General features: G+C 56.4%; 40 protein-coding genes and 4 pseudogenes. 24 read left to right on the forward strand and 20 right to left on the reverse strand.

The genetic code is table 11. The annotated features are described in order from the left end of the window. From PMI09_RS02615 to PMI09_RS02660, 8 genes are all read left to right on the forward strand, one after another. A partial coding sequence (locus tag PMI09_RS02615; protein WP_007788583.1) for a mechanosensitive ion channel family protein occupies positions 1 to 887 on the forward strand: 887 nt, incomplete at its 5' end. 588 nt (positions 888 to 1,475) lie between these two features. Continuing rightward, positions 1,476 to 2,294 carry an ABC transporter permease gene (locus PMI09_RS02625; protein WP_037081689.1) on the forward strand — a complete coding sequence of 273 codons (819 nt, stop codon included), beginning with the start codon at positions 1,476 to 1,478 and terminating at the stop codon, positions 2,292 to 2,294. Beyond that, complete coding sequence (locus tag PMI09_RS02630) at positions 2,284 to 3,660, forward strand: ABC transporter ATP-binding protein (protein WP_007788588.1); 1,377 nt, start codon at positions 2,284 to 2,286, stop codon at positions 3,658 to 3,660. The genes PMI09_RS02625 and PMI09_RS02630 overlap by 11 nt, the downstream gene beginning before the upstream one ends. A 10-nt stretch (positions 3,661 to 3,670) precedes the next feature. Beyond that, on the forward strand, positions 3,671 to 7,054 hold the full coding sequence (locus PMI09_RS29655; protein WP_007788591.1) for a glycosyltransferase: 3,384 nt from the start codon (positions 3,671 to 3,673) through the stop codon (positions 7,052 to 7,054). After that, on the forward strand, positions 7,047 to 8,009 hold the full coding sequence (locus PMI09_RS02645) for an NAD-dependent epimerase/dehydratase family protein (RefSeq protein WP_007788593.1): 963 nt from the start codon (positions 7,047 to 7,049) through the stop codon (positions 8,007 to 8,009). The genes PMI09_RS29655 and PMI09_RS02645 overlap by 8 nt, the downstream gene beginning before the upstream one ends. A 206-nt stretch (positions 8,010 to 8,215) precedes the next feature. Then, a complete protein-coding gene (locus tag PMI09_RS02650) occupies positions 8,216 to 9,712 on the forward strand; it encodes a glucosyltransferase domain-containing protein (protein ID WP_007788595.1) in 1,497 nt (498 codons plus the stop codon). Between the two features lie 203 nt (positions 9,713 to 9,915). Beyond that, positions 9,916 to 10,878: a fatty acid desaturase gene (locus tag PMI09_RS02655; protein WP_007788597.1), complete on the forward strand. Its 963-nt coding sequence runs from the start codon at positions 9,916 to 9,918 to the stop codon at positions 10,876 to 10,878. Positions 10,879 to 10,887: 9 nt separating this feature from the next. Then, on the forward strand, positions 10,888 to 11,814 hold the full coding sequence (locus tag PMI09_RS02660) for a class I SAM-dependent methyltransferase (protein ID WP_007788599.1): 927 nt from the start codon (positions 10,888 to 10,890) through the stop codon (positions 11,812 to 11,814). Positions 11,815 to 11,980: 166 nt separating this feature from the next. Here the strand turns inward: PMI09_RS02660 and PMI09_RS02665 are convergent, their stop codons facing one another. The 3 genes from PMI09_RS02665 to PMI09_RS02675 are packed head-to-tail and all read right to left on the reverse strand — an operon-like array spanning position 11,981 to position 16,876. After that, positions 11,981 to 14,212, reverse strand: a complete 2,232-nt coding sequence (locus tag PMI09_RS02665; protein ID WP_007788600.1) for a hypothetical protein — start codon at positions 14,210 to 14,212, stop codon at positions 11,981 to 11,983. Positions 14,213 to 14,249: 37 nt separating this feature from the next. Next, positions 14,250 to 15,233 carry a glycosyltransferase family 2 protein gene (locus tag PMI09_RS02670; RefSeq protein WP_202801593.1) on the reverse strand — a complete coding sequence of 328 codons (984 nt, stop codon included), beginning with the start codon at positions 15,231 to 15,233 and terminating at the stop codon, positions 14,250 to 14,252. A 2-nt stretch (positions 15,234 to 15,235) separates the two neighbouring features. After that, a complete protein-coding gene (locus PMI09_RS02675; protein WP_007788603.1) occupies positions 15,236 to 16,876 on the reverse strand; it encodes a hypothetical protein in 1,641 nt (546 codons plus the stop codon). Positions 16,877 to 16,953: 77 nt separating this feature from the next. Between PMI09_RS02675 and PMI09_RS02680 the strand changes: the two genes are divergently transcribed. Further along, positions 16,954 to 17,652 (forward strand): class I SAM-dependent methyltransferase, encoded by a 699-nt coding sequence (locus PMI09_RS02680; RefSeq protein ID WP_007788605.1) that lies wholly within the window; start codon positions 16,954 to 16,956, stop codon positions 17,650 to 17,652. A 41-nt stretch (positions 17,653 to 17,693) separates the two neighbouring features. Beyond that, positions 17,694 to 18,062 (forward strand): GtrA family protein, encoded by a 369-nt coding sequence (locus PMI09_RS02685; protein WP_157213324.1) that lies wholly within the window; start codon positions 17,694 to 17,696, stop codon positions 18,060 to 18,062. Between the two features lie 65 nt (positions 18,063 to 18,127). Here the strand turns inward: PMI09_RS02685 and rfbC are convergent, their stop codons facing one another. The 9 genes from rfbC to PMI09_RS02730 form a co-directional block, all read right to left on the reverse strand. Beyond that, positions 18,128 to 18,676 (reverse strand): dTDP-4-dehydrorhamnose 3,5-epimerase, encoded by a 549-nt coding sequence (gene rfbC / locus PMI09_RS02690; protein ID WP_007788608.1) that lies wholly within the window; start codon positions 18,674 to 18,676, stop codon positions 18,128 to 18,130. 10 nt (positions 18,677 to 18,686) lie between these two features. After that, positions 18,687 to 19,607 carry a glucose-1-phosphate thymidylyltransferase RfbA gene (gene rfbA / locus PMI09_RS02695; RefSeq protein WP_007788610.1) on the reverse strand — a complete coding sequence of 307 codons (921 nt, stop codon included), beginning with the start codon at positions 19,605 to 19,607 and terminating at the stop codon, positions 18,687 to 18,689. Positions 19,608 to 19,689: 82 nt separating this feature from the next. Continuing rightward, positions 19,690 to 20,583 carry a dTDP-4-dehydrorhamnose reductase gene (rfbD, locus tag PMI09_RS02700; RefSeq protein ID WP_007788612.1) on the reverse strand — a complete coding sequence of 298 codons (894 nt, stop codon included), beginning with the start codon at positions 20,581 to 20,583 and terminating at the stop codon, positions 19,690 to 19,692. Between the two features lie 2 nt (positions 20,584 to 20,585). Further along, on the reverse strand, positions 20,586 to 21,647 hold the full coding sequence (gene rfbB / locus PMI09_RS02705) for a dTDP-glucose 4,6-dehydratase (protein ID WP_007788613.1): 1,062 nt from the start codon (positions 21,645 to 21,647) through the stop codon (positions 20,586 to 20,588). Positions 21,648 to 21,664: 17 nt separating this feature from the next. Beyond that, positions 21,665 to 22,585, reverse strand: coding sequence for a glycosyltransferase family 2 protein (locus PMI09_RS02710; protein WP_202801594.1), 921 nt, complete (start codon positions 22,583 to 22,585; stop codon positions 21,665 to 21,667). 100 nt (positions 22,586 to 22,685) lie between these two features. Beyond that, positions 22,686 to 24,602: a sulfate adenylyltransferase subunit CysN gene (gene cysN / locus PMI09_RS02715; protein WP_007788617.1), complete on the reverse strand. Its 1,917-nt coding sequence runs from the start codon at positions 24,600 to 24,602 to the stop codon at positions 22,686 to 22,688. Then, positions 24,602 to 25,585: a sulfate adenylyltransferase subunit CysD gene (gene cysD, locus PMI09_RS02720; RefSeq protein WP_443216163.1), complete on the reverse strand. Its 984-nt coding sequence runs from the start codon at positions 25,583 to 25,585 to the stop codon at positions 24,602 to 24,604. The genes cysN and cysD overlap by 1 nt, the downstream gene beginning before the upstream one ends. Before the next feature lie 901 nt (positions 25,586 to 26,486). After that, complete coding sequence (locus tag PMI09_RS02725) at positions 26,487 to 28,472, reverse strand: CHASE2 domain-containing protein (protein WP_007788624.1); 1,986 nt, start codon at positions 28,470 to 28,472, stop codon at positions 26,487 to 26,489. Next, positions 28,472 to 32,242 carry a FecR domain-containing protein gene (locus tag PMI09_RS02730; protein ID WP_007788626.1) on the reverse strand — a complete coding sequence of 1,257 codons (3,771 nt, stop codon included), beginning with the start codon at positions 32,240 to 32,242 and terminating at the stop codon, positions 28,472 to 28,474. The genes PMI09_RS02725 and PMI09_RS02730 overlap by 1 nt, the downstream gene beginning before the upstream one ends. A gap of 112 nt (positions 32,243 to 32,354) precedes the next feature. On the opposite strand from PMI09_RS02730, the gene PMI09_RS02735 reads away from it, so the two are divergent. Continuing rightward, positions 32,355 to 32,894, forward strand: a complete 540-nt coding sequence (locus PMI09_RS02735) for a Pycsar system effector family protein (RefSeq protein ID WP_037081721.1) — start codon at positions 32,355 to 32,357, stop codon at positions 32,892 to 32,894. Between the two features lie 743 nt (positions 32,895 to 33,637). Here the strand turns inward: PMI09_RS02735 and tnpC are convergent. Further along, positions 33,638 to 34,603, reverse strand: a pseudogene (gene tnpC, locus PMI09_RS02750) (IS66 family transposase); the annotation flags it as partial. Between the two features lie 49 nt (positions 34,604 to 34,652). On the opposite strand from tnpC, the gene PMI09_RS31160 reads away from it, so the two are divergent. Next, a complete protein-coding gene (locus PMI09_RS31160) occupies positions 34,653 to 34,817 on the forward strand; it encodes a hypothetical protein (protein ID WP_157213325.1) in 165 nt (54 codons plus the stop codon). A gap of 445 nt (positions 34,818 to 35,262) precedes the next feature. Here PMI09_RS31160 and PMI09_RS02755 read toward each other — a convergent pair whose 3' ends face one another. Together PMI09_RS02755 and PMI09_RS02760 are read right to left on the reverse strand one after the other, a co-directional pair. Next, positions 35,263 to 36,036, reverse strand: a complete 774-nt coding sequence (locus PMI09_RS02755) for a class I SAM-dependent methyltransferase (protein WP_007788637.1) — start codon at positions 36,034 to 36,036, stop codon at positions 35,263 to 35,265. Between the two features lie 331 nt (positions 36,037 to 36,367). Then, entirely contained in the window at positions 36,368 to 36,664 is a 297-nt protein-coding gene (locus tag PMI09_RS02760) for a hypothetical protein (RefSeq protein WP_007788638.1), read from the reverse strand. Positions 36,665 to 36,941: 277 nt separating this feature from the next. On the opposite strand from PMI09_RS02760, the gene PMI09_RS02765 reads away from it, so the two are divergent. The 3 genes and pseudogenes from PMI09_RS02765 (at position 36,942) to PMI09_RS02775 (ending at position 39,112) form a co-directional block, all read left to right on the forward strand. After that, positions 36,942 to 37,802: a class I SAM-dependent methyltransferase gene (locus tag PMI09_RS02765; RefSeq protein ID WP_007788639.1), complete on the forward strand. Its 861-nt coding sequence runs from the start codon at positions 36,942 to 36,944 to the stop codon at positions 37,800 to 37,802. A gap of 166 nt (positions 37,803 to 37,968) precedes the next feature. Continuing rightward, positions 37,969 to 38,160: pseudogene (locus PMI09_RS02770) on the forward strand (DUF7940 domain-containing protein); the annotation flags it as partial. Positions 38,161 to 38,398: 238 nt separating this feature from the next. Next, positions 38,399 to 39,112 carry an SHOCT domain-containing protein gene (locus PMI09_RS02775; RefSeq protein ID WP_007788641.1) on the forward strand — a complete coding sequence of 238 codons (714 nt, stop codon included), beginning with the start codon at positions 38,399 to 38,401 and terminating at the stop codon, positions 39,110 to 39,112. 25 nt (positions 39,113 to 39,137) lie between these two features. On the opposite strand, the gene PMI09_RS02780 is transcribed toward PMI09_RS02775, so the two are convergent. Then, positions 39,138 to 39,326, reverse strand: coding sequence for a hypothetical protein (locus PMI09_RS02780; RefSeq protein WP_007788643.1), 189 nt, complete (start codon positions 39,324 to 39,326; stop codon positions 39,138 to 39,140). Positions 39,327 to 40,405: 1,079 nt separating this feature from the next. Between PMI09_RS02780 and PMI09_RS31970 the strand changes: the two are divergent. After that, positions 40,406 to 40,642, forward strand: a pseudogene (locus tag PMI09_RS31970) (GntR family transcriptional regulator); the annotation flags it as partial. A 525-nt stretch (positions 40,643 to 41,167) separates the two neighbouring features. On the opposite strand, the gene PMI09_RS02795 reads toward PMI09_RS31970, so the two are convergent. Then, entirely contained in the window at positions 41,168 to 41,449 is a 282-nt protein-coding gene (locus tag PMI09_RS02795; protein ID WP_007788653.1) for a type II toxin-antitoxin system RelE/ParE family toxin, read from the reverse strand. Between the two features lie 4 nt (positions 41,450 to 41,453). Continuing rightward, entirely contained in the window at positions 41,454 to 41,921 is a 468-nt protein-coding gene (locus PMI09_RS02800) for a hypothetical protein (protein ID WP_007788654.1), read from the reverse strand. 623 nt (positions 41,922 to 42,544) lie between these two features. On the opposite strand from PMI09_RS02800, the gene PMI09_RS02805 reads away from it, so the two are divergent. Together PMI09_RS02805 and PMI09_RS31975 are read left to right on the forward strand one after the other, a co-directional pair. Next, the gene (locus tag PMI09_RS02805; RefSeq protein ID WP_007788655.1) at positions 42,545 to 43,960 is read left to right on the forward strand and encodes a DUF1254 domain-containing protein; all 1,416 of its coding nucleotides are present in this window, start codon (positions 42,545 to 42,547) and stop codon (positions 43,958 to 43,960) included. 130 nt (positions 43,961 to 44,090) lie between these two features. After that, positions 44,091 to 44,237: pseudogene (locus PMI09_RS31975) on the forward strand (IS5/IS1182 family transposase); the annotation flags it as partial. A gap of 391 nt (positions 44,238 to 44,628) precedes the next feature. On the opposite strand, the gene PMI09_RS02815 reads toward PMI09_RS31975, so the two are convergent. Next, positions 44,629 to 45,309 (reverse strand): peroxiredoxin-like family protein, encoded by a 681-nt coding sequence (locus tag PMI09_RS02815; protein ID WP_007788657.1) that lies wholly within the window; start codon positions 45,307 to 45,309, stop codon positions 44,629 to 44,631. A gap of 581 nt (positions 45,310 to 45,890) precedes the next feature. Here PMI09_RS02815 and PMI09_RS02820 point away from each other — a divergent pair. From PMI09_RS02820 to PMI09_RS02850, 6 genes are all read left to right on the forward strand, one after another. Next, on the forward strand, positions 45,891 to 46,736 hold the full coding sequence (locus PMI09_RS02820) for a class I SAM-dependent methyltransferase (RefSeq protein ID WP_007788658.1): 846 nt from the start codon (positions 45,891 to 45,893) through the stop codon (positions 46,734 to 46,736). 892 nt (positions 46,737 to 47,628) lie between these two features. Beyond that, positions 47,629 to 48,591: a cellulose biosynthesis protein BcsN gene (gene bcsN, locus PMI09_RS02830; RefSeq protein ID WP_244423709.1), complete on the forward strand. Its 963-nt coding sequence runs from the start codon at positions 47,629 to 47,631 to the stop codon at positions 48,589 to 48,591. A 58-nt stretch (positions 48,592 to 48,649) separates the two neighbouring features. Further along, the gene (gene bcsA, locus PMI09_RS02835; RefSeq protein ID WP_007788663.1) at positions 48,650 to 50,842 is read left to right on the forward strand and encodes a UDP-forming cellulose synthase catalytic subunit; all 2,193 of its coding nucleotides are present in this window, start codon (positions 48,650 to 48,652) and stop codon (positions 50,840 to 50,842) included. Further along, positions 50,839 to 53,334 (forward strand): cellulose biosynthesis cyclic di-GMP-binding regulatory protein BcsB, encoded by a 2,496-nt coding sequence (locus tag PMI09_RS02840; protein WP_007788665.1) that lies wholly within the window; start codon positions 50,839 to 50,841, stop codon positions 53,332 to 53,334. The genes bcsA and PMI09_RS02840 overlap by 4 nt, the downstream gene beginning before the upstream one ends. Then, positions 53,331 to 54,380: a glycosyl hydrolase family 8 gene (locus PMI09_RS02845; RefSeq protein WP_007788667.1), complete on the forward strand. Its 1,050-nt coding sequence runs from the start codon at positions 53,331 to 53,333 to the stop codon at positions 54,378 to 54,380. Before PMI09_RS02840 ends, PMI09_RS02845 begins: the two co-directional genes overlap by 4 nt. Then, the gene (locus PMI09_RS02850) at positions 54,377 to 56,671 is read left to right on the forward strand and encodes a hypothetical protein (protein ID WP_007788670.1); all 2,295 of its coding nucleotides are present in this window, start codon (positions 54,377 to 54,379) and stop codon (positions 56,669 to 56,671) included. The genes PMI09_RS02845 and PMI09_RS02850 overlap by 4 nt, the downstream gene beginning before the upstream one ends. 255 nt (positions 56,672 to 56,926) lie before the next feature. On the opposite strand, the gene PMI09_RS02855 is transcribed toward PMI09_RS02850, so the two are convergent. After that, positions 56,927 to 57,580 carry a hydrolase gene (locus PMI09_RS02855; protein WP_007788672.1) on the reverse strand — a complete coding sequence of 218 codons (654 nt, stop codon included), beginning with the start codon at positions 57,578 to 57,580 and terminating at the stop codon, positions 56,927 to 56,929. Positions 57,581 to 57,671: the final 91 nt, after the last annotated feature.

Below are 57,671 nucleotides of genomic sequence, written 5' to 3' on the forward strand. Positions count from 1 at the left end.
CCGCCCTTGATGGCGTTGCCGTCAACCTCGGTGCTGCCCGTCTTTCGATGTTGCTGGTCTTGAAGGCCATCGTCCTTTCTGCCACGCTGGTCTGGCTGGCCGTTCTGATCGGTAGCATGTCGTCCCATTGGATACAGAACTCTGCGGATCTCACACCATCGCTAAAAGTCCTCGTCAGCAAGCTCATCAAGATCAGCTTGATCGGACTGGCGATTGCGGTCGCCCTATCTGCAACGGGCATCGACCTGACGGCCCTCACGATTTTTTCGGGTGCCGTCGGCGTCGGCATCGGTTTCGGCCTGCAGAAAGTGGTCTCCAATTTCATTTCCGGAATCATCATCCTTCTCGATAAGTCGATCAAACCGGGCGACACGATTACACTTGGAGAAACCTTCGGCGCGATCCGCGACCTACGCTCCCGTTTCGTCTCCGTCATCACGAGAGATGGAAAGGAGTACTTGATCCCGAACGAGGATTTTATTTCTCAGCAGGTCGTCAACTGGTCCTTTTCCAGCGAGTATGTCCGCATCGAGGTCAATTTTGGCACCTCGTACGACAGCGACCCACACGAGGTTGCCCGCATCGCGGTCGAAGCTGCGAAAACCATTCCGCGCGTTGCCAGCGCCCACGCCCTGCCGGTCTGTTGGATGACCGCATTTGGCTCATCGTCGCTCGACTTCAAACTGAGATTCTGGATCTCCGACCCGAGCAACGGGTTGACCAACGTCCGCGGTCAAGTCCTGATGGCATTGTGGGATGCGTTCAAGGCGGCCGGTATTTCAATCCCGTTCCCGCATCGTGAGATCATCATGAAGACACCTGTGGAGGTCGTGGATTCACTCCAACGCAGCGAAGAAATGCGGCGCGGGCGGCAATCGGCGTCTTGAGGAAGACTTTGAATTCCGTGTTGAATAGACATTTTATCCCCCGCCGTTTTGCAAATGGACGGTGCCATCGTCCAATTAATGGAACGCCAATATCGACATGGGGAAACTACCCGATTTCAGGTAAGGCAAGCAGATTTCGGCGTGCGCCGGCCGCCGGCACCCTGGAGAACCGAGCTCTGGAAGAGACACGAACGTTGACTGCGGCAGGATATAGAGTCCCGCCGCTTTAGCTTCTTGGCGGACATGATAAACCGCATCGATCGTCTTCGCAGCTATCGTATCGCTTCGACAGGCGATGTAGTCCAACACGACAGTCGAAAGCGGGACGTCGGTTCGGTCTAGTTTGACCTGCGCGCCGTACTGGTGTAGTGCGCGACCTTTGAGGCGAGCCCATTGCCGGGGAAAGGAAGTTGGCATCGGTGACACCCTCATTCCCAAGTAGCGTAGTAAATCTAACAGCTCTGAGTATGGGCCTCGTTGATTGGGGAATTATCGATAGTAGGGTAGAGTGGCCGCTCGAAGGCAGCATAAAATTACGGCCAAGGATGGATTAGCTGCCATACTGAATGAGGCGGAGTTGTTTTACAGATGCAGCGTTTTTCTGCGAGCTTGCCAGAGATGGCTGTAAGTCATTGGCGTAATAGAAGTCTTCTCAAGGCTTTAATTAAGAGAGAGATAATAGGTCGATATCGAGGATCGTTTTTCGGTATTTTGTGGTCATTTTTCAATCCGCTCTTCATGCTTGCGATATACACTTTCGTATTCAGCGAAATATTGAAAGCGCGTTGGGGTGCAAACGGCAACTCCAAGGCAGAGTTCGCTCTTATTTTGTTCGCAGGACTGATGCCTTTCAATTTATTCGCCGAGATTATTAGCCGTTCGCCAAATCTCATTATTAGTAACGTCAACTACGTCAAGAAAGTGGTATTCCCACTTGAGATATTGCCGTCCGTAGCCATCGGATCAGCACTGTTTCATCTGTTCATAAGCCTTTCTGTCTGGCTTTTGGCATACATGCTTTTTTATGGAACGCCACAGGCAACAGTTCTGTCTTTTCCGTTTTTGATTGCGCCGTTTTGCCTGTTTTCTTTGGGTTTAGGTTGGATACTTGCGTCCCTAGGGGTTTTCATCCGCGATGTGTCCCAGTTTGTCGGCCTCATCGTTACGGCCCTTATGTTTCTCTCGCCAATATTTTATCCGGCGAGTTCCTTGCCGGAAACCTACCGCGCATTGATGTACCTGAACCCGTTGACACCAATGATCGAGTATTCGCGGGATGTCCTTTTTTGGGGCAAGCAACCGGATTTTGTCGATTTTTGCATTTACACCTTGGTTTCTGTCACGATCGCATGGATTGGCTTTGTGTGGTTCCAGAAAACGCGTAAGGGCTTTGCCGATGTCCTCTAGTGTTGCCATCAAGGTCGAGCATGCCAGCAAATGCTACGAGATTTACGAGCATCCACGGGATCGGTTGAAACAGCTCGCGATGCCGCGGCTTCAACGGTATCTCGGAGGCACGCCAAACCGCTACTTCAGGGAATTCTGGGCACTGAAAGACGTTTCCTTGGAAGTTCAAAGAGGCGAGACCGTCGGGATAATTGGCCGAAACGGCAGCGGCAAGTCGACGCTGCTTCAACTGATCTGCGGTACACTCAATCCCACATCCGGCAAAGTGGAGACGAACGGACGGATTTCTGCACTGCTTGAGCTTGGGTCCGGCTTCAATCCGGAATTCACCGGCCGCGAGAATGTCTATATGAACGCGACAGTTCTTGGTTTGAGCACCAATGAAATCAACGCTCGCTTTGACGAGATTGCCGCTTTTGCAGATATCGGCGCCTTTATCGAACAGCCGGTCAAAAGTTATTCCAGCGGTATGATGGTCCGTCTGGCATTTGCCGTTGCTATCAATGTCGAGCCGGAGATCTTGATCGTTGATGAAGCGCTGTCGGTCGGAGACGAACTGTTTCAACGCAAATGCTTTTCTAAGATCGAAGCAATTCGCGCAAGGGGCGCGACAATCCTTTTTGTATCGCACTCTGCATCGCAGATCGTGGAGCTATGCGACAGGGCTATTCTGATGGACCAAGGCGAGAAGCTGGCCGCCGGCATTCCTAAGCAGATTGTAGGATCATATCAGAAACTGCTCTATGCCCCAGAACAAACCCGCGCGACGATCCGCGAAGAAATCTGCAGAACGAATTCGCATGAGCCAAATGCGGTGGCGAGCGACCGAACGGAAGCGATTGTAGCCAGGCACGACGACGGCGCGAGAGAGAGTTTTGATCCGCATCTTAAGCCAGCGAGCACCATCGATTATGAATCACATGGCGCTCGTATCGTAGATCCGCGTGTGACGACGATCGGCGGAGATCAGATCAACAATCTTATTATGGGGCGCACCTATCGCTACAGTTACACCGTTGTCTTCGACAAGCCCGCAACTCGTGTTCGTTTTGGCATGATGATAAAGACTACCGCAGGCGTCGAACTGGGCGGTTGTGCATCGGCGTCATCACCCCGCACCGCTCTGGCCCAGGTCGAGCCCGGCCAAATATACACGGTCGAGTTCAATTTTAGATGCTCACTCAATCCTGGAGTTTACTTCCTGAACGCCGGCGTTATAGGGGATGTCCACGGAAGTGACTTGTATCTTCATCGCCTCGTGGATATCGCGATGTTCCGGGTCGCGACAGAACGAGATAACCTAGCCACGGGCATAGTCGACTTCGAATGCCGAGCGGAAGTTCTTCTCGATAAAACTTATGCTTGAGAAAGACGTCATGCAGCATATTGAACAGAACTTGGTCGTTGTACTGGGTATGCATCGCAGTGGTACAAGTGCCTTGACACGATCTCTCCAGGTTCTTGGAGTCGGCTTGGGGGATAACCTCATGCCGTCGGTGGAGGGAAATAACGCCAAGGGATTTTGGGAAGATCTGGATTTGAATGCCATCAACATTGAGATGCTGCGTGCTCTCAAAAGCGATTGGCATCATTTAAGACCGATCGACGAGGTGGACGTAGAAAAGCTAAAGAGCGAAGGTTTCTTCGCGCGTGCCGTCCACCTGATGAGGTCGAAGGTGGGCAGCACTGGATTTTTTGGATTCAAGGATCCTCGCGTTGCCATGCTTCTCCCGTTTTGGAAACAGATATTTTCTCATTGCGGTTTCAATGTCAGCTATGTCCTTGCGCTTCGAAATCCACGCAGCGTCGCTAAGTCGCTTGAGAGCAGGGATGGGTTCGAACCGGAGAAAAGCTATTCGCTGTGGCTGGGCCACGTCATCACAAGCTTGCAATTCAGCGGCGGCTCACGACGCGTTATCGTCGATTATGATAGGCTTATGCAATCGCCGGATCATGAGTTGAAGCGCATTGCCGCTTCTCTCGGCCTAGACATCATTCCGCAGGAGCTTGAGAAATATAAAGTCGAGTTTCTCGATACGACGCTTCGTCACACAACTTTCAAGTTGCGGGATCTGGTAAACGACGATGCCTGCCCGCCACTGGTGCGCGACATCTATGCGACGCTAGTCGATGTGTCTGCCGATCGCCTCTCGTTGGATGCGGCCTCCCTCAAAGCGCAACTTGAGGTCTGGTCCGGTGAATTTCGGCGCATCGAGCCATTGTTGCGGCTTGCCGACAAACTGTACGTGCACAAAGAGGAGCTTGAAACGACATCCGTTAGACTTGCGACTCTGTCGCAGGAGCTATCGGCACGGGACGACCGAATCCAAGAGCTTTCCGAAGAGACGACGAAACTTAGGAAAGCGATTGAGGAACGCGACAGAATGCTAGCCAGCCTACGGCGTGATCTCGAGATATTGCGTCACTCGTTCTCATGGCGTGTGACGGCGCCTTTGCGGAAGGCGAAGGTACTTCTTAGAGTCTTGGCACACACTTGTGGCGGGATAGGTCGCAGGTATCATCATATTGCAGCGCTTCCCGGCGCCATTCTCCCTGCCGTTCGTTTCTATCAGGGTTCGTGGCGCCTTGCGATTTCGAGGGTGGCAGGCGTATTCAGGCGCGAAGGGATCCGCGGCGTTATCCGGCGGGCACATATCTTGAGCGGCAAGTCTCTAGCTGGCGGTACAAGTTCTCTATCGGCTGAAACGCTTTATGGCGAAGTACCGCCTCCAGCACCTGGATTCACACCACGTGTTTCCATCATTGTGCCTAACTTCAATCATGCAGCTTTCCTGCCACAAAGACTCGAGTCGATCTACCGCCAGACCTATCCACATACTGAAGTGATCTTGCTGGACGACTGTTCCCAGGACGGAAGCGTGGATGTGCTAAAGGCGTTTGCCGAGCGCTATCCCGATAAGACAGTATGTCACTTTAATGAGACGAATTCCGGCGGGGTCTTCAATCAATGGAGAAAGGGACTTGAACTGGCGACGGGCGATCTCGTGTGGATTGCTGAAAGCGATGATTATTGCTCGGACAATTTTTTGGAGGAACTAGTCCGTTGTTTCCAGAACGAAGGGGTCAAACTGGCTTTTGCGCGGACGGAGTTCGTGCGAGGCACTCCCGAAGAGACAGTCTGGAGCCTCGAGGATTATCTTCACGATCTTGGTATGAATTGTTGGGACCGGCCGTTCATCCAGTCCGCGCATGCGATGGTGAATTCCGGCTGGATAGCAAAGAACCTCGTACCGAATGTCAGTAGCGCATTGTTCCGTCATCCCGGTCGGATGGAGCTGTTTGAGGACCAGGAGTGGCTGCGGTTGCGGCTATGCGGAGACTGGATATTCTATCTCACTATTATCCGTGGCGGACTGATCGCCTATAGTCCGGACACCACGAATTTCTATCGCCAGCACGTTTCGAACACGTCCGTTGGAGCGCAAAAGCAGGATATCTATTACAGGGAGCATGAGATCGTCGCAAAATACATGGCGGCGATGTATCATTTTGACGAGGTCGGTCTGAAGCGCCAGGAAGAGATCCTGTATAACCACTGGTGCACTCAACGAGGTAACGGCCGCTTAACGGAATTTAGGCAGCTTTACGATCTTGATCGGATACGCCCGCATGCCGAGACGCGGCGGCCCAATCTACTGATGGCAGTTTACGCACTCGCCGCTGGCGGCGGGGAGACGTTCCCCATCATGCTCGCCAATCTGCTGTACCAAAAAGGCTATGCGGTCACTCTGCTGAACTGCGGAGAGCAACCAACCGAACCGGGCGTCAGATCGATGTTATCGGCAGGCGTGGCCGTGCTTGAGTTGGAAAACCTTGAGCAGGTAGGCGCACTATGCACCAATATGGGAATTGAGATCGTCCACTCGCACCACGCCTGGGTCGACATGTCACTCGCGATGCTACTGCTTGGCAACTCGAGTATAAAGCAGGTGGTTACCACTCACGGGATGTATGAGCTAATGACCTCGGAGCAATTGCAGGGTCTGATGCCTCTGCTGAGAACACGCGTCGACGCATTCGTGTACACCGCCACGAAAAACCTGTTGGCATTTCCTTCAGATCTTGTGGATAGCAAGATTTTTAGCCGAATCGACAATGCCTTGCCCGCGAAGGCAATCAGTGCAATCGCCCGCGAGGACCTAGCAATTGCGGAAGATGATTTTGTCGTTTGCCTTGTCTCGCGCGCTATCCCGGAAAAAGGATGGACGGAGGCGATCGAGGCCGTTGGACTCGCCAATCAGTGTTCAACGCGCAAGATTCAGTTGCTATTGATCGGCGAAGGCCCGGAATTCAACCGATTGCAATCGATGCGTCAAGACGACCATGTGCATTTTCTCGGCTTTCAATCAAACATCCGAGATTACTTCGCGGCTTCCGACATCGGTTTCCTGCCCTCACGTTTCAAAGGCGAGAGCGCTCCACTGGTGTTGATCGATTGCATCCTGTCGGGCAAGCCTGTCCTGGCAAGCAATATAGGCGAGATTGCCGGCATGCTGGAAACACCGGATGGCCCGGCAGGCGCACTGTTCGACCTGGAGGACTGGGAAATCGACATCCCCGCGCTCGCGGATTTGCTCGCGCGTCTAGCTGACGATCATGCACTTTATCGAGCCCTGCTTGCGCGGGTCCAAAGCGCTGCCGCACGGTTTGAGATATCGGCCATGGTCGAACGATATGAGCAGGTATATCGAGCCGTTTTCCGGCCGGATGCAGCGATACGGGGAGAACATCGTGAGTAGTTCAGTTTATCAGCGAAATCAGGCGAAGTATCGTTGCGTGGTATTAGGGGGACGCGGCTTCATCGGATCGCATTTGGTCGACGAACTGATCAAACAGGGGCATTTTGTCCGCTGCTTTGATCGTCCTCATGTTCAGCCGATCAGCGACCCTCATTTCGGCGATCCCAACTTCGAGCTCTTAGAAGGCGATTTCACCAGCGAGGTCGAGGCAACTAGCGCGCTTGAAGGATGTGACATTTGCTTTCATCTCGTCTCAACGACTTTGCCCCAGTCTTCCAACGCCGACCCGGTTTTCGATATCGAGAGCAACGTAGTCGGCACGGTCCGGCTGCTGTCGCACGCCATAAAGTCCAAAGTGAAGAAAGTGGTATTCGTTTCGTCGGGAGGAACGGTGTATGGCCCTCCTCAGCAACTGCCGATCCTCGAAACGCATCCTACTGCCCCGGTCTCATCATACGGAATAACCAAACTCGCGATCGAAAAATACTTGCATCTATTTTATACTTTGCATGGCCTCGAATACTCCGTGCTACGACTGGCAAATCCATTTGGCGAAAGACAGCGGGTCATGGCAAGCCAAGGAGCTGTTGCCGTCTTCCTGGGAAAGGTACTGCGTGGTCAACCCGTCGAGATCTGGGGCGACGGCTCGGTTGTTCGCGACTACATCTATATCAGCGACGTGATCGACGCGCTCATAGCAGCGGCTTTTCAGGAAGCCGACGAGCGCATTTTCAACATCGGATCCGGGCGCGGCTACAGCCTCAATGAACTGCTTGACGGGATCGAGCGGGTCACCGGACTGAAAGCTGATCGTCGTTATCTCCCCGGACGCCCGTTCGACGTGCCCGCGAGCGTCTTGAGCATCGAAAGGGCACGGCGGGCTTTGGACTGGGCGCCAAAAATCGATTTCGACGACGGCTTGCTGCGATTTGCGGATTGGCTGAAGCGGAATTGAAATCTGAAAAATTCTTGATGGCCTATGCGGATTTCGTATCGAGCTTCGCCAATGCGGCTACTTCCTGCCAGCCGGATTCGTTTTGACCCGCCTTCCGTTTTCGGAGATGCCGGAATGCGATAGGGCAGTGACGCTGTGCCGGCTGGCCAGCTCCGCAGTCGGCCACGGAAGTCATTGACAGGCATCTGGAAAGATTGGGAAAAGCAATGAGTTTTGGAAGCGATGCAAAGAGAATATCAATCCTGTTCTCTGTTTTCGCCTTTGTATATTTTCCGATGCTCGCGTCTTTACCCTTGTCCATAGATGCGGAGGTGACGATCAGAAGTCACACGTACCTATACTGGATAACGCAGGGGCGGTGGGCAGCTTATATTGTTACCATTTTGTTTCCGCCGCATCTGGCCCCGTATTTCACATTGGCTATTTTTGGAATTGCAGCGGCCTATGCCTACCAGCTTTTGTTGAGAACCTGCAATTTACCTCTGGATTTGCGCGCGACTGCTGCATTTCCGATATTTGTAGGCTTTCCCATATGGAGCTTCATCCTCGAATTTTCCGCAAACGTCGTTCAGGTCGGACTGGGTCTGCTGTGTTGTTGCGGCGCACTTAGGCTCCTGATCGCCCGTGTGGCGACCAAGGAAGGGCGGCCCTACCATGTAATTGCAGAAAGCATCCTCGTAGGTTGCGCGATAGCGCTCTATCAATCCTTCACCTTCGTATTTCCCACTCTCGTCCTGTCCTGGATCATCATCACAGCTCCACCCATGAGAGCGGCGGTTCGCGCCCTGTTGCAGACCCTGATGGTATGGGTAGCAGCCGTCGGCCTGTATTATTTCCTCGGGAAATTGTTCGCGGCGGCATTCGACGTCTCGCCCGGCTATGTGGGGCAATTTGTGCGCCTGTCGGTTCTTGTCGGGGATGTGCGCGACGTCGTCCTCAGAAGCCTTCTGTTTCTTTTTCAAATATACGCGGGAGCCGGCGAAATTTACGGCCCCGCCCTCTATTCGACCGCAATGCTCACCGTCATTTTTGGTTTGGTCATCGCCTGGCAGCGGCCGTGGCGGGACGGCCTCTTCGCGATATTCCTCCTTCTCATTCCGTTGAGCTTTGTCGTCATCGCGGGCGGTCAGTATTTCCCGCCTCGGGCATTGCTCGGAGTACCTGTCGCCCTATGGACAATGGCGATCGTCGCGATGTACGCCGAGCAACGAAGCATCGCGGTACTTGGCGTCGTCGCGACCCTCCTGGTCGGATTTCAATCCGCCTCGGCCATCAGCGGCTACCAGACAGTCCGGCTACTGCGGTCCGAATTCGACAGGTCGACTGCTACGCGCTTATACGCGCGAATTTCTGAGGTGGCGGACATGGTCGGTCCATACAAAGTCGAATTCTTCGGTGGCCTGAAAGCCCCGGACCCCATTTACCCTGTCGGACTGTACTCCTCCGCTGGCGGCTCGTTCTTCTCGTGGGACGGCGGTAACCCGAATCGTATCGTGTCATTTATGTGGTTGCTTGGTTACCAGGATCTGGTCGCAGTGGAGCCCGGCGATCGGAACGCTCTGATCCCTGAATTTGCGCAGATGCCGTCATGGCCTCGCCGCGGATCGGTGCGGATGCTGGGGGATCTGATATTGGTCAAGCTCAGCGACTCGCCCGGACGCTATTGCCCTTCCGAGGACATCGGCAAGCTTGCAGCCTGTTGACCGCAGCGCGGACGCAGGTTCTTCTTGGAGCAGCAGCCCTCATACAACGCCTAAATCACGCTTGAGTGAACTTAGAACCGAATAGAATGTGAGGGCGAGATCAGTAGGCATGACGATCTGCAGGTCAAAATACAGCGTCATTGACTTGGGGTGGCAGTTCGTGTTTCGTCCATCCACGTGTTTTCAGGAGATCGGTATGGCCAATGAAAGAAGAGAAGTTTGACGATTTCTCTGCCAACTTCGCGGTATTGAGACGGGAAGTCTGGGATATGAGATACAAGGAGCTCTTGCAGTCTCTGAAACCCGACTACGCCAAGGTTCGCCGCGACATCGTGTTTGGCTATACCATGCTGGCTGGGACGATTGTGCTGGTTGGCGCCCTTCCGCTGCTAGGCGTTCCCGCACTGCTGCTGGGTTTTCTGGGTGCTTTGTCGATCGGTTACTGGGTCGCTTATCTGCAACTGTTCATCCACGAGGGCGCGCACTACAATCTGGCTCCTGACCGCGCTGAAAGCGATAGACTGTGCGACCAGTATATTTCATGGATGATAGGCACGACCGTCTCGGCCTATCGCAAGGTTCATTTCGAGCATCACAGAGCGCTTGGATCCGTCGATGACAGCGAATCGACTTATTTTTTTCCTCTGAACCTGGTCTTCTTCGCCAGGGCGTTGTTCGGGTTGCGCGTCATCGAGGTGCTGCTTGCGCGCAAGGGCATCGTTGAGAAAAAGACGAAAACGAAGGAAAAACTGTCGCTGGCGCCGCTTGTCGCGATTGCCGTGCACGGCGGCTTTATCGCGATCTCCTTCCTTTTGGGGCTCTGGTGGCTGTCGCTGGGCTGGCTGATCGGCGTTGGTATGATGTTCCCGTTTTTCGGAGCATTGCGCCAGCTTCTAGAACATCGCGACGAGTCCGCCGGTAAAATGAATGATTACCGCGTGGTTCCCCATGGAGCTGTGACACGCATGTTCGAAGATGGCCCGTTCGGCTCGACCTTTGGCGGCGCTGGCTTCAACCGACATCTTCTCCACCACTGGGAACCTCAGGTGTCTTACACGAATCTCGCGGAGTTGGAGCGCTTTCTCCTGACCACAAAGGCGGGGCCGATAATCGAGCGGCGCAAGACAACATACGCACAAACATTCCTGAAATTGCTCTCGATCTAGGATCGTCAAATGCCGCAATGCCCGCTTTGCAAAGGAAAACAGACGCGTTTTCACGCACGTGCCAAGGACATCGAGTATTTCACGTCTGATCGGGAGTTTGATTTCCATCATTGCCAGGCGTGTGATGTCATCTTCATCGACCCGATGCTGAGCCATCGGCTCGGTGAAATATACCCACCCAACTATTATTCCTTCAAAGAGACGAAGAAGAACTTCGTTGTTGCCACCAAGGAGTGGCTTGATAGGCGCGCGTTGGCCGCGCTGACCCGGAAGATACCTGGAAATAGCCTTTCCGTACTCGATATCGGCGGCGGCACAGGCTTCCTACTCGATCAGGTCAAATTGGCAGACAGGAGAGTGAAATACACGACTGTCGTTGATATTGACGACGGGGCGAGAAACCTAGCCCTCGGCAAAGGCCACGACTTTCATCTGACACGCTTCGAGGACTTTGATCCCGCGGGGAGGTCTTTCGACCTTGTACTGATGCTTAATCTCATCGAGCACGTCGAGGATCCGAGCGCTATTCTGAAAAAGGCGGCGGGTCTACTCACGCCGCATGGCATCATCTGGGTCAAGACACCGAATTTCGACAGCCTTGATGCGCGGCTTTTTCGAAATCATTCCTGGGCGGGTTATCACACGCCGCGACATTTCGTTATCTTCAACCACGAAAGCTTGCAGCGTACGGCAGCGAAGAGCGGATTGGCGATTGCGAGCTTCGACTATACGCAAGGCGCGCCGTTCTGGAGTATTTCCGTACTCAATGTTCTCCGCGAGTTGGGCTTGGTAAAAGCCTCGGCCAGCCGGCCGTCAATCTACCATCCGCTTACGCCACTGCTACAAGCGGCAGGTGCGGCATTCGATTTCGCGAGAAAGCCCCTCGGCGCCAGGCTTTCGCAAATGGTTGCAACGTTGAAGCGTCAGGACCAATAGAGCCTCAGGCACCAACCGGGGACTTGCCGTTCTGCCGACAGGCGGCTAGGCAGTCGATCGGTGAGTTCGTAGCGGCGACGCGTCATAAAGGCTCCCTCATTCGGAAGCCTCGAAGCACGACGGGCGATAAACACCTAAACACCAAGCGATTTTATGAGTTTACACCCTAGGGGGAAATGCGCTTGCTGCCTCGCGGTAACGCACGGATGACGATCAGCATGAACAGAAGAAACCAGAAGATGTGTCCGATCCACGCGAAACGTGTGTATGGCTTGAATTCGAGGCGAACCTGTGTCACTCCGGCGGAGAGCACAACGCCCTGAAAGACGCCGTTGACAACGACTGTCCTCGCCGGTCGCCAGCCTTGGTCGGTCCTGACGGACGCAATCCAGGTGGGATAGAATTTTTGGCTGAGCACCACGAGCGATGGTGCGTTGCCGCTCACTTCGAACTCAACCGTGTCACCCTTGTCTACGGTCTTATGCACGTCCTGCAACGGCAAGTTCCTTGGATCTGCGAGGCTGATTTCATTGCCCGTCGAGGCAAACTGGCCGAATAGCTGTAGGCCATATCCCATTCGCGATTTGACGCTGTAAAGCAGGACACCGGATGTCGTTCCTAGATAGCCGAGATTTCTGTTGACTATGGGGGAAGAGGACAACACAAGCCCGATGTTGCTCATCCAGAACGCCGTACCCTCATAGTCGGGGGATATGAACGAATTCCACCGCCCATAGGTGAACACATCCCCTCCCAGTTCCTTGATCAGCGTCTGGTAACGCCGCGGTGACAGACTATCATAGCTGTGTATCGACGGCAGCCCAAGAGCTGCATTAAAGTTCGGTGGCAGCACGGCGAGATCTCCGGACACCACGGCATAGCGCGAGCCGTCCGGCAGATTTTCTCGTATTTTGCTTGTCAGGGCTGAAGATGTCGCGATGTCCTTCGGATCCTGACTTAAGATCATGGGGTAGGACGTTATCCACATGGACAACAATATAGCCAAAATAATGTATAGCTCATTTGTTTTTCTGAATTGAGCAGCAAATAGAAATAAAACCGCCAACATACAGAGAGAAGACGCCCATTTTATATTTAGACCACCATAAATACCGTATGAAACCGCGAAGATAACAAATATACTAGAGCAGGCAGCCGCAGCCAATACTTTCCATCGAAGCCCCTCGCGATTTCCTAACAGCGAGTCTGCGCCGAAGGCCACGATCGCGATCAGCGGAATCATGATGAGATCAAGCGGATTGTTGCGGGAGAGATTGAATCCAAGATGATGGATCCCGAAGGCATATAGCCGAGTGCAAACCGAAAACAGTACGACAACTGAAATTGCTAGCCACCACGGCCATGTTCGTCGAAGCCCGGAAATCAATACGAAGATACCGAAGAAAGCCACAACCACCGTGATACTGATTCCGTTATAGGGCCAGGGATATGAAGGAGAAATGGGGTTTCCAAATAGCTCGGGTACAATACCGAACACTAACAGCTGCACAAAATCTGACATGCTATTCAGCGGCGGCAAGGCGCTCAGGAAAAACGCTGGATCCGTCGAGACGCGTGCGGAATCGGCGCGAAGCACAAACAAATCGGCATAGACTGGCAGGACTGAAACCGTGCCGACGACAACGGCGGAAAAGCATGCCGCCATGAAGTGAACGCATTGACGGGTTTCTGAGCGCGCTTTCTTGGCGGCGAGGTGGAGGCCGTATGCCACAAGCAAGTAGGTGTGAAACATGATGATCTGGGGATAACCCGTCATTAGCAGGCTATAGACGATGAACGCCAACGCACCGCAAACCAGGAGATCGATCCTCCTGGCTAGCCGTGTCATTGCCCACAACGCACCTGTCGACCAGCACCACACCGAGGAAAACATCGGAAACGTTAGCCAATACATGAAATAGGGGGATGCGGCGAAGGTGATGGCCGCAATGAGTGCCGCCATGGGAGAAAGCTGCCACTCGCGGCACAACAAAATAAGGAACAAGCCGGATACGAAGCATGTCGATAACGACAGTATGCTAATAAATACCCACGGGTTATTCGTCAGCCTTGAGATGATCCATGATGGAAAGTAAGCGGGGCTGAAACCGAAGAGGTGCTGGAGGGGTCTGCCCAGTTCATTCTGATCGGTCCAGTAGGTTAGCCAGCCGGAACGCTTGCTGCTCATCTGCGCTAGGATTTCCGGAATGTAGGCCTTGGTAAAATCACCAAATTTTCGATTCTCGATCCGGGGTGAACCGGTCGGGTCGACCGCAGCCAGTTCCAAAAACTGGCGGTCGGGGGCGACGACTTCGCCGCCGATCCAGAATACGGACGTAAGAATGAGGAAAAGCGCCGCATAGGAGACAACCGCGCTTCTGTAAGAATTGACAATCATGCTAATGCTTCCGCCCAGCCAGCCTCTCAGCCCCGTTTCACCGCTGGTCGTTCTCGGATGCCGCACGCTTGCCCATCCTGGTCGCCGGAAAGGTCGTGTCCCGGACTATAAACTGGGGAACCTTGTTGAGACGCAGGTAGATGCGCCCCACGTACTCGCCCACTACGCCGAGAAAAACCATCTGCATTCCGCCGATGAACAGGATCGTACAAACGACGGACGCCCAGCCGTGCGGTATATCCGGGTTCAGCATGCGAATCGCCAACACATAGAGCAGCAGCAACAGGCTGACGACAGCCACGGCAAAGCCTGCGAAAGTAGCGAGTCTCAACGGATAAACCGAGGTTCCCGTTGCCATTTTCAGCCATAGGGAGACCAGTCTCCTCAGGTTGTAGCTGCTCACGCCCGACAGGCGCTCCTGGTGATATACATCGATCGCGTCGATGGAATTCGTGGTGGATAACAGCAGACCGTCGATGTAAGGATATGGACCGTCATAGCCCAGGATCGCTTCCGCGACACCCTTGCTGACCGCCTTGTAGGACGAAAGGTAAAGGCCACGCGGCTTGCGAATGATCCATTGTGCCATGAAATCATTGAAGCTGCTGCCCCAGCGCTTCCATGTGGCATGCTTGCGGTCTTGGTAGCGGGTGTAGCAAACATCGTTGCCGGCGCGGATCGATGCCGCCAGCGGCAGGATGGCGGACGGAGGATGTTGGAGATCCTCGTCCATCACGATAATGATGTCGGCCCTCGCATACGAAAGGCCGGCCATTGTCGCATTGTGCTGCCCGAAGTTCTTTCTGAGGTTTATGCCCCGCACATATGGAAATTCAACTGCGAGCTCCCTGATGGTCGGCCACGCGTCTGCCTTGCCACAGTCGTTGACCAATATGATCTCGTAGTACTCGGCATACTCGGATGGCGCGAGAGTCGACGAGATCTGGGCGGTCAGTTCCCGTATCGTATCCTTCCCGTTATAGACGGGGACAACGATGGAAAGCCTAATGTCTTCGCTCATGTTCATTGTTTTCCGCTCGGGGGATAGAGATCCGGTAATCCGGGATAATGTCGCGCAAGTTCGTTCATCAACTGCGTCCTCTCTTCAGCCGTGACGGCACGCACGCGGCGATAGAGATAGGCCGTCATGCCTTGGAGCCTGTATTCCGAAACGCGTTCGAACGCTTGCCCGAAGCCTTTTCCCTCCTTGATCCAGAGACCTGGCACCACGATATTATCTTGCGCACCAGGGGCTTGGTGCGTTTGGTCGGGCGTTGCGGTGACCCCAAAATCGACGTCGAACAAGTCCAGGGGGAAACCCTGGGCCGCGGCTATGTGCGGTGCTAGGACCATCGCGGGCGTCAATTTTGGTTCCAGCGCGACCAGTAGCGAATCCGAGAGTTGTTTGCTGGAAGCAAAGACGGCGACCTTGCCCCCGGCTTTCGCATTATTCTCGAGATCGTTAGTAAGCTTCTGGTATTGGTCGAAATTTTCGAGATGAAGCGGCCGCATGTTCTCGGATGGTATGAAAAGCGACCAGAATTTGTTGAGCGAGTCTGATGAGGGAGAAACTGCCAGATAGAGAGCCGCGACCGACGGCACGGCAATGGGAGTCAAGCTGGTACCAAGCTTCTCCGCAAGCCACTGAAAGCCGATGATCAGTAAGGGTGTAAGCCAAAAGAAAATCGGCAGCGCATGATGAATGCCGAGATACTGGGTCTGTATGAAGAAGAAGAAGGTTCCGACGGCTGCCAGCAAGCAAAACATCGCCTCGAAATTTCGCCGATGAATTGCGACAATGATACCGACCACGGTAGGTACCCACGTATACACGCTGGCTCGTCTCGCAATGATGAGGATGTGTTCGCTGATCGGCCTTTGGTACGCGCTGTACAGATCCCCATAGGAGACTGCCGAGATCTTCTTGATGAAAGCAAACTGCAATGACAAGCCAAGAACCGTAGCCGTGCCCCCGGCTACCGCCAGCCCCAGAACCAGCATCATGATCGATCTCACATCAGCCCCGCTGTAAAGTCTTTTGGCAAGGCCGACAACGAAAGCGGCGACAAAAAAAATCACTATGCTGTAGGCATACCAACGACGAAGCAGAAATGGCGCATACAATGCGGATCCGATCGCCAGTCCATAGACAACCGGCGATCGCGAGAGAAAATCGGAGGTTATAAGAAGAAGAGTTGCCGACCCCAGAAAGAAAGTGCCGACGATATCAGGTTCGCCACGAAGGGCAGCTTGCCAGAATTGCGGAAAAGTCAGGCAGACCACAAAAATCGCAATCGTCATACTCGCCCTTGCGACGGCAGCGCTAACCGCGGTCGCCGTTAAAGCGGTCGGGATGAGATAAACCAGCACGATCGCCGTTATATAGGAAGTACGATTGCCCCCGAACAAAAGGTAAAAAGGCAGAAGGGGCAGGACCGCCGACGGATTATAATCGTCGGACTGAATGCTTGCCATCCAGTCCTTGGCAACCGCAATTGGCGATTGCGTAAGCTCCCAACCGTAGGATTTGAAAAAGTTCCAGTAGTTCGCATAGTCCCAAGTGTAGGCCGGATGCTCGACCCAGACATAGTGGGCGCACAGCGCGATGGCACCGACCACCGAAAGGTTTACCGCGAAGGCCAAGTGTAGTATGCGAACCGGCATTGCCTTCTCTTTAGGTTGCGGAGCCTGCTTCGACAGTGGTACTTGCGCTCTCAAGCTTCTATAGGAGGGCCCTGACCTTGAGCAACCAAAACAATAGCGAATTTGACGCGTATCGAACAACTTATGCCGACACCGTCAACCAGGCGATCTCATTTTCTGGTCTGAAGCTCGACTTTTTCACGAAGGCCAAGGCTGTTCGGCTGGTCTCACTTCTGCGCGAGAAAGTCGGAAATCCGATGTCCCTGAGTATTCTCGACGTCGGCTGCGGCGTCGGAAGCTATCATCCGCTCCTCAAGGACAGCGTCGGGAAGATCACCGGGATCGATCCGTCGTCCGAGTGCATCGAAGAAGGGCGGAAGAATAATCCGAATGTGGATTATGTTGACTACGACGGGACGGCGATGCCATTCGGCGATGGAACATTCGACGCGTCGTTCGCCATCTGCGTGATGCACCACGTTCCCCCGCAACAATGGAATGAATTCAGCCGCGAAATGGTGCGCGTCACGCGCAAGGGCGGCCTTGTCGTCATCTTCGAACACAATCCCTACAACCCTTTGACCAAGTGGATCGTCTCCAATTGCCCGTTCGATGAAAATGCGGTCCTCCTCACCAAACGGCAAACGGCATCGATTCTCGGCGACGCCGGCCTCAAGAACATCGAAGGTCGATATATATTGACGGTACCGGCCATCGATGGTGTCGCCAGAGTTGTTGACGATATGTTTGGCAGCCTGCCCTTCGGCGCCCAATATTACGTCGCAGGTCGCCCGTGAGCGCCACGTCGTTTTCCGACAGAGACACGCTTGTTAGATTCGTGAAATTCGTCCTCATCGGCATCGTGAACACATTGGCGTATTTCGTTATCGCAAATCTATTCGTGTACGGTCTCGGGATGGGAAGAAGCATCGCCGCCTTCGCGACCTACGCCTTGCTGGTCCCCGTTTCCTTTCTTGCTCATCGCCGGATCACGTTCCGGTCGAAGGGCAGCGCAATGCGGGAATGGGCGAAATTTTGCGTGATGCAGTTCGTAAGTATCGCAGTGATCGCCGCCGTTAACAGGGAAATGAGCGGTCTTCCGCAGAGCGACAGCTGGGTCGTTTTCGGCATCATCAGCGTTTTGATCCCTCTGATCAATTTCGCCGCGATGCAATTATGGGTTTTCGCGGCTCGACATGGCCGGTGATTCAGGCCGATATCATGCCGTTGCAGAGCCCAAGTGAGCCAGCGCCGTCCTCACTTGATGGCCCTTCAGCCAAAGGTCACCGCGTCCGCCAGAAGCGGTTGAGCTCCATCCTTTGCCGATAGGAGCGGATCCTTGACGCCCTGCCAATCGATACCAATGACCGGGTCATCCCATCGGATACCGCGGTCGCTTTCGGGCGCATAGTAGTTTGTTGTCTTATAGAGAAATTCCGCCTGCTCGCTGATCGTAACGAACCCATGGGCGAAGCCTTCCGGGATCCAGAATTGTCGCTTGTTTTCGGCTGATAACAAGGCACCAGCCCATTGGCCGAACGTCGGTGACGAGCGCCTAATATCCACCGCGACATCGAATACGGCACCAAGCGACACACGAACCAACTTCGCCTGGGCATGCGGTTCAAGCTGGTAGTGCAATCCCCGGAGGACACCTTGCGTGGATCGGCTATGGTTGTCCTGCACAAAGGAAACAGACCGGCCAATCGCCGCTTCGAATTTTCTTTGATTGAAACTTTCGAAGAAAAATCCACGATCGTCAGAGAATACCGCCGGCTCTATGATTTTCACGTCCGGTATGGTGGTGTCGATGACCTTCATTGCTCTCCTTTCACTTGGGCGATGGAAGCGATGCCGGATCGGTGTAGAACACCTTCTCGCGCAAGAGCCGTAGCAGATATTGGCCGTAGGAGTTCTTCTTCAGTGGCTCGGCCAAAGCCTCGAGTTGGCCGCCATCGATCCATCCGCTTCGAAAAGCGATTTCTTCAGGGCAAGCAACTTTCAAGCCCTGGCGGCTTTCGATTGTCTCGATGTAGTGGCTGGCCTCGAGCATTGATTCATGGGTGCCGGTATCCAACCAAGCGTAGCCGCGACCCATCGTTTGCACGTCTAACTGGCCCCTTGCGAGGTATACAGCGTTCAAGTCTGTTATTTCCAGCTCGCCTCTCGGCGAAGGCTTCAGCGACTTGGCGATATCGATCACTTGGTTGTCATAGAAATAAAGACCCGTGACCGCGTAATTGCTCTTCGGCAACTTGGGTTTTTCTTCGAGGCTTATCGCGCGCCCCTTCTCGTCGAAGTCGACGACGCCGTAACGCTGCGGATCCTGGACGTGGTATGCAAATACGGTCGCGCCCTCGGCCACCGAATGCGCGCCATGCAACAGCTTCGCGAAATCATGCCCATAAAATATGTTGTCGCCTAGCACCAGGGCAGATGGTGCATCGCCCAGAAAATCCTCACCAATCAAGAACGCCTGCGCGAGGCCATCGGGGCTAGGTTGCACGGCGTAGTCAAGATTGATTCCCCACTGGCTTCCATCCTGCAGCAATTGCTTGAACCGCGGCGTATCCTGCGGGGTGGAAATGACCAAGATGTCGCGGATGCCTGCCAGCATCAGCGTGGTCAGCGGATAATAGATCATAGGCTTGTCGTAGATCGGCAGCAGCTGCTTACTGACCGCGAGCGTCGCCGGGTATAGGCGCGTCCCAGATCCACCAGCAAGAATAATTCCTTTACGTGCCCTACCCATTTTAAAACCCTATTTCAGAATTCTCGTTCCGACTGCTTGATCTTAGCATCACGATTTCAACACGCCGACAAGTCGATCGCGCCTAGTTTGGCGCCGCAAGCTGACCAATGACCTCTTCAACGCCGTCCTGCCACGGCGACAGTGGCAAGTCAAAGCAATCCATCAATTTGGCACAATTTAGCCGTGAGTTGAGCGGACGCTTTGCAGGCGTAGGATAGTCTCTCGTGGAGATAGGCTCGATTTTGCCCGTCGGCAGCAATCCCCCAAAGCCGCGCGCGGTCGCTCTATCAACGATATGGCAGGCATAGTCGTACCAGGAAGCACTGCCTTGGGCGGTGAGGTGAAAAACTCCCGAACCAGCGCTTTTATCCGTCAGAATTTTGTCCGCGATGCGCGCGGTCGTATTGGCGATCAGAGCCGCCGATGTCGGCGCGCCCACCTGATCAGCAACAATTCGAAGCGTTTCGCGCTCCGAAGCCAATCGGAGAATCGTCTTTAAAAAATTGTGACCATGATGGCCGTAAACCCAGCTGGTCCGAAGAATAAGATGCTGCCCCCCTGCCGCGCGCACCGCCTCCTCGCCCTGCAGTTTGCTTTTCCCGTAAACGGACTGTGGGTTGGTGCTATCGGTTTCGACATAGGGAGAATCTTTTTCCCCATCAAAAACGTAGTCGGTCGAGTAATGGATCATCACGCAGTCATTATCCGCTGCCCAGCGCGCCATCACGCCCGGCGCAATTCCGTTGACTGCGCCCGCGCGCGCGGCCTCGCTTTCGGCGCGGTCAACCGCCGTATAGGCCGCCGCATTGAATATGATCGCTGGCCTCGTCGCTCTCAGCGCGACGAGGATATTCGCCTCGTTTTCCAGGTCAAATTCGGCCCGGCCGTAAGCAACGACATCGCCACGTGATGCAAGAGCACGCCGCAGTTCGAAGCCGACCTGCCCATCAGCACCTGTGATCAGCAAGGGACGCATTGTCAATTCTCGTACTGCTGAGTGAGCCAATCCCGGTAGGCGCCGGATGTCACATTGGTCACCCAGTCCTGATTGTTGAGATACCAGGAAATAGTCTTTTCTATGCCGCTTTCGAAGGTCTCGACGGGTTTCCAGCCCAGATCCCGCTCGATCTTGCGTGCGTCGATCGCGTATCGCCGATCATGTCCCGGGCGATCCTTCACGAAGGTAATCTGATCGCGATATGATCCGGCGCCTTGCCGCGGCTTCAGCGCGTCGAGCGTATCGCAGATCGTGTGCACCACCGCCAAATTGGGCTTCTCGTTCCAGCCGCCGACATTGTAGACCTCGCCGACTCGGCCATTGGCCAACACCGTTCGGATCGCGCTGCAATGATCCTTCACATAGAGCCAGTCTCGTATCTGCTGGCCATCGCCGTAGATCGGCAGAGGCTTGCCGGCAAGCGCGTTCAATATCACCAGCGGAATCAGCTTCTCTGGGAAGTGATACGGCCCGTAGTTATTGCTGCAATTGGTGGTGAGCACCGGGAGGCCATAAGTATGATGCCATGCTCTCACCAAGTGATCCGACGCGGCCTTGCTTGCGGAATAAGGGCTGTTGGGCTCGTAACGATTGTTTTCGCTGAAGGGAGCGTCGGTGGCGCCGAGGCTGCCATAGACTTCGTCCGTGGAGACATGCAGAAAGCGGAAGGGTGATTTTTCGTTGTCGTTCAACTCCTGCCAGAATGCGCGAGCCGCTTCGAGCAGGTTAAACGTGCCGACAACATTCGTCTCGATGAACGCGGCAGGGCCGTGAATCGACCGGTCAACATGACTCTCAGCGGCAAAATTTATGATCGCGCGCGGCTGGTGAGTCCGCAGCAAGCTTTCAATGAACTCTCTATCGCCGATGTCACCATGCGCAAAGACATGCCTATCGTCTCCCCGCAGCGATTTCAGCGTATCGAGGTTGCCGGCATAGGTCAGCTTGTCAACGTTTATGATCCGTTCGCCCGACTGAGCAATCCAATCGAGAACGAAATTGCCGCCAATGAACCCTGCCCCACCCGACACAAGTACCGTCATTTACCTACACCTATTGTCTAAATCTGTTTCAGGATTACAGCTACAAGCAAACCAAAGTTGCCTGCCAATGTCTGCCGATGCAGCCCCGACCTGTAGAGTATCCGGAGTCGCATAGGAAGTGCTTCTGTCCTCATCCTACGAAAGTCTGCAAGGAGAGCTTGATTTCCCGGCGTCAGGAGATGCTCGACCCTTCTCAGCGCTCCGACGTGCTGGCCATTCCATTTCAAAAATCGGCTTTGCGTCAGCATATGCGCGCGTTTAAGCCGAGCTCGCCAACCGGAATTGGACCCGACAATATTGCTCGCATGCTGCCGATAGTCGATGCGCGGCTCAGCATCATATCGAACGCGCCCTCCGGCGCCCGATACCAGAATATAGGCCCACCAGTCGTGGCTTGGAATATCTGCTTCGGCACCGCCCTCAATCAGAAGCGCGCGCGCCGCGCGGTTCATGACCATCGTATTGCCGCCGCCGATGCTTTGTACCAGCGCGTTCGAGAAGGACGGGGCGCGCGTGAAAAGCGGAGAATTGCCGGTCGACACACCCTTTTCATCCACCGTGTGCGTTCGCGAACAATAAAGAGCCGGAAGACTGGATGGCTGCTCCTTCAACCAGGCGACTGCGCGTTCCAGCTTATCGGCATGCCAGATGTCATCCTGATCAGAAAAAGCGTAATAGGCTGCGTCAATGGCCGGATTGCAGATTAACGTCAGAAAATTGCGGATGAAACCCCGACGAGGCCCGTTCACAACGTGAACGGGCGACCGAACACTTTTTTCAAACGACCGCACGAGATCGAGCGTTGTATCGGTGGACCCGTCATCCGAAACCCATAGCGACCAGCTGCTGTAGGTTTGGCCGCGAATGGATTCCAACTGCTCGGGAAGAAATCGCGCTCCCTGAAAAGTGCCCATCAAGATGGCAACGTCGTCTCTCATGCCCATTCGAAGCCGAATTTGTTAATCAACTCGTCGCCTTTACTGGATGGCGTTTTGAAACACAACATCATCAACATCTCGGGAGCGCATCCGCGCTGCTTCAGTTGCGGTCGGGGGAGTCGAGGATTGCGAGGAGATACTTGACGGTATCGTCGATATCACGCGTGGAACCATCCACCTTCACCTCCGCCTGCTCGGGCGGCTCATACGGACTGTTTACGCCCGTCATGTTCGGAATCTGTCCGCTCCGGGCCTTTCGGTACAAGCCCTTGGGGTCTCGGTCTTCGCAAACCTGCAGCGGCGTATCAACATAAACCTCGATGAAATTCTGTTCGCCTATCAATTCCTTCGCCATTTGGCGTTCACGTTTGAAAGGCGAGATAAACGCCGTCAGGACTAGAATTCCAGCGTCCATCATCAGCTTTGCCACTTCCGCGATCCGGCGTATGTTCTCAACGCGGTCGGCGTCGGTGAAGCCGAGATCCTTGTTCAATCCTTGTCTCACATTGTCGCCATCGAGAATATAGGTTCTGCGGCCGGACTTATGGAGTTCGCGCTCGAGGGCGTTGGCGATCGTCGACTTTCCCGATCCCGATAGGCCGGTAAACCAGATCACCTTGCCGGCGTGGCCGTTCAGCCGCTCGCGATCGGCCCTGGTGATGGACAAGGCCTGGCGATGGACATTTTGAGCGCGCCTGAGATTGTGCCGAATCATCCCGGCGGCGACGGTCGCGTTGCTGAAACGATCGATTAGGATAAAACTTCCAAGCGCTTTCGACCGGGAATAGGTATCGAAAACGAGCGGGCGGCTGACGGAAACATTGCAGACCCCGATGTCGTTCAATGCTAGCTGCCGTGCAGCCTCATGCCCAAGCGTATTGATGTCGACACGATATTTGATGCCGGAAATTGAAGCGGTCGCGGACTGAGTGGACAGCTTGATATCATAACTCCGTCCGACAAGGCCCGGATCCAGATCCATCCAGACAATCGTCGCTTCGAAATGATCGGTCATCTCCAGCGGGTTGTCGGCCAACGAAAGCACATCTCCTCGGGACACGTCGATATCGCGTTCGAGGCAGAGCGTAATCGCGCTTCTTTCAGCAGCCTCCGCCTGGCGTCCATCCATGGTGACTATCTCGGCGATTTCCGAGACTTCGCCAGACGCGGTGTTTCTTATTTTGCTACCTACGCGCGCCATGCCCTCCAAGAGCGTTCCACAGATGCCTCTGAAGCCGGCGTCGGGCCGATTGATCCACTGAACGGGGAAGATGAAACGGTCTGAGGGAGCCTGCTGCACGTGGACCGTCTCCAGATGCCCCAGCAACGTTGGGCCGTCATACCATGCCATTTTCGATGATCGGTGCGTTATGTTCTCACCCTTTAAGGCACTGATCGGAATGGGCATAAATGTTTCGAAATTCAGAGTCGCTGCAAAGTCAGCCATGGCCTCCGACAGCTGCGATGAAATTTGGCGGTCGTATTCGACAGTGTCCATCTTGTTGATCGCCAGCACCAGATGACGAACACCGAGCAAGGATGCCAGGTAAGCGTGCCGTTTGGTTTGCGTAAGCAATCCTTTTCGGACGTCCATCAGCAAAATCGCCAAATCCGCTGTCGAGGCGGCGGTCACCATGTTGCGCGTGTACTGCTCGTGACCAGGCGCATCGGCGACGATAAATTTCCGTCGTGATGTCGAGAAGAATCGGTACGCAACATCGATGGTGATGCCTTGTTCGCGCTCGGCCGACAGGCCGTCGACAAGCAGTGCGAAGTCGATGTTTTCGCCTTGAGTTCCGTATCGCTTCGAATCCGCCTTCAACGCGTCAAGCTGATCGTCCGCCAAGACCTGCGATTCCCAAAGCAGACGCCCGAGAAGCGTACTCTTGCCATCATCGACGCTACCACAGGTGATAAAGCGCAATAGATCCTGCGAACGCTGTTGAGAGTCGAAGGCTTCGAGTACTTCTTGGGTCGTTCTAGCCGGCGCGGCTGGATTTCGGATTGCGCGGCGCATCAAAAATATCCCTCGGCCTTCTTTTTTTCCATGCTCGAACCGGAGCTCGTATCAATCAGGCGTCCTTGTCTTTCGCTCGCGCGAGATTGCAACAACTCCGCTATTATCTCGGGAACAGTCGATGCGTCCGACTCGATCGCCCCGGTCAGCGGGTAGCAACCAAGCGTTCGAAAGCGCACTTTACGGGCGGAAATTTGTTCGTTGGGCAAGAGCTGCATGCGATCGTCGTCGACGACCAAAAGCATGCCGTTTCGGTTCACGACCGGTCGCTCTTTAGCGAAGTAGAGCGGCACGATGGGAATGGCCTGTTCATGGATGTATTGCCATATGTCGAGCTCGGTCCAGTTTGAAAGCGGGAACACGCGAATGCTTTCGTCCGGTCGCTTTCGGGTATTGTAGAGGTTCCAGACTTCCGGCCGCTGGTTCTTCGGATCCCAGGCGTGATTGCGAGCACGGAAGGAGAATACACGCTCCTTTGCCCTCGATCTCTCTTCGTCGCGGCGCGCGCCGCCGAAAACGATATCGAACCTATAAAGATCGAGGGCCTGCTTCAGCCCTTCGGTTTTCGTGATGGCTGTGTGGAGTTCCACCCCATGATCGAATGGATTAATATCTTTTTCGATCGCCTCGGGGTTGACATGGACGATAAGCTCTGCGCCGCCTTTCGCCCGGACACTGTCCCTGAATTGGTACATTTCACGAAACTTCCACCGCGTGTCCACGTGCAGGAGTGGAAATGGAAGCGGCGCTGGAAAGAAAGCCTTGCGCACCAGATGAAGGAGTACCGAGCTGTCTTTTCCCAATGAGTATAGTAAGACGGGATTGCGCGCCTCAGCATAGGCTTCTCGGATGATGAAGATGCTCTCGGACTCAAGCCGTTTTAGGTGATCGGACATTGATGACGCAGCGTGAATAGGCGCAGCGGCCGATAGGGGCGACGAATAGCTCAACAGCTGGACACCTATATCTTCGTTGGAAGGGATTTCGCGGCAGAACCTTGTCACAGCCGCATGCGGAAAGACCGCGATCGGCTTGCCGACATGCTTCCGCAGTTTTCCCAATGCAGTCTCAACTTCGGCTGAGCTAACCGGCGTTGCCATGGGCACCCAGATACGCGATCCTCGGGCGTCGTTGGCATGCAGGCACGCGGACTGCGCTCGCTCGAAAATCTGCACGAATAGAACAAGTGTTCGCTTGGAGCGCTGCCGTTCTAAATCGGAATTCAAAACTCTCTGTATGGGTTTCTCTCCGAATTCATCCCGCAAATCCTCGGCTATCAGAGCTGCCGGCAGAATGCCCAGCTCATGCAACCGTCGCTCGGCGGTGCGCTTTGTGTCGGCCATGCCGACAGCCTTGAGGTATTGGAAGGCCAGCTCGGTATTCCAGACTCGATCGCCAATCAAATTGAGAACAGCTTCCTCATCATTCACTTGTCGCATTTTGCGCATTCCAAATTTGCTTACGTTCTAAACTAGAGGCGCTTGAATACCATGAGGCAATTCAATCCACCAGATACATATTGCGACAATCGAAATGAAGCCCTCAGATTGTAAAACACGCGTTCAACGTCTAGATTGAAGAACTGCCCCTCGTGTCACAACGAGTGGAAGGAGGACGAATGCGATTGCGGCGCATCCTGCATTGTCACGCACAATCCAGAGTGAAGTTATGCTTCAGGCCGGCATGCAGGTCGCGGAAGCGAACGTTGTCACCGTGATAGGAATGGTTGACGTTGAATGGACCGTCGCCACGGCTAATTTAGCGAGAACCATGCATCGGGCAAGCTGAAAAATCAACTTTCCAGCGAGTGACTACGCTATGCACACTACTGCCAAGCGTAACGATATTATTCTAGAGGCGGTCTCTTCGGGGGTGATCTTATAATTATTCATCTGTTGAGCGAGAAAGTTCTGCCCGCACGATTGAATAATAAAGTCGGAGAGAAGGAATGGCTGTTTCCAATCTGTCGAAAATATTATCCAGAGCGCCCAAAGTTTTATTGTATTTCCCCAAGATAAAATCGGTGTGCACGTCGAGGTCCTCGGGCCGAGCATCTTCAACGATCGTATAGACAGGCGACGGTACCGTTCTGCCCTTTACGACAATACGGTCAAGCTCGACCACGGTGTAACGCCCGCTGACAAGCCGCGCGGTCTCCTCCCCGAGCAGAATAGCCACCCCGTAGTTCTTCGATGCTCCTTCAAGCCGTGAGGCGAGATTGACCGAGTCGCCGAGACACGAATAATCGAAGCGCCGGTTCGACCCCATGTTGCCGACGACACATTCACCCGTGTTGATGCCAACGCCCATCTTCAGCACATGCAGAGGTGCGCCGCTTGCTTTGGCCTCCTCTTCAAGCTCCTTGTTAAGCTTTCCAATAGCGGTCTGCATTGCAAGCGATGCTTGAACAGCATGGAGCGCGTGCTTGGGGTCATCGAGCGGAGCGTTCCAAAATGCCATGATGCAGTCGCCCATGTATTTGTCGATCGTACCTCCGTGATCCATGACGATATCGGAGAGCGGCGTCAGCAGTCGGTTGATCAAGCCCGTCAGCCTTTCCGGATCGTCCTTCATCGTTTCGGCAATCGTCGTGAAGCCGCGGACGTCGGAGAAGAGGATCGACAGCGTTCGTCTTTCTCCGCCGAGCTTCAGTTGCGAAGGATCGTCAGAGAGCTTTTTGACGAGATCGGGCGAAATGTACTGCGAAAACGCTCGGGTAATGCGTTGCTTGTTCCTGCGCTCCTCCGCAAAGTCGAAAGCCGCTTGTCCGAAGGCGACGGACGCAAAAGCGACGGTCGGCCCTAACGGAGATACGAAAAAATGGTCGAAGCGTAGACCCGCATAGGAGAGCAGCGCGAATGCGCAGATCGCAACGACCGTTGCTAATAGTGTCAGCCAACCAGTGGATTTCCAAACAGTTGCTGCAGCAAGCGCGGCCGCAAGCAGGACGAAGCCGACAAAAGGCACGCTGCCCGTGCGGGTGATAGACATCCGCTGGCGAAGATTATCATAGATCGTTGCCTGGATTTCGACGCCAGCGGTAAGCTTGCCCGTATGCATCGTGTACGGTGTGGCAAAGGCGTCAGCGCCCCCCTTGTCGATCTCCGGCGCATTCTGGAGGCTGAGGCCGACCAGGACAATGCGATCCTTGAAAGTGCCCTCAGGAAGGAAGTTCTTCGGGTCGAGGGCCTGATAGTAGGAGACGGTTGGATAGCTACGCGCCGGGCCGAATGTCTGGATCATTGAGTTCGACGGGATCGTGTCAACAGCATTGCCGGCAGCCCGCAGAAGCGTGACGGCAAAGCCGTCTTCGTAAGGGGGAATCGTCCGGAAGACGCCGTCCCCACCAAGCTCGATCGAGGCTATGCCCGTGCGAGCACCGGCTGCCGTCAGTTGAGGCAGTGGGGTCGCTCTCACCAACTGATCGGCTTGCGGGGTCTGGATGAGCGTCTCGTCGCCAGCAAGTATCACATCCGGGCCCACTGCAGCAGTGATCGCCGCATCGTTTTCGACTGACGAGGGCTCCGCCATGATGATATCGAGGCCGATCACCTTTGCGCCGGCTGCTCGTAGTTGTCGGATCAATTCGGCATGCAGGCTGCGCGGCCAAGGCCACTGCGCATTGATTGCCGCAAGGGAAGGCTCGTCGATCGCGACAATGACCGGCCCATCCTCCGGCGGCGGCAGGTCGTCGACCGTCGACAAATAGTCGAAGGACTTCAGCTCCAGCAGCGGCCACGCCGGCAGGCGCGAAAGCAGGGAGATTCCGATGAGGGTCACCAGAATGAGGACAAGCAGTCGTAGGCTCCGGCTGCTGAATGGCCAGCCGAGAGATTCTCTAGATTGACCAGGGGTCGGGGCCTTGTTCATCAGAATCGAACTTTGAAAGTGCCCTTTACGGCACGACCCCAGCCAGGAACGCCCGGGGTTATTTCAAAATCCTTGTCGAGCAGGTTGAACGCTGCCACCTCAAGAGCAAAACGCTTGTCGAACGGTTCCCAAATCATGTTGGCATCAAGCGTCCAAAAGTCATCAAGCTCTGTCCCGATGTCGTCGCCGTCTCGTTTGCCGATATAATTGGCGGCGATTGTCGCTTTCACCTTTGCTTCATTGACCCAGGTGAGCGCCACTTGGCCTGAGTTGCGCGGAATGAACGGAAGTGCCCCGCCAAAGTTGGCGCTTGTTTCATCCTTGTTTTCCGATTCCATGCGGGCGTATGTTGCTGAAAGACCGAACCCATTCCCCAGCGCAAAATTTGCCGTGATGCTTGCCCGATCAATGCTCCCTCTTTCCAGGGGTAGGCTATCAATCGCGGGCAGCGCCGTCAGCGGCAGCCCGATCGTCAGATCATGCAATTCCTGGTGCTGATAGCTCATGGACGTGAAGAACTTATCGGTCCATTGGGAATCCCATTGCAAGGCCACAGTATCGACATAGCCATCCATCCCGACAGCAATCTGATTTGGCTGCAGTCCGACAATGCCGATCGGGGCAAGTGTCGGTACGCCTGTTTCGACGCTCTGGCGCATGAACGCAGCGCGCAGCCACTGATCCTCGACCGGAGCCCACGCGACACCCAATCGTGGCTCCAGACGACTGACGTCAACACCATCTCCATCCAGTCTCGTTGCATGCAGGGCATACTCTGCCGTCAAGTCTGGGGTAATCTCGTGCAGCAGGTCTACGTAAGCACGCGCCAGATTTGTTCGACTGGACGCTTCGTTCGGGCCGTCCGTGATATCGGGCACAAACACCGGGACCAGCTCGTAAAGCTCGTTGAAGGTGCTGCTGTGAGTATCAATCCATCCTGCCTCGATACCGTATCGCCAAGTCAGGCCGTCGTCCGTGCCCAGGCTGTGGCTGACGGCGGCAACGTAACTTTTGGAGGACAGGCTTTGCCGCGTTTGTCCGAACGGCAGCAGGTCTGGAGTGGTGGCCCCGAATATCGGTGATTGATCGAATTCGAAGTCACTCGCGCTCTCCGACTTCACGTCTGAATAAAGAAGCGCCGCGTTCACGACATTTCGGTAGCCGAAGGTGTGGCTCCATCCTATGCCGCTGTTGAGGCTATCAAGGCTGTTGCTTTGACTGCGATAAAGCGGCAGTTCCGGTGGCGCGAGCGGCACCCCGAAGAGAGGGATGAAGAGCTCGGCGTTCAGCCGGATCGACGGCGATGGATCGAGCGTCAACGAATTCAGGTCAAAATCGCTGCGGGTCTGGTTGACGAACGCGACCACGCGATCCTCTGGGGTGAGAGTGGCCGTGAGGTATCCGTTGGCGTTCAGCAGTTTGGTCTCGGTCGAAAAACTGCCAGAGTTGGGATAGCTTCCCTCAGCGGGTATTTCCTCCCACTCGAAATTGCCGAGGAAGCTGATCGGTATCGTCTGGTTGGCAAAGCCCTGGACCTCGGCCTCACCAATGCGTCCCGTGTGACCGCCGACGCTATTTATGCCGCCGCCAACAGAGCCTTCAATAAACGGTGTGCGCAGCAACGTGGCCGATCTCGACCGGCCTGACAACATGTGCGGGTCGAGCAGCAGTCCTTGAAAAAGCGACGAAAAGCTCGTTGCATTGCTCGTGTTTTCGATCACGCTGTCGCCGAAGGTGATCGCATTCTTGAACGGATTGATACTGCCCTTAAGCGCCTGATCCACAAAGCCGCTGCCTTCGAACGGATCAAAAACCGCATCGCCATAATATCGCCCCCAGGCATCGAGCCCCTGCAGACGAAAGGCGTTGTTGAGCGTGGAGCCGGCATCCTGGTTGGCTCCAAGTGCACTGAAATCTCCCCCGCGGGCGCGCGCCCGCCGTAAAAACTCCTGGGCGTTTGCGATCGCTCCATCAGCGTCGTAGTCATCAATGGCAACTGCGGTTCGAAATGCCGAGATGACGGGATCGTTCTTGTCCAGTCGATCGGCATTCTCGACAGCCTGATTTGAAGGATCCCGATCGCCTCGTTCATAATGGCCTGCCGCCAGCATGAGCTGCGCTTGCGAATAGCCCGGATTGGCCGTCGATGCGGCGAGAAGGTCCTCGATCGCCTTGTCCCGTTCGCCCGATTGGAGATAGTAGCGTCCACGGGCAAGAAGGGCGACGTCAAAGGCTGGATCGGCGGCCAATGCCAGGTCGATCTCGCGTTTTGCTTCCTTCATGCGTGATTGATCAAGATAAAGGATGGCAAGATTGGCGTGGCTGATCGGGTCGTCCGGATCGAGTTCAATCGCCTTCTTGAGGGCAGCCTCCGCCTCATGGCTGGCCCCCCGGGCATCCTGAAGCAGACCGAGATCGTTCCATGCCATCGATGAGCCCGGCGCCACTTTGATGGCGTTGTTCAGGTCTTCAAGTGCGCCGTCAAGGTTTCCCTCGAAGTCGGCGCGCACGCGAGCACGGGCCTGCAACCCATCAGGATCCGTGGGATCGATCGAAAGCGAACGCTCAATCGCCTCGCGCATCTGGACCTGATCGTTGATCAAGATGGCAAGCTGTGCGCGCAGAGCCGGAAGCGACGAATCGCTCGGATAACGCGCTTCCGCCTCTTTCATGATTTTGATGGCGGCGGGAATGTCCTCGAGGAAGCCGGCGGTATAGGCCTTCATCACCGCGGCGTAGGGACCGGTAATGGTCGCTGGCGGTTTCTCCACATGATCGGGATCGCGTAGCGAGCGCGAATAGTAGCCTCCATAGGCGGCAATGCTGCGGCGCGCAGGATCGAGTGCCGGCTCAGCCCGCGAAAACAGTTTTGCCGCATCGTCGTAGCGTTTCTCTGCTCCCGCGATCAGGGCTTCGATCAAATCGGCGCGGGCGCGTTGGCTGGCTGAGAGCTTGAGTGCCCGAGCTCTCGCCAACGACTTGAGCGCTTGCTGACGCCCATCGAACGACATCTGTACTTCGGCAAGTGTCAGCCAGTCCTCTGACGTTCTTGCTTCCGGCGCCTCGGCCTCGATGCGGCTGCGTTCGGATCGCATTTTTTGCATCGGCAGCGGCGAAGCGGGCATGAACGTAAAGCCGCTGCGCAGTGTCAGATAAAACAGCATCTGCTGGCGATCGTCAGGGGCAACGATGACCAGCTTGCGTGGTGCCTGGCCAATCGTGGCGACCGCCGCTTCGCCTTGTGCAACCTCGACACTGCCATGCTCGTTCTTGAGCTCGACCCGCCCCTCGAGCACAATCAGCGAAGTCTGGTCGCCCTTGACCGTCAGCGTCCAGTCGGTCCCGCGAATGGCGGCGGCTGCTGCCGGCGTCTCCACTGTCAGTCCCTGACCGCCGCGCTGCGCGCGTGCCCACATCGTGCCGGATTGCAGATTGAGAACCGTGTCGCCATCGGCAGCCATCTGTTTCACCTGCAGCGCGGAATTGCGGCCCAGGCGAACCTGTGTGTGGTCTGCAAACAAGATCGCCAGCTGACCATTGGCATTGGTGCGAAGCACGTCGCCGCCGAGCAGGTCTTGATGAAGGGCGACGTTCTGCCAGCTGGAAAGATCGATGAAGCGGACTTCTTCGCCCGCCTTGCGGTCAATGACCGAGCCTGCAGCCCGCGCCGTGCGCCGAAGAGGCTCCGCCACGGCCGGCTGCGCCAGGCACAACGCGGCCACCACGATCGCCGTGCCCCCGCACGCGTATCTCGCAAATCTACCCCTCATATCGCAAGGATTTGTCTACCTATACTTGAAAAGTCAAGTGGACATCAAAAGGCAGACTTGCTTTGCATGGCAGGTGTAATATCAAGGAAACACTTTGGCACGGGGGTGCGGCGTGAGTGATTTTGAGAATGCCTCGGATTATTTGGTCAGCGTACCTTCGACTGATGACGTGAGTTCGGAGTATTTTGACCACATTAAGAAGATAAATGACATATTTTACGACCAAATCAAAATTTCTGATCAGAAGGCCGCCTATATCTTTACTTTTATGCTCGCCTTTTTGGTAACGTCCAGCGAGGGACGTGAGGTCTTTACCTGGGGTCGCTATGCCCAAGGCTCGCCACAGGGCATACTTCTCTCTGGCGCTTTGGCACTGGCGTCAATCGTTTCTATCCTCTCAGCGATTCTCGTGGTTCTGCCGCGTCACCTGAACTCCTCGACTTCCCTGTTCTGGGGAGCTTGGCCCAAGCATCGCAGTCATTTTCGCGAGGCGGCAACGAAACGCAATAAGGGCTATCTGTTCGAGCAGTATGTCGAGAATGCGGACATCCTTTCGACCATAGCGCGTGGAAAATACCGCTGCGTGAGCTACGCGTTCCGGGCATTGATGGTCACTGTGATCGCCTACATCCTCCTGCTGGTGAGCACTTAGTCGCCGAAAGCCGTCGCTTAGCCCCGCCGATAACGGCCTCTTATTGGGAAGCAACCGCGATCAGGGCGGCCTCTCCCTCGATCATCTTCAGGTCTGCTGTGAAGTAGGTCATGTCTGGGCCGACTTCGTTCATCAACAACAAGGTCATCAATTGCGACTTCCGCTATCTTCCTGTTGACGAAAACATCGTGGATATCACTGGCGTCACGAATGCGGCGAGCGGCGTGATCACTATGCCAGGGCACCAATTCGCGGTCGGAGATGAGGCTGTCTTCGCGAACGTCGGCGGAAATTGCTACAATCACTGCAATCACCGCAACCGCCGTTACAATTAACGTGGACACGACTTCGTTGGGAACGTACACGAGTGGCATCCGCCGTCAGACGAAAAACCTCGTATATCTATCACGTACGCAGCAGTTCAACTTCGATTGCTCGTACATCGTGGGCTACGGTCAGCCGCAGTTGGAGATTGCATTCCCTGACAGCTCGCGTCTTGGCATGGAGCAGATCGAGCTGGATTGCTTATGGAAGGGTCCGGCAATAATTCCAATGTCCTTTTCAGCCTCCCCTCTACAGCCTGCAACATTCAAGGTTTTCGCTTCAAAACCCACAATGGAAATGCTGTCTCTGCTTTGTTTGGGTTGACGACTGGGACGCTTTCCCTGTTCCAAGCAGAACTGCAGTACCTCACGCCACTCTATGGTTCAGGCATCCCCATCGCAGGGGGTGGCCAATAGGCGAGTCTTGCTGTCTATGGGCAATATGCCGCGGTAGTCACCAAGGAAGGTCTGCGGGTGGATCTGGCCGCGCCCCGGCCGATAGTCGAGCAATACGATTGGCTCGTCACTGTCCTCGCCGCTGCGATACGCCCACATGTACGATGTGCTGGTGGCTTGCCTGTCCTTTTCCTTGAGGACTTGAACCGTCGTCTCATCGCCATGAATGAGAGGCTGCGATCGCATCCGCAGTTTCAGCGCATCATAGATGCGGTGCAGATGCTTCTCGCTTGAGCCGATCACCCAGTGAGCGAGAGCGCCGCGGCTGATCGGAACACCAGCACGCTCGAATGTCTGAGCCACGCGGTAGAGCGGTGTGCCGTCGACGTACTTGTGGACGAGCGCGAAGGCTAACGTCGAGGCGGTAGCGATGCTGCCCGGCAGGGGCTGCGTCGGCATCGGTGCGATCACGACGGGCGTGTTGATCCCGGTGCGGTCGCAATGGCGGCAAGCATACTTGAACCGCACATTCTGCAAGACCTTCGCCTTGACCTCGATATGGAGCTGCTCGGTAACAGCCTCGCCCATGCGATGCATCTGACCCTGGCAGCAGGGACAAGACTTCTGATCGTCGGGGAGGTCATATTCGACGCGCTCGCGTGGCAGGTCTTCCGGCAGAGGTCTGCGTCCACGCTTCTTTCCCGTCTGACCTTCTACCGCTGGCAGGCCGGTGTCCGGAAGCTCGACAACATCGCCTGCCTCGCTGTCATCCTCGACCGCAGCCTCTTCGGCCTCGTTGAGGAGACGATCAATGTGCTTTTCACTGCGGGGGGCAAAGCGATGGAGCTTTGCCAGTGCCAGCTCTTCCTCCAGCTTGACGACCCGCTGCGAGAGCGCTTCCTTCTCGGCTTTGAGCGCAGCGATTTCGGCAGCATGGGCCGCCAACTGCGCCATCAGCTCTGCAACACTGGGATCGCCGGTTCGAGTCATCCTAGACCGTATGTTCGCGGTGTGAAGGTGGCCCGCCCCCGGAGTAAGCATGGCGGCTTACCAAGGCTTCATCACTGAAATCGGGACGGGAACTGTTTACAGCCGCAACGTCACAGCGCTCTACTCGGCGGCGGCGGAACAGGCTGCGCGAGCCGCCCATCACGCATCGGCGCTAAGGGGCTGGGCGTCGAAAGGTACGTCGCCTGTCGCCTAGGCGTATCGTTCTACAAAAAGAACTGACATCCAAATGAAACCGCGGCAATGGCCAATGGCATTGTCAGCACCATGGCGATGCTGTGCCAGTCGCTTTGATGCACATAGTCGTGCGCTTCAGAGTTCATTTCGGCTACTCCCCACATGGACAGCAGCCTATATGACTTGATTGCGATGTCGTCTCAAAAAAAGTATCTGGTTGTAACGCTCAGCAAGCCTGCTCAAAAGATCTATCGTTGGCTGCAACGCGGCTTAGTGCTTCGGAACCAGAAAATGTCGATGCTACATGGCCCAGCAGCCGGCGCCCCTTAGGGGATGTGGAACGCAGCAACTGAAGTCCCTTCAGATAGCGAGTTCTTCGATACGCTTAAGGCTTTTCTGTCTGGATCGCTTTCGACGGAACGAGCGACCGAGCTTTTGAAGCCGTAGACCACTGCACCGTAAACTTAGAGAAGTTGATACGGTCTGTTCCGACGATTGGCGGTTTCAAATACACCTGTCACAGCTTCATTCGATCGTCTGACTTTCAGCATGTGCGCTGAGATGACTACGTCTTCTATGGTCCGTTTCAGCGCCATTTCCTCCATGAGGTCGATCGCCAAGTTGGCAAGGGAATGATGCTCCGCCCATGGGTGGTCTTGCTGCTGGTAGTCGTTCAAAAAGCTCCAGCTCCAATCTTCAACGATATAGAGTCCACCGGGCCGCAGTTTCGGGAATGCTACCTTGAAGCTTGCTTTGGTCTGGTCATAGAAATGTGACGCGTCATCAACTACGAGGTCCAGCTCGCCGCCGAAGTCCTGCGCTATAATTTCCCCAAGGCGTTGCACATTGTCTTGAGAGGTGCCGTAGTGGACTTTCGCCTTTCCATTCCGCGAAGCCACATATGTGTCCAGCGCGGGTATTGGGACATCTGAGAGTTCGACAGCAGAGATCCGCTCTGGGTTGAAGACCTGATCGAGAAAAACGAACGAGCCGCCTTGGTAGACGCCAAGTTCCAATATTCGCCTGAAATCCTCTCCCTTATGCTGCAAGTAGTTATCAAGAAAACCGCGAGACTTCATCATCGTGAAATCGGAACGAGCGGACTTTCGTTTGCTGCCACCATATTCGTAATCAAGGGTTATATTCTGGCCACCTATTTGGAAGGTGGCTTTATCTAGCCACACCAAATCTTGGTCATGCCGAGGCGCAGGCCTCCTGAACTTGTCCATCCATCCCATCGCTCCCTCCTATTCCATAAACGCTTCTTGATACAAGTATCGGCAGCAGAGACATTTAGCAACAATCGGCGGTTCGTAAAATTGACGCAAAAAGCGCGGACGAGCTGCGCTCCAATGCGCAGTTATCTTAATCGCCGAGTACGGCAATGACAGGGTCGCAAGTACGGTGTACCGGCGCGCAATGGCGGCCAGGTCCCTTACGGCCGTGGTTTCGTGCAGACGACCTCGGATGCCAACTATGAGCGCACCGATCGTGAGCTCGGGCTCGGTGGACGGCTGATCGCCAACTACAACCTGCTACTGACGGATACTGGCTTTGCAGAGATGGGATTCACGGAAGAGCAGATCTGGAGATCGCGTGGCGGATCATTTCGACTGCTGGCACCGGAAGGATGACCATGGCGAGTAAGGCGACGATAGCGATCAGGCTAACTCGTGTCGTTGCTGATCCGACACCAAGAAGGCCGATGACGAACGCCAGGAAAAACGCGTGATCTACCCCATAGGTGTTCATGGAGATCAGCGTCAGGGCAACAAGGAAATACATAATGCCGCGGGCTACACGAAGGCCCCATAAGATTGCGGTGTTGACTAATTTTACTTCAGATTCGGTCAGTCCGTCGAACATGCGAATGCAACGCCTTTGAGTAATAAAAACCGAGGGCGTTAAAGAGCATTTTTTGCCGCAATGCAACTATCGCTTTTGGCCATTTACTACACAAGGAAGTGAAATGTTCTGGAAAGTCATACGGCTGGCCCCGTTCTCGGTGGCGGGACGTCAAAATGGATGTTCGGTGGGTCCGATACCGGTAAAGGATCTGGGCCGCATAGACATCTATGGTTGTCTCCGGTAGACACGGTGCCTGTGGGTTTCTGCGCCTTCCCAACCTTTCTGTGAGCGCGACATGGCTGAACTAGACCCGAACGACGCGCAACAGCGACTGAAGTCCTTCGACTTGCTGAAGAGGATGCTATCGACCTACGATTTCTCGAAGGTTGACGCGACGATGTCTCCGACAGAGACGATGGTCGGCCACAATTACTTTTGGGTCGGCGCCTCCGCTATGGAAGCCATCATAGCGTCGGTGCAGGCCAGCCAGCTTACAGAAGTCAGGACTATCCTCGATATGCCGTGTGGCCACGGCCGCGTGCTTCGTCACCTCGCGGCGATGTTCCCGGACGCGACGATCGATGCCTGCGACCTTGATAAGGAAGGCGTTGAGTTTTGCGCCAAGGCATTCGGAGCTCGGCCCATTGTCTCGCATGAAGATCTGACGGCTGTCGAATTCGATACCAAGTATGATCTGATCTGGATCGGCAGCCTGTTTACCCACACATCTCGCGATATCACCGAGAAGTGGCTGACCTTCCTGTCACGGCAATTGACAAGCGAAGGCATTATCGTCGCGACATTCCACGGGCGGTTTGCCCCAAAGCTGCACTATCACACGCCCTACATCGACGATGATAAGTGGGCGGTGATTATGGATGGGTACCTCAGGACGGGATACGGCTACGCCGACTATCAGAGCGGACAGTCGCATGATTTCATTGAGGGTAGCTATGGCCTGTCTGTAACCAGACCGAGCACGCTCCTCGAGATCGTCTTCAAAATCCCCGGCGTTCGCGTGCACCATTATAAGGAGCGTGGGTGGGGCAATAACCATGACATCATCGCGTTTGGTCCGCCAGACTGGGATGACTCTACCTGGCCATCGGAAGAGCCGAAGCTAATCCCGCCGCCACCGGAACCGCCCGACACCTAAGAAAAAATTACCGGAACGGCTGCGTGGAGCTGCCAAGTTGTGCTGCTCCAGGACTTGGCGCACCGATCCCTCAGACTAATAGACGCAAGACTCGCTTCCGCGGGCCTTTCCCTTTTCCAACAATCTGGAGCCCTTCATGAAACTCATCGCTTAATGGCGACGGGGGCTTTTGTGCGCCTGGAGCATTCGTCTCGTCCTGCTGGCTGGCGCCTTGTCCGGTCTCGAGTTCGCCCTCACGTACCTTGACGGCTATCTGCCGATCCCACCTCGCACGTTCGCCGCTCTCTCGGGCCTGACGGTGGCCGCTGCCTTCGTCGCCCGCATCGTTGCCCAGAAGGATTTCGACAACGGCAAGTAAGAGAGCAAAAGCTGCCCATGCATCGGGGCTTGGTCTCGTAGCTTTGACGGCGACCTATCTCACCGAACCGTGGGAGGATACCAAGAACCTTGTCTACTATGACCGCCTTGGGAAGGTCTGGACCGTCTGCACAGGCGAGACAAAGCGGCCCGACGCGACAAGCTCTTATTGGGATTGCGCTTTATGACTGACCGTCGCAATTGATTGTGTGATTTGATTCGGAATTTTGAGAGTGGAAATGCGCGGTCTTCTGAATATCCTTCTTCTTGTCCTTATGCTCTTTGCCCTCGCTATCCTAGCTGTCAGCTCGTTCGTCGCCGGCGGCCTCATTCCGCTCTACTTCATCTTGGTATTCGTCGGCGCCGCGAAGCGTGAAGCTAAGGTCAAGACGAAGATCGAAGCGATGTTGATGCCTGACGAGAGCGTCGTGGCGAGCATCATCGAATACCGTGCGATGGCACTCTTTCGGCGCCGTGTGTCCATCGTGATAACCACCAGCCGCATGATTTCTGTTCGCCGGAAAATTCTGGGTGGCTACCGCATGCTGGACAAGCAGTGGAAAGACCTCAGCAACGCTCAGATGGACGAGAACATCTTTCCCGCACTCTTCGGCACGTCGCTTTCCTTCTCGTTCCTGGAGCCTGAAGGTAGCAGCCTGGGGGTTGGCGGTGGAAGCCCCAAAGACGCGGCGGAGGTCTACAAATACGCTCAATCTCAAGAGCAGGCCTGGGCAGAGAAACGTCGTATCCGTGGCATTGAAGAGAATCGATCGTTCGCAGGCGCTATCAACCTCGGCGGCCTGTTCCAGGCGGCAGGCGGCTCCTCAGAGGTGTCGCCGACGGATGCCATCGCAAACGAGATCAACAGCGCGAAATCCCTGCTTGCCTCGGGCGTTATATCGGACTCCGAGTTCCAGGAGATCAAATCGAAGATTTTGAGCCGTCGGTTCTGAGAGGCGGCGTGGGTACATCTCGCCTTTAGTGGAGGACATCCCACCAGTCCTTCTCTTGCGCTTCGTTCATGGTCTCCAGAGCCTCGATAATCTCGATCAGCTTGGCAGCCGTCATCTCCTGAACTTCAGAGATTCCGTCCTCGCTGACAATCATGGCCGTCCAAGTACCATCAGAATACCGGAAAGCGAGGAATGCGGGTTCAGTGCGGTTCATAACTGTCTCTCCTTGTCAGGAGCAGTCCGCCCGACGAACGTCCACTCGCAAAAGTGCGGGTTGGCAACACAGGGAAACCCTGCAGTCGTGGCTGCGGGGTCGATCGTTGGCTCTGAGGGGCTTCAATTTCAAAGCGTGGTGGAAACTATCCGTATAGGCCTTTGGTTCCCGCGGGAAACCGTATAGCGTCGCCCACCAATTGGCTTCCTAGCCTCATCAGCCAGAGTTTTAATGAGAATGGTGGCGACAGCCTTTGCCGCAATTTGGCGCCGGGTAGCGGTGCGGTTCACCGCGATCGGCATCATGCTTTGCGTGGCAGCATGGCTATTCGTGTTATGGATTTGTCTCTGCCTGATGCCGTTCTGGATCAGACGGCCAGCCAGTCGCGCCGAGCGTCTCAGCGTCCGCCCGCAATCCACGTGATACGACTCTGCCACAAAAAGAGCCCCGCATGGGCATTAGCGGGGCGAGGAAGAGTAACGTTGAAAGGGAACGGCAGGGATGTCAGAACCTACCGTCTATTCGCACAACGCGGCCCGCCGCATTTCGTTCCGACCGACGGGGCTAGCGCATGGCGAGCGCGATCGACAGGCTCTCACGCGTCCGGAAACCGGCCTCCATCAGGTCAAAAGCCGTCGCGATTGCCGCCCGAGTGCACTCGCTTTCCGGGTCTATTTGATTTGTTTGGCACCATGCGTCGATGACGGACATGAGGACTTCAATCTCGTCGTCGTCCAGTGTGAATATAGGGAATTGTGTGGTGGCGTTCCCCATAATGGCAAGAGCGAACAGACTCTCTTAATCGGACCGTGCCGTGCTTGGTCTAACGCCACATTATGCGGCTTATTCGCATGACGGTCGCTGAAAAGAAAAAGGCCGGAACGGGGTCGCGCCGGCCTTCCTCGATGCACTCTGCAACAGCTGCCAGTACCTCCGTGGTCAGTGTTGGAAATGCCGTGGGTCCAATCTAACGCGCACCGGACTTGATTCAAGTTCAGCTTTTGGAGGAGCGATCCAGTCGCACGGGAACTCACCGCTTCGGCAACAGTTCTACCTGAAGAAGGAGAACAGCTATGTCGTCTCAAACCCAGCGTATGCTTCATCTGCATTTCGAATACCTGGAGAGGACGCACGAGGGTTATCTTCTAACCGACGAACACAATCAGATGCTGGAAGCGATCCGGGACAGAAACGTTGATTTGGCCGACGAGCTGGCCCACGCCCATACCCGCCAGTTCCAGGATAACTTCATCAACTTCATGCGCGAGAACTACACAACCGACGTGACGCTCGGCCCGCTTCGGGCAGCGCAGTAGTTGGGTGCCAGCAATAAACCCGCGTCCCGAGCGGTGACTGAGACCCGACGGACGCTCTGAACATTGCGCCTGGAAGGCTCTTCAGTCCGTGGGAAACGACCGCTCGCGACCGAAGCCGCATATCGAGCCGATCCCAAGGCTGGGAGCCGGACTGAAATGGGTGTGACAGCGTATATTGAACGCATGAATGGAGCTACTGTTGGCGAACCCCAACCGGCATTCTTTCCCGAGCGCGCTAGGAGGTCCATTTTCTTTCCGAAGGACATCTCTTTCAGGTCTACCATGCACTTTTCTCGGCTCAGCGGACGCTTGAGACGATAGCAGGTAGTCGCGCCGTAGATGGCGTCGCAGAATTCGAAATCGTCTGCGAAATACTCCATCGTCAGGTGGATCCAATATATGGCGTGTCGGCTACGACGTTTGTTCGGGCGCCGATCGACGTCATCAACCGCTTCAAGCATATTGCAACGAGACTGGCTTTTCCTATGGGGAAGCCCTGGACGAACTGATGCGCAAAGCCGGGATCTAGTTCTCGGGCGGCCATTGCTGCGCGCCATGCAGGACACGAATTAACTCGACGTCGTCGGAAACCAGATAGGCGACGATATAGGGCATTCCGGACACCACCACTTCCCTTGTTTCCGACATTCGTCCGGTGCGGCCGGAGCCAGGAAAATCACGTAACCGTTCGACCTGGCGCTCAATTTCATCCCACATATCGAGAGCTGCCGAAGGATTATCCAAAGCAATGCGATCAACGATCCTGTCGAGATCAATGGCATAGGAATTACGCCTGATGATCCGCATCTATTCAATGATCCTGCGCACCGATGCGGCGCTGTAGGTCCGCCCGCCTCAGCCGCGACTTTTCTGCCCATTCATCCTCGGAAATTGCACGGTTCGAGCCATCCTCAATGCCATCCATCGCCTTTTGCACCTGGCTTCGGAACCATGCGTCGTGTTCGCCGGCCTCATGCAACTGGCGCTGGCGTTCCGCGGTGTCGGGCCGCTTCCGCTCTACAGCGGCCGGATCATGTTCGGTCATGTCGATTTCGAACCGCGCAAGCCCGAGCTCGTCGCGAACATAAGCGGCAGCCGTGTTCAGATTCCGCCAGATGCGCATGCGGCGGGACCTTTGAGCGGCAACCGCTCTTTCATTTGCCCCATATTTTACAAGAACGGCAAAACCGCCCGGCTGGCCTAAAACGACGGCGCCGTTGAGGGCGTGAGCGATTGCGAGGTTTTTGACGGCCTTGCCATCGATAGTATCCGGCTGCATGACAATCCCTTCTGATAAAAGCGATGCGTTTATCCACTATTCGCACAGTCCCGCCATTCTGGCAACCGCTTCGCCCCGATCTTCATTCAAAAGCGCATGCGAAGTTTCCCGCGAGTGCGAGTGTTGCGATTTTTGCTGTGTTAGTGCCACGCCGGCCCGCTATAAATGCGGTGCGAACCGCGTTGACTGCGGCCGACAACCTCTCTGGTGACGGCAATCGAACGGGATGATCGATCATGAGAGAAATGCCGTCGGCAACACGGACCCTTGTACCAACCACGATGCCCTAGCCTTCTATGAAGCCCACGGCTTCCGCAAGGTTGGAAACCTCTTGTTCGAGTTTGAAGGCATCCGAGCCCGAATTTCGTTCTGGCGGCCGATGTAACTGCGCCTGAATGACCGGTCCTGGCACCACGTGGCCGATGGGATGTCCGCTAGCGGCCCGAGGACTAAGCCGCTCGCGCGGCTACTCACCGTCTGGGTTGACGGCCGACATTCACCCTCGAAGTTTACAACGACAAATCGAACGCTGGTTCGACTTCTAATATGCGCCAAGGTACTATTTGCGCTTCCAGAATTCAGGCGCAGAATCCGCCGTCACGATTGTACTGGGGAGAAGAGCCATGGACATAACAAAACGCGAGTTCACCAAAGGTTTGGTTCTTGCTGCGGGGTTTGCGGCGTTTGCCCCCGTGATAGCCAGGGCCGCGGAAGTCACTCCTGCAGATGCGCGCGCCATCGCGAAGGAGGCTTACGTCTACGGCTTCCCAATGGTGGACAGCTACCGCATTCAATACGCGTATTTCGTCGACACTAAGAATCCCGAGTATAAGGGACCGTGGAATGAGATCATCAACACTCCACGGGTCTACACCCCGGCGGACACGGCGATCCAAACGCCAAACTCGGACACGCCCTACTCGTGGCTGGGCTTGGACCTGCGCACGGAACCCATGGTGCTCACCGTTCCACCGATTGAAAAGGATCGCTATTTCAGCGTCCAGCTTATTGACGCCTACACCTTCAACTTCGCTTATATCGGTAGCCGGGCGACCGGCAACGATGGTGGCAGCTTCATCGTCGCCGGGCCAGCCTGGAAAGGCAAGACGCCCAAGGGCGTGAAGAAGGTTATCCGCTCCGAGACCGACTTTGTATGGGCGGCCTACCGCACACAACTTTTCAATCCAGACGATCTCGATAACGTCAAGAAAGTCCAGGCCGGATACAAGGCGGAGCCGCTGTCAAAATTCCTCGGCAAGCCCGCGCCAAAATCCGCGCCCGCCGTTGATTTCGTCAAGCCGCTTTCGCCAGACGAGGAGAAGACGTCGCCCGAGTTTTTCAACATCCTCAACTTCATCTTGCAATACTGTCCGACCGATCCTTCGGAAACCAAACTGATGAAGCGCTTTGCCAAGATCGGGGTTGGCGCTGGGAAGACGTTCGATGCGAGCAAGCTCTCGCCCGACATGAAAGCTGCTATCGAGCAGGGAATGGCGGACGCCTGGACTGAACTCGAGAAGCTCGAGAAGCAGAAAATCGATACTGGGGAAGTCACCTCGGGCGACCTCTTCGGTACGCGGAAGTATCTAAAAAACAATTACCTCTACCGAATGGCTGGTGCAGTGCTCGGCATAGGGGGCAATTCGAAACAGGAGGCGATGTATCCAGTCTATGCGGTCGACGCTGATGGACACAAGTTGGAGGGTTCCAACCGCTACACCATCCACTTCGCGCCGGGGCAACTGCCGCCTGTCAACGCGTTCTGGTCACTGACTATGTATGAGTTGCCAAAGAGCCTGCTCGTCGCCAATCCCATCAACCGCTACTTAATCAATTCACCAATGCTGCCGCAGTTGGAAAAAGACGCGGATGGAGGCGTGACTCTTTATATCCAGAACGAGTCGCCGGGCAAGGACAAGGAACCGAATTGGCTGCCTGCCCCGAATGGTCCCTTCATTGCTTTCATGCGGCTTTATTGGCCAAAGGAAGCAGCGCTTGACGGGACATGGAAGCATCCGCCGATGAAGCTGGCAACATAGGAAAGCTGATCGCGGAACCCAACGCCTTCCCGACGACCGCTAGTGGCGGATTGTGTTGAAAACACTCGGCATTGCCGGTGCTTGAGACACGAGATTCAATCCTCTGAGTGATTTGCGGGGCAGCAGGCGAATGATGGGATGTCAGGCGGCTCCGGCGCAGCTATTCTACGATTTCTGCCTCGATGATCACGTTCCTACAGACCATCTGCTGCGCGGGATTGACCGCCATCTCGACCTCGACAGCGTCCGAGTACAGCTGAAGCCGTTCTACAGCAGCCTCGAAAGTGGAGTGGATACCCGCTGCCAGTTCAGCGGACGTGACATCTCCTTACTGCGGTCTCAATGGCTCCTTTGACCGTGGATATTTCTCGGTTCCGGCTGATCATAAGTAGGGGGGCAGTATTGGGAAACAGACGCAATTCCCGGCCACATTGCTGTCGCCGTGGGGGCATTTGCTGATCCCGTCTTTCCGGCCCCCACTTATTCCGGCTGGGAAGCGCAACGGCATCGCTGGGTTGACCCGCTTCTTGCTGTGGCTATCCACCATTCAGGTTGAGAACAACATTTAGTTTTCGGGCTCCGAGGCGCTACACAATAAGGCGGCTTATGGCCGCTTGTAGCGCAGAGCAACGAACGACTTAGGTAGCATCAACTCTCGTTCTTCGTTGTTAATCGGCGATTTGGGAAGCTGCCGACAGCAATTCTTCGGGATTGAGCGCCTGACACACATTTCGCCCCTCGTCTTCGACCTCCGTGAAGCTCCAGCGCACCACACCTTCTCGATCGAGCAAGAAGTGACCGACAAGCTGCATATGTCCGGCCAGGCTTACTTGCCGATCGGCTTCTGTAATTTCGTACCCGTCCTTCTTGTTGAGAACGTCACCTGCTGTGGGCGGGGGCATCGGTTCGGGCAACTCCCCCGGTCGATCAACCCGCATTGCCATGACCACGTCCATTCCAACCTTGTATGGCCAGTCGGTCTCATTGTGGGTGAACTTAAGGACGGGCAAGCCGAAGGCGCGATGCAAAGCCCGTTCCGGGTCGGATGCGGCAAGAAGATTGGGTATCGGCTGGTAACGGAAATAGAGCCGTGCGCGTTCGACCGGGGTGCTTACAACCGCCAGGGATTCGATGCCTTTCTCGCGCAGGGCCGGGTTGAGCTGTGCCATCGCCGCGACATGGCGGCGGCAGAAAGGACAGTGCAGGCCCCGAAACAGACCGATCAATAACGGGCTGCGGCCGCGAAAGTCATCAAGTGCGATCTTCCCTTGGCGCGAAATCGCATCCAGCACAAAATTCGGGGCTTGGTCTCCCGGTTGCAACAAATGTTCGACATGGCACGCAGACATGGAAAACCTCCTCACCGCGGCGATCCGTCGAGAAAAGGCACCACGACAAGTGCTTTTGAAGTCGAGCCCGCGTTGGGCGCTGCCGAGGCTAAGATCAAGCGTTACAGGCCTGACCTCTCGCTTCGGCGTACCGCCAGGATCACCCCTGAGAATGGCCCCACATTGGCCCACGAGCAAGCGTTAAGCAGCGAAGCGTGATCCAGCTCCGCGGGGCGACCGTTTGGATGGCGGCAGCCAACCGCAACGACCAAGATCGGGGCGAGAACCGACCTTACTGATCTGCGAAAATGACAACGATCATTGTCCCCTGATGATTGATTGCTAACCCTGCCGTCGCAAAGCGATAGATGACGTCATCCTCTAAATTTCTAAATTGATGCGCTCAATCGCTATAACACCCGCTGTCGTGATCGTGAGTCGCCAGAATTCACTTGCAGCCGCATTCCTCGACATACTCCACAATGTTTCTAGAGACGTTTTAGAAAAGCTTGCCGACCTCGATGCCTCATATTTCCTTTGAATCCCGATATCAGTGGCCCATAGTGCCTTTGCCGGTTGGACGCATCAGGGAGGAGGCGTGCATGTCAGCGAATCTCGACGATATCCGTGACCAGCAACGAGAGACCTGGGACAAGTTTTCGGCCGGCTGGAAAAAATGGGACAGCTTGGTTCTGGGTTGGCTCGCACCGTTTGGTGACACCATGCTTCGGAGCGCAAATCTCTCGAACAGCTTTAGCGTGCTTGACGTAGCCGCTGGCACCGGCGAACCCGGCCTGACGGCGGCGGCGGCAATCCCCGACGGTCATGTGACCGTAACCGATCTCTCGGAAAATATGCTGGCCGCAGCCGCCGAAAACGCAGCCAAACGTGGCCTCAAAAACTTCGAAACTCGGCTGTGCGATGCGGGAGCGTTGCCTTTTGCCGATGCCAGTTTCGACGCAGTCCTATGCCGGTTTGGGTTTATGTTCTTCCCGGATATCGCTACTGCCGCAAAGGAGATGGCACGCGTTGCAAAGCCCGGTGCGCGAGTCTGCGCCGCAGTATGGAGCACCCCTGCCAAAAATCCATGGGCGACCACGATCATGGGCAGCATCGCCCGCCACGTGGACATGCCCTCGCCGCCACCCGGCTCTCCGGGTTTGTTCCGCTGCGCGCCGGAAGGCATGATGGTCGAGACCTTTAGAGAGGCGGGCCTTGTCGACGTCGCCGAGGAAGAGGTTTCGACGATGATGGTCCACGATACCCCGGAGCGCTACTGGGACTTCATGACTGAGATCGCTGCACCGGTCGTCGCTGGACTATCCAGGGCCGATACGGCAACACGGGAGAAGATCCGTCGCGAGGTCCTGGAGCTAGCGCTGCAATTCGCCAGCGATGGCAAGGTTCACCTTCGCTCAACTGCAACGGTAATCGTCGGCACGCGATAGCCTAGGGTGCTTTTCCTTTGCGACATCTTATTGCTGAAAGGAACGAGTTTCAGCAACCAACAGAAGGTGTAAAGAGGCTACGTCACATTTTCCCAACCCGGCCCTGAACGTAGCGGTGAACCGTGGCGTTCCCGCTCCTGACGACGACTGGGACGCGGTCCGGGCTTCAGCCGGGCGGCCGTTCGGACCGTGAGCCCGGTGTCGGTCACCCCTTTTGGGGCTCAAAGTTCAAAGCCATTCAAGACCTGTCATACAGCTTTACCATGGATTTCGCGACCGTAGCGCGATGTTTGGAGTAACCCAATGCCCGCAGTGCATGGGCGATGATCTGCTTCGGAAAACGGTGATTCTTGTAGCTGACGGTCGGCTTTTCATGCTGCAGCAATTACAGACGTTAAGCTCCGAACAGCGTGACGCCGCCGCTAGAGGAGCGCGTACTGAATCAGGCTTACGCAATATCGACGGACAATTTGGAATCTTACGCGATCTTCATGGACACGCTAGTAGTCGTCATTCGAAGCGAAGTGGCTGAGGCTGAAGGTCGGCGCCGAGCCCGTCCCTTCTTGCTTGAGATCGGTCGTGACCTGCGAAGTCGACGGCGGTCTGCGAAGATCGGCGAGGCACTCACATTGAAGTCAGTCGTAAGCCCAAGCGCCTTGGGCATCATGACGAAATCGGAAAATGAAGCGCTGAAATGGCTGCGCGAACCGTTTCTCCACCACAGCTATCCTGACCCCACGCATTAACTTGGGGTTAACCATAAACGTCGTTTACCATGGGTGGCGGCCTCAAGGGTCGTTGATTCGGAAGTCCACCGCGAAACCATGCGCATGGATGTGAGGAAAGACGATTGCGGCGACCCGAAACGTTCAGTTTGCTGAAGGCGTCATGCTTGGCATTGCTTTGCGGGCTCGTGGTCGGATGCCAGTCGTCGGGAAACGTCAGGCTCCCAAATATTCCCGAGACGGTACCTGCAGAGCAGGCGCTGGCCTTGCCTCCGCCCGGTGGCCCCTCGATCGTCAGCGTCGTAGAGCACAAGCGCGGCAACGGCACCGAGCAGATGATTTCGCTCTACACGTCGTCTTCCGTATCCGGGCAGAATTTTCTCAAGGTGCAATTCCTCGGGGCATCAGGCTCCAATCCCGGTACCGGAAACGCCTCGTATCAAATGATCAGCGAAAACGGGATAATCCGCGAGGCATTTGCCGCGGTTCCCGGCGTGCAAATGACGCGATCCACGACCTATCTGCAAAACAGCTATGGACCGTTCGGCTATGCCTCTGGCCAGAGTGGTTCAGGCGATACCTGTCTTTATGGCTGGCAGCAGATCCGTTCGAGCAGATCCGCTCATACGCAAGCGCGCAACTTCGGAATGATCCAGGTACGGTTGCGCCTCTGCGACGCGCGGGCAACCGAAAGACAGTTGCTCGGAATAATGTACGGCTACACGATCGTCGGGATGCTGGACGGAGAAATCTGGAATCCATTTGGATCTGTGCAGGGCATTGATCCGACGCTCGGGCGCCCCGGCAATGCGATTTATCCGGACGAGGGCGGCTACAGGAGCATGCCGATGGCCTTTGGCTATGAACCTGCCCGCCCGGAAATCCAATCCCGTGTCGTTCGCGTACGCAGCGTTCAGCCGAAAGCTGAGGAGGCGCCTGCGCAGTTACCGCAGCCGACAGGTCCTCGCGTCCCGCTGCCGGACACGACGAGCGATTTGCCGCAACCAGGCATGTCAGCCGTGCCTTCGAACCAACAGCCGCAACCGAAAACCGCGACGGCGAGCGGCCTGGCGGTGCCGTCGCCAGATTGCATAGGGGATTCGGCCATGACGGCCGCGTGCCGAAGATAGACGTGAGAAGGCTGTAAGTGTTCCCAAGCACCCGGTCTGCATTGTCAAAGGGATGTTGATGCATAAAGCCCGAAGCATCGTTACGTGGGCCATCGTTTCTCTGTGTGTGATCGCGCTGATCACACTGCCAGTGAACCTTCAGACCCAGCTGATTGCGAGCATTGTCGTTGTCGCTGTAATGGCGATCATCAAGGGGCTGAAGGCTGAAGGCACCTGGAGGCTGATTGCGCTTGCCTTCGGCACCTCCATTGTTCTTCGCTATGTCTACTGGCGCACGACCAGCACGCTGCCGCCGATCAATCAGCCAGAAAACTTCATCCCCGGCCTGCTGCTCTATCTCGCGGAAATGTACAGCGTGGCGATGCTGGCGCTCAGCCTGTTCATTGTCGCTACGCCCCTACCTTCGCGCCCTTCGCGCGCGAGCAGGGAAGAACGCTTTCCCCATGTCGACGTGTTCGTTCCCTCCTACAATGAGGACTCGCACCTCCTGGCCAACACGCTGGCCGCCGCAAAGGCCATGGATTATCCCGCTGAGAGGCTGCATGTCTGGCTCCTGGACGATGGCGGCACGTTGCAGAAGCGCAATTCCAACAAGCTTCTCGAAGCCCAGGCAGCAGTGGCGCGCCACAACGAGCTCAAGAAACTCTGCGAGGATCTCGACGTACGCTACCTCACGCGCGACCGAAACGAGCATGCCAAGGCTGGCAACCTCAACAACGGAATGAAGCATTCGCGCGGCGAGCTGATCGCCGTATTCGATGCCGACCACGCACCGGCCCGCGACTTCCTGCTCGAAACCGTCGGCTACTTCGACGACGATCCGAAGCTGTTCCTTGTCCAGACACCGCATTTCTTCATCAACCCGGATCCCCTGGAACGAAATCTTCGAACCTTCGAGAGAATGCCGAGCGAGAACGAGATGTTTTACGGCATCATCCAGCGCGGTCTCGACAAATGGAACGCAGCATTCTTCTGCGGCTCGGCCGCCGTCCTCAGCCGAAGGGCGCTGGAATCCCAGGGTGGCTTCAGCGGCATCAGCATCACCGAGGACTGCGAAACTGCCCTTGCGCTTCACGGCAACGGATGGAACAGCATCTACGTGGACAAGCCCCTGATCGCTGGGCTGCAGCCAGCGACCTTTGCAAGCTTCATCGGCCAGCGCAGCCGATGGGCACAGGGAATGATGCAAATTCTGCGCTTCCGCTTCCCCTTGCTGAAGCGCGGTCTGACACTGCCGCAACGGCTTTGCTACATGTCGTCGACGCTCTTCTGGCTCTTCCCGTTTCCCCGCACGATCTTTCTGTTCGCGCCGCTTTTCTACCTCTTCTTCGATCTGGAGATCTTCACCGCATCAGGCGGCGAGTTCCTTGCCTATACGCTGGCATACATGCTCGTGAACCTGATGATGCAGAACTACCTCTACGGATCTTTTCGCTGGCCGTGGATATCGGAACTCTACGAGTATGTTCAGACGGTTCACCTGCTCCCGGCAGTGGTCTCGGTCATGCTCAATCCGCGAAAGCCAACGTTCAAGGTTACGGCGAAGGACGAGTCGATCGCGCTCAGCCGTCTTTCGGAAATCAGCCGGCCGTTCTTCGTCATCTTTGCCGTACTGCTGATTGCTTTGCTGGTGACCATCTATCGTATCTATGCCGAGCCCTATAAGGCCGACGTGACCTTGGTTGTCGGCGGCTGGAACATCATCAACCTGATCATGGCCGGCTGCGCCCTAGGCGTCGTTTCCGAACGTGGCGAGCGGGCCGCGTCTCGGCGCGTGCGCGTGAACCGTCGCTGCGAATTCGGGGTCAACGGTAAGTGGCACACGGCATCCGTCGAGGATGTCTCAGTACACGGCGCACGGCTGCATGTGTTCAACAAGCAGCTGGATCCGATGGTGATCGGCGCCGAGGGCGAGATACGCTTCCAGCCTCACAGCGGCGCAAGCATCGAAACGCTGCCGCTCATCGTCCGCAATATCCAGCCTTCCGGCGAGATTTTGGCCGTTGGCTGCCAATATAATCCGAAGAGCGCCCTCGATCACCGCCTGATCGCCGACCTGATGTTTGCGAATTCCGATCAGTGGACGCAGTTCCAGCAGGCGCGTCGCCACAACCCAGGTCTTATTCGCGGGACGATCTGGTTTCTCGGTCTATCGCTCTACCAGACAAGCCGCGGTCTCGTGTACCTTTTCCGCAGCATGCGGCCCGAACGCGAGCGGCAGAATCAGGTCGCGAAGGCAGGCAACTCATGAAGAAGATCACATCGATCTTTGCGTTTTTCCTCGCCGCTTGCGCGGTTGCCTATGCGCAAACGGCGCCTTTCGACATGTCGGGTGAGCGTGAGCAGGGCAGTACGCCGATGGTGCCGAGACTGACATTGCCGGCCACGCCAGCGCCGGCAGCGACACCGGTGGCCCCCGCGACGCCTGCCGCGCCCACCGCCCCTTTCTCCATGCCCCCCGCTTCACCGTCAGCCACGGCAACGCCACCATCGCAACCGCAGGCGCCAGCCGACGTTGCTCGACCGCAGCCTGCCCCACCAGTTGCCCCGGCGCAGGCGCAACGCCCTGCGCAACCGGCAATCCAGCGAGCTAGTCAAAGCTCAGTCCTGAGGTATGTCATCCCTTTCGCGAAGTTTGGTCTCGATGGCGAGTATGATCGCAAGTCGTGGTCAATCTACATCACGCCAGAGCAGGCTGCCGCGCCAGCAAAGTTCAACTTCTCCTATCAAAATGCTGTCGTCGTTGCCCCGGAGGCGTCGCAACTAACGGTTCTTCTGAACAGCCGGATCGTCGGCCAACAGCCGATCGCCTCATCAGACGCGCCATCGAACGTCTCCTTCGACGTGCCCGCGGGACTGCTGCAGCCGGGCGCGAATCTTCTGACATTCGAAGCCACCCAACGCCACCGCACCGACTGCACGGTTCAATCGACCTATGAACTTTGGACGGACATTGACCCGGCAAAGACCTATCTGAGCTTTAGTGGGCAAGAGGCGGCTAGGTTTTCCAGTACAGACGCCATTCGCGCGATCGGCGTCGATGAAACCGGCAAGACGCAGTTCAATTTCGTCGTGCCGGCGCTCGAGCAGCCGGGCACGACAAAGCCTCTCTTACGCCTTGCCCAGGGCCTCGCGGTCCTAAGCGGCATGCCGAACCAAACCTTCTCATTCACGCCTGACACGTTGCCGCAAGCGGGTGCGGGTCGTATGACTGTCGTCGTTGGAACGCCGGCCGAGCTTCAATCAGTGATTACGACGCCGCCGGCCGCGCAAGCGGCGCCGCTGGCCTCGTTCGTGACGGATCCGAAGTCTGGGGCACCCGTTCTTTTGATCAGCGGCCCCTCCTGGCCAGCAATCTCGTCCGCTATCGACACGATCGTTTCGACAACGGATCGCCCAGCGACGGCCGTTCGCGACACGCTGGTAACCGAGCGTTGGAGCGCCCCGGATGCGCCACTCATTCTGTCGGCCGCGAACCTGACGTTTGCGCAGCTGGGCGTGGCGACGGCGGAGTTTTCGGGACGACGCTTCCGTACCAGTTTCAATATCGCCGTGCCGTCCGATTTCTACGCGAACGCCTATGGCGAAGCCACTGTACTGCTCGACGCGGCCTTTACGCAGAATGTCCTGCCCGGCAGCCATATCGACATCTATGTGAACGGCAATATCGCTTCAACAGTGCCTATTTCGTCAACGGGTGGAGGCATATTCCGGCATTTGCCCATTCGCGTGACGATGCGGCATTTCAGGCCGGGCCTGAACACGCTGTCGCTCGAAGCCATCCTGATGACGAAGGAGGACGAGGTCTGCGTGCCCGGCACGACGGCTGGCGCAGCACCGCGCTTTGCGCTCTTCGACACCAGTGAGCTTCACATTCCCGACTTTGCCCGGATCGGGCAGCGGCCGAATCTGGCCGGCCTATCTGGAACCGGCTATCCCTATAATCGTGCGACGCAGCCAACGCCCCTCTTCATCGACCGGATCGATAGCGATACGCTGTCAGCGGCTGCTACGCTGCTCGGACAAATGGCGATGGTTGCCGGCCGCCCGATCGACGTTGAGCCGGCTGCGACTCCGGGCGCCATCGGCGAGCGAGACGCCATTTTCATTGGATCGATCTCGCAGATTCCGCCGGCGGTGCTGACGCAACTAAACATAGCGACGAGCAGTCAGGCCTCTTGGCGCCCACCCGCCGCGGCGCAATCAAACCAGACCGAGCGCACCGTGACCTTTGACGATTGGCGCTCGAGGGTTGGCGGCGGAGTATGGCGCGGGCAGATCACGTCATTTCAGGAGTGGCTTCGCCGCAACTTCGACATTTCGCTGAGTTCGCTGCAGTTCGTGCCCGGGTCGGAAGAAGCCTTCACGCCCTCGAACGAGCACAGCTTCTTGATCGCTCAGGGCAAAAGCGCCGCCGGGGGATCGTCCTGGACCATCGTCACGGCTCCTTCCGCCAAGGACCTGCGCGAGGGCGCCGAGGCAGTTACCGCACAGGTCAACTGGCCGCAGGTCGCGGGTCATATCACCACCTATTCCAGCAAGACCGGCAAGGTCGAAAGCATCCCGGTCGGTCGCTTCGATTTCGTTGCCTCTCAGCCTTGGTCAATCTCAAATTATCGCCTGATTGCTGCGAACTGGTTGTCTACGAACATCTTGTCCTACGCCTTCCTTCTGGTCGTCCTTTCGCTTCTGATCGGCACTGTCACGGCAGCCATGCTTTCCAGGCTGGGCAGGCGCGAATGAAGAGACTGTTGAAACTGATCTGCGCCGCAAGCTTTGCGGTTGCCGCCGCCTGCCAGTCCGCGCAGGCGCAAGGTCCGGGGATCAACCCGCAGGCATGGGGCGCCTATAAGGCGAAGTTCTTGGATGCCAGCGGCCGCATCGTCGATGATGCAAACGGCAATATCAGCCACAGCGAGGGCCAAGGGTATGGCCTGCTGCTTGCCTACCTTGCCAACAACCCCGCAGACTTCGAGCAGATATGGTACTTCACGCGCACTGAACTGTTGCTGCGCGACGATGGCCTGGCGGCCTGGAAATGGGATCCCGCCGTTACGCCGCATGTCACCGATATCAACAACGCCTCGGACGGCGATCTCTTGATTGCCTATGCGCTGGCCCTTGCCGGGTCTGCCTGGAACAGAAGTGACTATATCGAGTCAGCCGCGAAGATGGCTCAGGCGCTTCTTTCGCATGTCGTGGTCAGTTCAGGCGGACGCACGCTGCTGCTGCCTGGTGCCAGCGGTTTTGATTCTCCCGATCGCAAGGACGGCCCTATCATCAATCCCTCCTATTGGGTCTACGAGGCGATCCCGATCATGGCGCTCCTGGCGCCGTCCAACGCCTGGCAGAAACTGTCGGATGACGGCCTGTCACTGTTGCAGTCGATGAAATTCGGGCCACGAAAGCTGCCCAGCGATTGGGTGAGCCTCAATCGCATGCCGGAGCCCGCCAAGGGCTTCGATGCCGAATTCGGATACAACAGCCTGCGCATACCGCTCTACCTCGTTCGCGCGGGAATTTCGGACAAGGCTCTGCTGACAAGATTGCGCCAGGGAATGACCGCGGAGGACGGCACTTTGGCGACGATCAGCCTTGCGTCCGGTAAGCCAAAGACGCTGCTGTCGGACCCGGGTTATCGAATTGTTAACGATGTCGTGGCCTGTGTGACAGACGGAACGAAGCTGCCTGAGTCGTCGCAGCAGTTTGAGCCATCGCTCTACTATCCATCGACCCTTCATCTTCTTGGGTTGGCATTTGTCGGGGAGAAGCATCCGGAGTGTCTGTGAGATCCTCATCCGTTGCAATTGTTGTCGCGGTGGCGGTGGCCGGTCTGGTGACCGCCCTGAAGGATCGTGTGGCACTTCAGGAGATGCTCGGCTTCGGCGGACCGGGTCAATCACCCGCGCCACAGTTCATGCTGATGGGTCGTGTCACCGGGCCAGAGATCAGCCCCAAGCCTCAGATCGACGTGCAGGCGATTGCCGATCGGCTGCAAGCCGCAACGACGCTCCCGCCGCTGCCTCAGGAGAACGAGACCGCCGGTGACGCGGTCGAAGAACCCCTAACGGTCGCACAGGCACCGCAAGCGCCGCCTCCTGCTTCTCAGCCAGCCAAGCCGGCTCAGCCGAAAGTCGATGAGAGTGCGTTGCGCTATTTCGCCAGCCGTGGCGACAAGGCGCGACTGCAGGCTGAGATCGCGCGCCTCCAGGCGCTTTACCCGAACTGGGTGCCGCCCGCCGACCCTCTGGCTGTTCCGCCAAGCGGCGACAGGCAACTGGAACAGATGTGGCAATTGTATTCGGAGGGACGCTACGCGGAGCTTCGCAAGGCCATTGCCGATCGGCAGGCCTCCCAACCGGGATGGCAGCCGCCACCCGACTTGCTTGACCGATTGGATGTCGCGGAAGCCCGTGCACGCCTCGTCAATGCGTCCGACCTGAAACAATACTCAACTGTCGTCCAGATCGGCGCCAACACGCCGAGCCTTTTGACATGCAGCGACATCGATGTGCTCTGGCGCGTTGCCGAAGCCTTCGCGAGGACGGATCGCGCGCCTCGCGCCCGGGATGCCTATGTCTATATCTTGAAGAATTGCACGAATCCGCAGGAGCGTCTGGCGACCATTCAAAAAGCGTCCGCTTTGCTGTCTTACGCAACGATGCAGGACCTCCTGGCGCTCGAACGTCCCGACGGCAACGGCGGTCGCGAGTTCGACAGCATCCGCAATGACCTTGCCAGTCGCTTTGTCGCAGCTGGCAACGACGACCCCGATCTTGCTGTCGCGCCGGCTTACCTTTCGATTGTTCAACGACTTGCCGAAACCGAGGGGCTGGCATCCGACGCCCTTCTTCTCGGCTGGTACCAGCTTCGCCGGGGAAACTATGCGGATGCTGAAAAATGGTTCCGGGCAGCGCATAACAAGGAAGACACGGCAATTGCTTCCCAGGGGCTGGCGCTGGTGTTGATCGCCGGGAAGAAGCCTCAGGAGGCGGAGGACGTCATGTACAAGTGGCGCGGGACCTCCAAGGACGCGACCGCGACCTATCTTGCAGCGACGGCAAACCTGATGGCCCTGCAGCCACCGGCGAACCTTAGTGAAGAGGTGCTTTCGCGTATCGCCGCCGAGGTCATTGCGCAAAAATATGTGCCGACGGCGCAGCAATTCGGCTGGTTCGCCCGCACTTTGAACCAACCGCAGACGGCGGCTCGCTGGTTCGAGACGGCGTTGCGCTGGAAACCGGATGACGAACCGTCCGCCTACGGATTGGCCATCACGCGCGAGCAGTTGCACGACCGCGCGGGCGTGGCCGAGATCCAACGGCTATGGGCGGGCAAGTCCGAGCGCATCGCGCAGTTAGGGGAGACCGCCAACCGGCAAGCCACACAACCTCCCCTGCCCGCTCCTGGGCAGGCGGTGCCGCAAGGCGCCTCGCCCCCTGAAATCGTTAGGGCACCGACGGAGCGCATTGAGAGCGTAAGCCCACCGGCCCGTGTCGAGGCCTCGCGCCAGACTGCGATGCAAACGGTGACGGTTCGCCGCAGTGCAAGGCAGGTGCGCGGGTGCATGACCACGATCAATGCCCAATTGCTCGATCCGGAAACGGCATTATCACGCGGCTGGTGCCTGATGGACCTCAATCGTCCGATGGAGGCGGTAAAGGCGTTCGAGGCAGCGCTGGCCAGCCCAAACCGCAAGACGCGCGAAGATGCAGCCTATGGCCAGAGCCTCGCCTACCTGCGCGCCGGCCTATCCAACAATGCCGCCGTTGCAGCCACAAGGGCGCCGCAGACACAACAGCGCGCGGCCGAACTGCAAGTCGCGATCTTGGCCGACAGGGCCTTGGCCGCCTTCGACGCCAAGCGTTATCGAGAGGCCTTGATATACCTTGATCAGCGCGCGCAGCTCCAGCAGGAACCGATCGACCTGATGGTACTTCGCGGATACGCCTACTTGAGCATGAAGATGTACGGAGACGCGGAGCGGATCTTCACGGCCGCCGCAGCGACCGGCAGCAAGGATGCAAACCGCGGCCTGGCCGATCTGAAGGCATCGACACATCCTGATAGCGTCTACTAACGATGGCGGGAAATCTCCGTAAGGCGCGGGCCGCCAGATAGATTGTCTGGTGTTGCGGGCGGGCGGTGACGTGGGGGAGCGACTGGAGTGCCTGGATCAGCTCCTCTGGCCCGACCAAGCGAAGCGTTCGGTGCTCGTCCCCCGCCCCGAACGAGACATCGAACCTTCTCGCCAACGAATGTGGATGACGAGCCTCGATAAGTGATGCGCTTTTTCGCATCGCTTCGTTCAAGGTTCTCGTCATCCCCGCTCAAATCAGCCTGCGTTGCTCGGCACCGGCGTGCTGAGCAGCTGCTGCTCCCACAGATAGGCGATGCCGCTGCCGCCGGCGTGCTGCTTGAGAACTTCCGTCAACTCTCCGGCGTGCTCCGTCCTGGCCCAGTCACGTTGCCACTCCGAGGCCACCGCCAACCAAGTCATCATGTTCGCGCCCGCGCGGATCATGCGCTGGATCGCGACCTCGTGGGCCTCAACCGAAGTGCCGCCCGACGCATCCGTGACCACCGTCACATCCCAGCCCTCGCCCAGCGCCTGGATCGTCGGCATCGCGACACAGACCTCGGTCCACAGGCCGGCGATGATCAGTTGATTGCGGCCCGTCGCCTTGACCGCATCGACGACCTTCCGATCCTCCCAGGTGTTGATGAAGGTCCGGTCGATCACCTCCTGGCCGGGGAACACGTCAGTGATGTGCGGGAAGATCAGACCGCCTCGCGCCGCGATCACGCTGGTCAGGATGGTGGGGACGCCGAAGGCCTTGGCGGACTTCGCCAGGGCGGTCGTGTTGTTCACCACGGCCTGCGGGTCGTGGCTGTTCAGATTAGCGAGCTGGTAGGGCTGGTGGTCGATAAGAACGAGTACCGAATCTTCGGGACGAAGAAGCGAAGCAAGGCCATTACGAAAGGTCATTACTACATCCTTTGCTGCCGTTGTGAGCGGCATTGGTTTTGCGGGAGACATGCGCCAGTGGCGACGTTGCCTGGAACCATTATTGTCGTTC

Origin of the sequence: Rhizobium sp. CF122 (assembly GCF_000282035.1) — a bacterium.
Classification (GTDB): domain Bacteria; phylum Pseudomonadota; class Alphaproteobacteria; order Rhizobiales; family Rhizobiaceae; genus Rhizobium.

What these genes read in the sequence shown, in the direction of transcription:
- PMI09_RS02625 (WP_037081689.1), top strand. Translation starts at nt 1,476, where the DNA reads ATGCAGCGTTTTTCTGCGAGCTTGCCAGAGATGGCTGTAAGTCATTGG.
- PMI09_RS02630 (WP_007788588.1), top strand. Translation starts at nt 2,284, where the DNA reads ATGTCCTCTAGTGTTGCCATCAAGGTCGAGCATGCCAGCAAATGCTAC.
- PMI09_RS29655 (WP_007788591.1), top strand. Translation starts at nt 3,671, where the DNA reads ATGCAGCATATTGAACAGAACTTGGTCGTTGTACTGGGTATGCATCGC.
- PMI09_RS02650 (WP_007788595.1), top strand. Translation starts at nt 8,216, where the DNA reads ATGAGTTTTGGAAGCGATGCAAAGAGAATATCAATCCTGTTCTCTGTT.
- PMI09_RS02655 (WP_007788597.1), top strand. Translation starts at nt 9,916, where the DNA reads ATGAAAGAAGAGAAGTTTGACGATTTCTCTGCCAACTTCGCGGTATTG.
- PMI09_RS02660 (WP_007788599.1), top strand. Translation starts at nt 10,888, where the DNA reads ATGCCGCAATGCCCGCTTTGCAAAGGAAAACAGACGCGTTTTCACGCA.
- PMI09_RS02665 (WP_007788600.1), bottom strand. Translation starts at nt 14,212, where the DNA reads ATGATTGTCAATTCTTACAGAAGCGCGGTTGTCTCCTATGCGGCGCTT.
- PMI09_RS02670 (WP_202801593.1), bottom strand. Translation starts at nt 15,233, where the DNA reads ATGAGCGAAGACATTAGGCTTTCCATCGTTGTCCCCGTCTATAACGGG.
- PMI09_RS02675 (WP_007788603.1), bottom strand. Translation starts at nt 16,876, where the DNA reads ATGCCGGTTCGCATACTACACTTGGCCTTCGCGGTAAACCTTTCGGTG.
- rfbC (WP_007788608.1), bottom strand. Translation starts at nt 18,676, where the DNA reads ATGAAGGTCATCGACACCACCATACCGGACGTGAAAATCATAGAGCCG.
- rfbA (WP_007788610.1), bottom strand. Translation starts at nt 19,607, where the DNA reads ATGGGTAGGGCACGTAAAGGAATTATTCTTGCTGGTGGATCTGGGACG.
- rfbD (WP_007788612.1), bottom strand. Translation starts at nt 20,583, where the DNA reads ATGCGTCCCTTGCTGATCACAGGTGCTGATGGGCAGGTCGGCTTCGAA.
- rfbB (WP_007788613.1), bottom strand. Translation starts at nt 21,647, where the DNA reads ATGACGGTACTTGTGTCGGGTGGGGCAGGGTTCATTGGCGGCAATTTC.
- PMI09_RS02710 (WP_202801594.1), bottom strand. Translation starts at nt 22,585, where the DNA reads ATGAGAGACGACGTTGCCATCTTGATGGGCACTTTTCAGGGAGCGCGA.
- cysN (WP_007788617.1), bottom strand. Translation starts at nt 24,602, where the DNA reads ATGCGCCGCGCAATCCGAAATCCAGCCGCGCCGGCTAGAACGACCCAA.
- PMI09_RS02725 (WP_007788624.1), bottom strand. Translation starts at nt 28,472, where the DNA reads ATGAACAAGGCCCCGACCCCTGGTCAATCTAGAGAATCTCTCGGCTGG.
- PMI09_RS02730 (WP_007788626.1), bottom strand. Translation starts at nt 32,242, where the DNA reads ATGAGGGGTAGATTTGCGAGATACGCGTGCGGGGGCACGGCGATCGTG.
- PMI09_RS31160 (WP_157213325.1), top strand. Translation starts at nt 34,653, where the DNA reads ATGGCGGCTTACCAAGGCTTCATCACTGAAATCGGGACGGGAACTGTT.
- PMI09_RS02755 (WP_007788637.1), bottom strand. Translation starts at nt 36,036, where the DNA reads ATGGGATGGATGGACAAGTTCAGGAGGCCTGCGCCTCGGCATGACCAA.
- PMI09_RS02760 (WP_007788638.1), bottom strand. Translation starts at nt 36,664, where the DNA reads ATGTTCGACGGACTGACCGAATCTGAAGTAAAATTAGTCAACACCGCA.
- PMI09_RS02765 (WP_007788639.1), top strand. Translation starts at nt 36,942, where the DNA reads ATGGCTGAACTAGACCCGAACGACGCGCAACAGCGACTGAAGTCCTTC.
- PMI09_RS02775 (WP_007788641.1), top strand. Translation starts at nt 38,399, where the DNA reads ATGCGCGGTCTTCTGAATATCCTTCTTCTTGTCCTTATGCTCTTTGCC.
- PMI09_RS02780 (WP_007788643.1), bottom strand. Translation starts at nt 39,326, where the DNA reads ATGAACCGCACTGAACCCGCATTCCTCGCTTTCCGGTATTCTGATGGT.
- PMI09_RS02795 (WP_007788653.1), bottom strand. Translation starts at nt 41,449, where the DNA reads ATGCGGATCATCAGGCGTAATTCCTATGCCATTGATCTCGACAGGATC.
- PMI09_RS02800 (WP_007788654.1), bottom strand. Translation starts at nt 41,921, where the DNA reads ATGCAGCCGGATACTATCGATGGCAAGGCCGTCAAAAACCTCGCAATC.
- PMI09_RS02805 (WP_007788655.1), top strand. Translation starts at nt 42,545, where the DNA reads ATGGACATAACAAAACGCGAGTTCACCAAAGGTTTGGTTCTTGCTGCG.
- PMI09_RS02815 (WP_007788657.1), bottom strand. Translation starts at nt 45,309, where the DNA reads ATGTCTGCGTGCCATGTCGAACATTTGTTGCAACCGGGAGACCAAGCC.
- PMI09_RS02820 (WP_007788658.1), top strand. Translation starts at nt 45,891, where the DNA reads ATGTCAGCGAATCTCGACGATATCCGTGACCAGCAACGAGAGACCTGG.
- bcsA (WP_007788663.1), top strand. Translation starts at nt 48,650, where the DNA reads ATGCATAAAGCCCGAAGCATCGTTACGTGGGCCATCGTTTCTCTGTGT.
- PMI09_RS02840 (WP_007788665.1), top strand. Translation starts at nt 50,839, where the DNA reads ATGAAGAAGATCACATCGATCTTTGCGTTTTTCCTCGCCGCTTGCGCG.
- PMI09_RS02845 (WP_007788667.1), top strand. Translation starts at nt 53,331, where the DNA reads ATGAAGAGACTGTTGAAACTGATCTGCGCCGCAAGCTTTGCGGTTGCC.
- PMI09_RS02855 (WP_007788672.1), bottom strand. Translation starts at nt 57,580, where the DNA reads ATGACCTTTCGTAATGGCCTTGCTTCGCTTCTTCGTCCCGAAGATTCG.